We start from the raw sequence: 57,671 nt of genomic DNA, 5'->3' as shown, positions 1-57,671 counted from the left end.
TGGCGGCGCGACATGGCGTCTGCCGCGTTTGATGTGGTCACGCAAAGCATCGCCAATACGGCGAGCAGAAGCACGGATATGAGTGTGAGCAGGCTGATCGGTCCTATACGGACGCTCTTTGCGTTTTGTGCCGCCATCTACCTCGCCTCGCTCACGTAGCGCTGGGTGTCGAGCTCGTAGGCCTTCCCCGCATCGTCCGAGACGGTGATGTGAGCGTGCCAGAGCGTGCCGGCCTCGCGCTTATCCTTGGTAACCTTGGTCTTCACGGTAAAGCCGTCGCTCGTGCCATTGGCGATGCCGAGTCCTGTGCTCTCGCCGCCTTCGACGGCGGCGGGGTCGGCCGAGAACTCCTCGGCCGCGTTCTCGGCGACCGAGACGGCGCGACAGAGGCGGGAAGACGAGGCCGCGGTCTGGGTCGAGGCGGCGAAGAGCTGCGTGAACACCGCCATCGAAGCGACCAGCACCGCGAGCAGCGCGAGCGCCTCGATGATATAGGCCGTCGTTGCGCGCATGCGCCCGGACGGCGCGGAGCCGTTGTTTGCTGCCATGCTACTCGGCCTCCTCAAGATAGCGGAGGGCGACCTCGCAGGTGCCTTGGTCGGTGGTGACGGAGAGAAGCCCGTGCGAATAGGAGAACGAGAACGTCTTGGACGCCGTGACCTCGCTCGCCTTCTGAGGCGTATAGGCCGTGCCCGCGGGGCTGTATTCCTGCACCACGTGACCGTGGTAGAGGTAGAGACGCGTCTCGAACGTGCCGGTGTCGAGTGTCTCGACGATCACGAGCGCACGACCCTCGGGACCCTCACTCGTGGCGATGGCGCCCTTGGCATCGTTTGCGCGCACGATGTTCGAGATGAGTTCGAGCCCCTCGCGCCGTGCGACATTTTGTTCCTGGATGCCGCTGATGTTGCGGTAGACGGTGACGCCGGCGATCAGTGCGCCCAGCAGTGCCACAAAGAAGACACCCAGAAGGAGGACGGGGAATGCTCCCTGCGCCCGCGTACGTTTCTCGCTGCGCGCCGTAATCTGCGGCAGCCGCGACAGCGCCTCTACGCGGGAGAGGTTGTGATCGATATCGTTTGTGCTCATCGCGGTGTCACCACCACACTGGGCATCACGTTGCCGGCAAACCACTCGTAGGACACGACGTAGTCGTCTTCGTTGATGGTGAGGCCGTACTTCTGCTCAAGGTATTCGAGCGACGAGGGATAGCTGCCCTCGATTGCACAGCATTGTTTGGCGGCCACGAGCACGGAATCGCGCAGCGCCACGGCGCCCTGCTCGCGCGCGTTGGCGCGCACGGCGGAGAAGATCCCAAACGCCGCTGTCGCCAGCGCCACCACGAGCGCCACGACCGCGATCCTGCGGTTTCGGCGGCGCCTGATGTCTTTATCTGTCAATTCGTGGAACATAGCAGGCCGTCCGGTTATGCGATAGAGCCCATGATGCCGATAAGCGGCAGCATGACGGCGATCAGCGTGGCGCCCACGGCCACGGTCAGGAAAGCGGCGAGCGCGGGCTCGACGCGGTCGACGACGGCGTCGATCTGGGCGGTGGCGTCGTCAAAGAACGTCTCGGCGAGCGAAGCCAACACATCGTCAGCCGATCCTGCGTGCATCCCGACGGTGAGCATGCGGGCGTAGATGGGCTCGAAGATTTCGTGTTCGCTGATGGCCTGGGCCATGCTGCGGGGGTTTTGGATGTCCGCCATAGACGCGCCCGCGGCCTCGAGCTTTTTCTTGAGTTTGGGGTGGTCGACAGTTGCGGTGGCGCGCTCCATGGCGACTTCGTCCTGCACGCCCGAGGCCACAAAAGCGGCGAGCGCGTTGGTGAAGTGCGAGAGCGCCAGCTGGTACATGGTGCGCTTGGTCACGGGAACCTTTTCGAGCAGCTTGACCACGCGAATGCGGCCACTCTCGGTATACGTGAGTACCGAGAGGCAAAGCGCCGCGGCGGCGGCGACGAGCACCACAACGAGCGCGACCCAGCCGATGATGGCCGAGGCGCTCACCATCGAGAACGAGCCCGAGGTGAGCGAACCCGAGAGGTTGGCGTAAGCGCTGCTGAACGTGGGCTGGATGAGGATCACGGTGAAGGCGAGGATGCACTCCATGATCACGAGCAGGGCCGCCGGGTAACCCACGGCGCTGCGGAGCTTTGCGAACGTACGATCCTCGCTGTCGTAGTAATGTCCGAGGCTGCGGAGTGCACGCTCGGTGCGGCCTGAGACCTCGCCGATCTTCACCATCTCGATGGCATACGGCGGAAACGCCCCCGTACTCTCCATGGCACCGGCGAGACCCTCACCGGCGATGAGCTGGGTGTAGACCTTGTCGCAGACCGTTTTGAACGGCGATGCCTCGCGGTTCTCGACCAACATGTGCACGGCCTCGTCGACCTGGATGCCGGCCGCGAGCATGGTGGCCACGCTGTCGCAGAACGCGCTGATGGCGCTGCTTTCCAAGAGCTGATCGGCCATTTACTCTCCTGACGTTGCTAGATGGATGTTGTCAGTAAACATATCGGTCGGTATATTCCTTTCCGTCTCCCACGTTTTTATCGTCACCGCTCGCCGCGAAGGTGAGGTCCACGCGCGACCACGTTTTGGGCTCCACATCGAACGGCGCACTCTTCCACGTGCCATCGATATAGACCATGATCCAGGCGTGGTAAATACCGTCGGGCGAGACGTTGCCCGTGACGATTTTGGTGGGGATGCCGAGTGCTCGCAGCATAGCGGCACCCAGGCTCGCGTAGTCAAAGCAGACGCCCTTCTTGGTCTTGAGCGTCGAGTCGGGGTCGGGGATGTAGCCCGTGGCGTCTTTGAGCTGCGATGCCTTGGCGTCATCGTAGGAGATGTTCTCTACGATCCAGTTGCAAACGTCCTCGATGGCCTCGGCCTGCGTTTTTGCTTTCTTGGCGAGCTTGCGCGCTTGGGCGGTGGAGGCGCTTGCGTCGTCGAAGTCGCAGTAGATGTTGGGGCGGAGGAACGGTTCGAACTCGCTCGAGAGCTCGACGCTCGCTTGGGCGCTGAAAAGCTCCACGTAGTTTTCACCCGAGGTGTTCTGCATGATGCGAAAGCTGTATGGCCCGTCGCCCAGGCTCAGAGGGCACACAATGGGGGTGCCGTCCTGTGGAAGGTCGTAGATCATGGTGGCGTCGCCACAGGCGATCAGAAACTTGAGCCGGCTCGACGCCTGCGCGCTCGCACCCACGTAGCCGGATGCAACGGACGAGGTGTCGATGGCACATGTCCCCGAGGTTTCAGCGGCATTGGCGTCGAAGGTCGCCGTTGCCACGTGCTCGGGCATGCTGAACGCCGTGCCCGATACCTCATCTGAGATGGAGCCGCAGCCTGCAAGGTGGGTCGCGGCAAGGACCAGGGCAGCCGCGGCGAGGGCGACCTTCGTAAGGAAAGGGCTGTCGAAACTCAAGAACTTCATCGGTCTGAGTATAGCCCCTCCAGAGGGCTCATAACTGCAGCGCCAGACCGTTTGGGCGACAATCGGCGCCCGTCGCAACGATTGAATTAAGCGAGACTTAATGGTTCGTGAAAATGGGTTGATTTCGGTGCCGAATATGATGAAAACATCATGCGTATTCACTAATATTTCATTTGTATGATTCTGTCGGATTCTGCCTATTTGTCCTGAATAGGTGGTGAGCTCGAGTGGTCGTGCGGTTGGGGCCGAGCGACCAAAGGAGATACATATGCGCAAGCAAAGTTGGGTCGAGGAGGGCGGCGCGAGCAGGGGCAACGGGTCCTTCGTGCGCCATGCCAAGGTGTTTGGCATCAAGACGATGGCGACGGTCATGACGGCCAGCATGATACTGTCTGGTGTACCTGTCCAGGCTATCGCCGAGGGTATCCAGACGGATGACACATTTGTGGAGTCGAATGTCGAGTCTTCGCAGGGCGATACCGCCGCGACGGCAAATGATGCATCGTCTGGCCAGGCGTCTGACCAAGGCACCACGGAGAACAACTCCGCCGTACAGGACGATGCTGCCGATTCTGGTCAGAACACGCAGACCTCGCAGGCCGTCTCTCAGGACAAGGCGACCACGGCCGACATCGCCCTCGCACTCAACAACGCTTCGATTACCTATCAGGGTCAGGTCATTGCGCAGCCGTCCCAGAAGGTGACGGCTCCCGCGAGCGTCGATTTCAAGTTCTCCGTTACGGCCGATAACGGCTTTAAGCTGAACGAGGCCAAGCTCACGGTCGACGGTGTCGAGACCAAACTCAAGGCGGACGCGAACGGTGAGTACACCGTTCCCGCCGCCGAAGTGGCCAAATCCCCCAAGGTCACGCTCGAGACCGAGCAGGAGAAGCAAGCTGAGACGACCGAGGCCGCCACCCCGATCGAGCAGAACGCCACCGACACGAACGCCGTGGCTGTCCAGGCCGCGACGGATGCCGATTACACCGTCGAGGTCGGCGATAGCATCACGTTGAAGGCGACCGGTGCTTCGAATAGCGGTTGGTGGTCATTCTCGGACTGGAGTATCATCTCGCAAACGACTTCTGGCAACAAAGCGGAGCTAGCCACAAGGGGCGTTGGCCGCGTTACCGCCACCTATACATATCAGGATTCGCGGTGGCAGAACCAGACTAAAACTTTTGTCGTCGACATCATTGACCGTAAAGATGCGACCACTCCGGGTATTGAAGGACCTTCTTCTGTGGTCGTTGATAGTGAGTTCGAGCTGACCGAAACGAAGAATGCTTCCGAATGGGAATGGCATCTCATCGGGGACGGCGACTACACGGCGGCAAGAATAGACTCCGGTGCTGGGACGAAGAAAATCAAACTGACAGCTCTGTATCAGTTTGCGGGAGACGGCAAGGTCGTTACGGTTCAGTGCAAATATAAGGTTCCCGGTACGAACAACACGGTTTATTCGGACACGTTTAACGTCACGATCCGTAAGCGCCAGTGGAAGGTTGCGGACTGGACGTATGTAGATGGGACGTATAAGGCTATTCCGACGATTGTAGATGCCGAGACAAACGAGCCCGTCAAGGAATGGCAGACAGGTTTCCAGGTCACCTACTACATCAATGGTGAAGACAAGGGATGCAACCCCTGGAGCGGTGACTTCTCCGATCCGAACAAGACCTATGAAGTAAAAATCGCTCCCTTTGGCGATCAGGGCTGGAACAGTAAATATTCCGGTGAAGCGAAGACTTTCGACGATCCTGTGCCCGTTAAGGACAGGACTCCTATCGCGTCCGACAGCCCCAGCGATGTCGATTATGATGGCCAGGAGCATAAGTGGGCTCCGACCGTAACGGATAAGAATACGAAAGAGACCCTCGACGATACCGAGTACGACGTTATTTATAAGCGTGACGGCAAGGAGACTGGCGACTTTACGTCGCCCGGCAAGATTACCGTCGAAATCAAGGGCAAGCACCATCACGAGGGTGAGATCAAAAAGACGTACGGGATTTGTGAGAAGCAGATCAAACTTTCCGTCTCCGGTCCCGACACGGTCGAACAGTTCAACACCATCCAGCTGACCCCGACGTTGGAGCCTGCCCAGAAGGGCGGCGGCACGTACACTTGGACGTCGAATAACGAGAATATCCTTACCGTCGACAAGAACGGTAAGGTCACTGGTGTCTCCGAGGGCAAGGCTACCGTTACCGTCATGTGGACGAGCGCGGATGGCAAGACCGTCCTGACTGCCGATCACGATGTGACGGTAACGCACACCACAAGTGGCGAGACGGACGCGATGTTTTTCTATCTCAACGACCCGTCCGGTCAGCTCGACTCCATCAACACGGGAAATTGGCAGAAGCTCGGAAAAGGCAAGATCAACCTGACTGGCTATAACAACTCGAATTTCCCCAAGGACAATGGCGCGACAAAAAAATACGATGCTCAAGCTCGCGTGACCAAGTGGCCCGGCGGCTCGACATCCTCGAAGCTAGACGTCAAGCGCGGGAGCATTGACTGGAATAAGATCGTCAAGATGTACCAATCGGTGATCAAGAGCCAGCTTCCGAACGTCGAAGTCAAGGATTCCGACATCGAGTCCATCGAGCTTCTTCCCTACAAGTTGACGCGCAATGACGACGGCTATCATGTCGACTGTCAGGTCGTCGTCAAGTGCAAGGGCCTCTACACCGTCAAGTACTGGGTCGATGACCCGACCGCCTCGGGCGAGGGCTATCAGCAGGTCGCGGTGACCACGACGGCTCGCGAGGGCGACTCCACCAACATTAGCGACTTCAACCAGAGCTACCCCGAGACCAAGACCGTCAACGGTGTCGAGTACACCTTCTCCGGCTGGTTCCTCGATGCAGCACTGACCAGGTCTGCGTCGCTGCCGTACGTTGTTCGTAACTCGAACCTTAATTTCTATGCGAAGTACGTTGCTGGTCGCATGGTCATGTATGACCTGCAGGGTGGTTCTTGGAAGAGCGGTGCCGGTACAACGTATAAGGTGAATGCCGGCAAGACACATACCGTTCTTACCGAGCCGAAGCGTGAGGGTTACGAGTTCGAAGGTTGGAAGGTTTCCGGCCTGGGTGACCAGATATCGGTCAATTCTGGCGACATGTTCACTATGCCTGACAACAACGTGACCATTACGGCGCAGTGGAAAAAGAAGAGTGCGACCGTCACGGTCAATTACCTGTGGGGTGACAAAGATTCTCACGAGTTGATCGAGAGCGATAAGCTGGCGGGCGATTATTCGTTCGATGACGTTATCGATGTTGCCGATGTTGCCAAGGATTTTGGTGGCTATACCATCAAGCCGAGCAAGAGCACCAAGCGCGTACTCGATGCGGGCGAGAACGTCATCAATATTTACTACTACAAGAATGTGACGTTGACGGCGAAGTCTGCCAGCAAGACGTACAACGGTGAACAGCAGGCGCTTGAGGGGTATACCACAAGCGAGGGTGCGGCGAAGTTTGACGACATCACAGCCAAGGGCTCCGGTACAAATGCCGGTGAGTACAAAGTCGCCTTTAACGAGGGCGCTCAGGGCGCGGTGTCCAAGGACGCTAAATATATAGTGTCCGAGACGGTTTCTGGCAAACTGACGATTACTCCGGTGACTGACAAGGTCACGATTACGGTCAAGGGTCACAAGGGCGGCAAGGAGTACAACGGCGAAGAGCAGACTGTCGAGGGATATGACATCGACGCCTCCACGTCGCCGGCCGGTGTGGTTAAATCTGATGTGAAGTGCAGCGGAACGGCATCTGTCTCCAAAACCGATGCCGGCAAGTACGCCATGGGTCTGAAGGACACCCAGTTCTCGCTTTCCGGTGATGCCGCCAAGAACTACACCAATGTCAAGTTCGAGGTCGTCGACGGCGAGCTCAACATTGCTCGGAAAGACGTGACGCTTAAATCCGACGATCTCTCTAAGGGGTACGACGGCACGGCGCTCACAAACAATGGAGCCGCGCTTAAAACTGAGGAAGGTTTTGTTAAGGGTGAGGGCGCAACCTACGCCTTCTCTGGTTCCCAGACCACGGTGGGTTCCAGCGCCAATGCCTTCACCTATGCGCTAAACAGCAACACCAAGGCCGAGAACTACAACATTACTAAGACCGAGGGCAAGCTTGAGGTTACCGATCGTTCCCAGAAGTACGAGATTACGGTTACCGCCAACTCTGACACTCAGACGTATACCGGCACCGAGCATTCTGTTTCAGGTTTGTCCGGCACCACCTTCACCAACGATAAGGGCGTTACCTACACCGTTGAAGGTCTGAGTGCAAGCGTATCCGGCACCGATGCGGGCGAGTACACCAATAAGGTGTCCGGCACTGCCGTGGTGAAGGATGCCCAGGGCAACGACGTCACTTCTCAGTTCAACGTGAAGACAGTTGACGGTAAGCTTACCATTAACAAGCGCGAAGTGACCATTAAGCCCAAGGATGTCTCCAAGGTCTACGACGGCAACGCTCTTGTCGCAAAGGATTGGGTGGTCGCAGAGGGTTCCTTCGTCGACGGTCAGGGTATTGCCAACCCCAAGTACACGGGCTTCCAGACCGCTCCCGGCACTAGCGAGAGCGGAATCTCCGAGTGGGGTTACAAGGACGGCACCAACTCCAACAACTATGACATCAAGTCAGCGCCAGGTACCCTTAACGTGACTTCTCGCGGTGCGACCCAGACCATCACGGTCGAGGCCAACTCCGCTGATGCCAGCTACGACGGCAACGAGCACTCTGCTAAGGGTCTCAAGACCAATGAGTTCGAGGTCGACGGCAAGAAGTACACCGTCTCTGGCCTTGAAACTTCTAGCCCGGCCAAGACTGACGTCGGTACTTATGCTAACAACATCACCGGCACCGCCAAGGTGACCGATGCCCAGGGCAACGACGTGACGAGCGAGTTCGAGGTCAAGACCAAGAACGGTACGCTCACCATTGCCAAGGCCGATGTGACCATTGCACCCAAGGACGCTTCCAAGCCCTATGACGGCCAGCCGCTCACTGCGACCGACTTCACCGCCACTGGTTTTATCGGCGACGACACGGTGGCCAACGTTGTCTATGGCGGCTCCCAGACCGAGGCCGGCACGAGCGCTAGCTCCATTACGAGCTATGAGGCCGCCAAGGGTACCAACCTCGACAACTACAACATTACTAAGGGGAGCGGCGCCCTCGAGGTGACCGCCTCTCAGAAGGCCGTTGTCGTTAAGGTCAAGGGCAATATCGACACCGAGAAGTACGACGGCACTGAGAAGAACGCCTCTGGCTTCACCGTTACAGACGTGACCGTCGATGGCCAGGAGTCCACGCTCTACGGCGCGGTCGCTGGCACGGACTTTACCTTCAACGGCACCGCTACCGCGGCCCGCACGGATGCTGGCACCACGTACATGGGCCTCACGGCGGATCAGTTCGCTAACGTTAACAAGAACTTCTCCAACGTTACCTTTGAGGTTGTCAAAGACGGTTCTATGACCGTTACCCCGCGAGAGGTCACCCTGACTTCCGCTAACGATGAGAAGCCCTACGACGGCACCGCGCTCACCAACAGCAACGTTACCGTCTCTGGTGACGGCTTTGCGCCGGGCCAGGGGTTCACGGCTCATGTGACCGGTTCCCAGACCAACGCCGGTTCGAGCGACAACACCTTTACCTACGAACTTACCGAGGGAACGAACGCTGACAACTATCAGATAACGACCTCCAACGGAACTCTGACCGTTAAGCCCATCAGCGATCCGATCACGGTGACCATTGTTGGTAAGACCGCGACCGGTACCTACAACGGCAAAGAGTACAAGGCCGAGGGCTACACTTTTAACTCCACTAACGACCTCTTCACCAAGGACAAGGTGACCTTCTCCGGTACCGCAGAGGCCGCTCGCACCGATGCTGGTAAGACCGTCATGGGGCTTACCGCCGCGCAGTTTACCAACGATGACGCTACGAACTTCACCAATGTCACCTTTGTCGTGACTGACGGCTACGTTGGCATTTCAAAGGCTGAGGTGACCTTGAAGTCCGACAATCTCACCAAGTCCTACGACGGAACGGCGCTTGTCAACGGCGAGACTGCGCTTGCGACCGAGTCCGGCTTCGCCGAGGGCGAGGGCGCGACCTATAAGTTCACCGGCTCCCAGATCGTTGTCGGCTCGAGCTCCAACGCCTTTAGCTACACGCTGAACGACAACACCAAGGTTGATAACTACAACATCACCACCATCCCTGGCACGTTGACCGTCACCAACCGTGACGCCAAGTACCAGATCACGGTCAAGGCAAACTCTGGCAAGGCTACCTATGACGGCAAGCAGCACTCCGCCACTGGTATCGAGAGCACCGAGTTCACGTTCGACGGCAACAAGTACACGGTTTCCGGCCTCACCACCGAGGACCCGACTCAGACCAACGCTGGCACCTACTCCAACAACATCACCGGCACCGCCGTGGTGAAGGATGCCAAGGGTAATGACGTGTCGAGCGAGTTCGAGGTCACGACTGAGAACGGCTCTCTCGTCATCAATAAAGCCACCGTCACCATGAAGTCTGCCTCTGATAAGTGGACCTACGATGGCAACGAGCACACCAAACAAGAGATGGAGCGTGTGACCGGCTTTGCCGAGGGCGAGGGCGCAACCTTTACCTACACCGGTGCCATCACCAACGTTGGCGAGGCGAAGAACACCTATACCTACACGCTTAACGCCAATACGAGCGTAGACAACTACATTTTCTCTGAGCCTGAGTACGGCACCCTGACGGTGAACCCGGTTACCGATAAGGTCACCGTCACCATCAAGGGCAAGCAGGACACTAAGACCTACAACGGCTCCACGCAGTTCGTGACTGGCTATGACTTCTCTGCCGATAACGGCCTTTACGCTCAAAGCAACCTTAAGTTCACGGGCGATGCGACTGCTAAGGGTATCGCTGTTGGCAGCTACAATATGAACCTTGCCAAGGAGCAGTTCTCCAACACCAATGAGAACTTCTCCAACGTCGAGTTCGTGGTTGAGGACGGCTGGCTCAAGATTGAGGGTGGCGAAATCGACCAGGGTGGTGTTGTGTGGGACACTCACGATAACCAGAAGGTCTACGACGGCACGCCGCTTGCCGCCTGCGCCGTGACCGCGACCGATAAGCATGGCAATGCCCTGAATGTCGAATACAGCATTGATGGCAAAACATGGACGAGCGATCCGTCCCAGATCACGATTACCCACTTTGGTTACCAGGCCGTGCAGCTGCGCGCCACTGGCTCCAACTATGCAGAGGGCCAGTACGCCACCAGCTTCGAGGGCATCGCGATCACCAAGCGTCTTGTGACGCTGACTTCCGAGGGCGGCAACAAGCCGTATGACGGAACTCCGCTTACCAACGGCACCGTCACCGCAACCGCCAAGGGTGAAGGTGTTGGCTTTATCGACGGCGAGGGCGTTTCCTTTAACGTTACTGGTTCCCAGACCGAGAAGGGCGAAAGCGATAACACCTTCGACTATACCTTCAACGAAGGTACCAGCGAGGCCGACTACTGGGTTACCACCAAGTGCGGCAAACTCATTGTGACCGCTGACGAGAACGAGGTCGTCGTCACTATTGCCGAGAACAGCGGCAACGTTGAGTACGATGGCACCGAGAAGTCTGTCTCTGGCTATGAATTCTCGGCATCTAATGAGTTGTACAAGAAATCCGACTTCACCTTTAGCGGCAACGACACTGTCAAGGGTACAAACGTCGGCACCTACGACATGGAGCTCAAGCCTAGCGACTTCAGCAACAACAACCAGAACTTCTCCAAGGTTACGTTCGAGGTTGTCGATGGCCAGCTGAACATCACGCCCAAGGATATCAAGACTGGCGTGAACATGACAGTGGAGGCTCCTGCGAACGTCACGTACAACGGCCAGCCTCAGCAGGAGGAGCCCGTCGTTAAGGACGGGGATAAGACTCTGGCGAAGAACGTTGACTACACGCTTTCTTACAGTAAGGACGCTACTAACGTCGGCACCGTTACCGTTACCGTTACCGGTAAGGGCAATTACTCCGGCAGCGCCGACGTGAAATACCAGATTCTCAAGCGCTCTGTGGTTCTCGAAAGTGCGACAGACTCCAAGCCTTACGACGGCACCGCTCTTACCAGGCCTAATGTCACCGTGGAAGGCGACGGCTTTGTCGACGGCGAAGTCACCAACGTTCGCGCTACCGGCTCCGTGACCACGGTTGCCGAGGGCGAGGTTACCAACACCATTGATTACGACACCAACGCCAACTTCAAGAAGGGTAACTACAGCATCACCAAGAAGGAGGGCAAGCTCTCCATCACTTCACTCTCTGCAGAGGACGGCCTTACCATCAAGCCCAAGAACGCCGAGTACACCTACGATGCCGACTCGCATACTGCCGGCAAGGCCTCGGCGAGTGCCTCTGTCAACGGCATCAAGGTGAATCTCGAGTACCGCGTCAAGGGCAGCGCCGACAGCGAATGGCGCGCCGATCCGTCACAGATCACGGCGATTAACGCCGGTACGTTGACGGTCGAGGTTCGTGCTTCTGCCGATAACTACAGTGGATACCAGTACGCTGAGCAGACGCTCACCATCAACAAGCGCGATGTCGAGCTGACCTCTGCCAGCGCTTCTAAGGTCTACGACGGCACGGCGCTCACCAAAGACTGGGTCGACATGGGTCCCAACCGCAAGGGTACCGGCTTTATCGGGACCGATCTTGCCGGCGACGGCCAGGTCCACGCGACCGGCTCCCAGACCGAGGTCGGCAGCTCCGACAACACCATTTCTTACCAGCTCAAGAAAGGTAAAGAGAACAACTACAACATCATGGACAACAAGCTCGGCACCCTTGAGGTGACGGCACAGTCCATCGTGCCCGATCCGGAGAACCCGGATAGCTACAAGGGCAACACCATCAGCGACCCGTCCGACCACGTCTACGACGGCAAGGCACACAAGTGGACCCCGACGGTCAGGGATGCCGAGGGCAACGAACTCACCGAGGGCACCGACTACACGGTCTCCTACGACACCGATGACTTCACAAACGCGAAGACCATCAAGGTGACCATCGCCGGCGCCGGCAACTATACCGGTACCGTCACCAAGAAATACAAGATCACGCCTGCCCCGCTCACGGTGAACGCCAAGAGCGGCAGCAAGGTCTACGACGGCACGCCGCTCATCGCGGGTGGCACCATCGAGGGTCTCGTGGACGGCGAGACTGCGACCGCCCAGACCGAGGGCTCCCAGACCGAGGTCGGCAGCTCCGACAACAAGGTCGCGGGTATCGAGTGGGGTACCGCCGATGAGGGCAACTACAGGGTTGTCACCAAGAACGACGGCACCCTGACGGTTACCGCCAAGAGCATCGTCCCCGACCCAGGCGACGAGAACAACAAGATGACCGTGGGCACGCTCGGGGACCTCGTCTACAACGGTAAGGGCCAGGAGCAGAAGCCCGAGGTCAGGGACGGCGAGAAGGCGCTCGCCGAGGGCACCGACTACACGGTCTCCTTCTCCGAGGACACCAAGAACGTCGGCACCGTGACCGTTACCGTCACCGGCAAGGGCAACTACGCTGGCACCGTCGAGCGCACCTATAGGATCACGCCCGCGACGCTTACCGTGAACACGCCCAGCGACTCCAAGGTCTACGACGGCAAGGCGCTCAGGGCCGAGGGCTCCATTACGGGCTTCGTCAACGGCGAGGCCGCTGACTTTAGGACGACGGGTTCCCAGACCAAGGTCGGCTCCAGCACCAACACCTATAGCATCGACTGGGCCGCGAAGGAGAGCACCGCCAAGAAGTCCAACTACACTGTCTCCGAGAACCTCGGCACGCTCACCGTCACCGAGACCGCCGACGAGATCGTGGCGACCCCCGGCAGCTACAAGGGCGTCTATGATGGGCAGGCGCATGGCGTCGACGTGACTGTTACCGGCCTGCCCGAGGGCTATTCGGTCAAGGCCGCCACCTCAAGTGCCACGGTAACCGACGTGAACGAGGGCAAGCCTGTCGCCGCTAAGGTCGATGACCTCGTGATCGTCAACGCCCAGGGCGAGGATGTCACAAACAACCTCAAGATCACCAAGGGCAAGGGCTCCATCGAGATTACCCCCGCTACCCTGACCGTGACTACGCCGAGCGCGAGCAAGGCGTATGACGGCACAGCGCTGACCGCCGAGGGCAAGGTTTCCGGCTTCGTCAACGGCGAGACCGCGGCCTTCACCACGACGGGCTCCCAGACCAAGGTCGGCAAGAGTTCCAACGGCTACACGCTCGATTGGAACGACACCGCCAAGAAGTCCAACTACAAGGTCGAGGAGAGCCTGGGTACCCTGAAGGTCACTAAGAACATGACCGCGGTCATGGTGATCCCGCAGGGCGGTACCAAGACCTACGATGGCGAGGCGCTCAAGAGCGCTGGCGTGACCACCTATGGCCTGCCCTCCGGATATACGCTCGAGGCCAAGACCAAGGGCTCCGTCACCAACGTTGGGAGCGCTATCGCCGAGGTCGGCACCTACTCCATCAAGGACGCCAAGGGTGACGATGTGACCGACCAGTTTGGCAACGTCTTTACTGGCGAGGCGGCCCTCGAGGTCACCAAGCGTCCCGTGACCGTTACCTCCGCCACCGCGAACAAGACCTACGACGGCACCGCGCTCACCAAGCACGAGGCCACCGTGACCGCCGGCTCGCTCGTCAAGGGTGAGAGCTTCACCTACGACTTCACCGGCGAGCAGACCACCGTGGGCAGTACTTCCAACGCTTACACCGTCAACGCCGGTAAGGGCACGAGCCTGGACAACTACAAGATCACCAAGAATGACGGCACGCTCACCGTCACTGCCAAGAGCATCATCCCCAACCCGGACGACGAGGACAACATCATGTCCGTCGACGCACCCGAGGACGTCAAGTACGACGGCCAGGCCCACAAGTGGACGCCTACCGTCAAGGACGGCGATAAGACACTTGCCGAGGGCACCGACTACACCGTTGCCTACAGCAAGGACGACTTCACCAACGTTACGGGCATCATCACCGTGACCATTACCGGCACCGGCAACTACGCCGGCACCGTCGAGCGCACCTACGAGATCACCAAGCGCTCCGTCAAGCTGACCGGCGTCAAGAACGCCAGCAAGGTCTACGACGGCACGCCGCTCGAGGCGAAGGATGTCACCGTGAGCGGCGACGGCTTTGTCGAGGGCGAGGTCTCCGGTATCAAGGCAATCGGTTCTGTGACCAACGTCACGGCCGCGCCCGTTGACAACCCAATCACCTTCACCAAGGGCGACGGCTTCAAGGCGAGCAACTACAGCATTGCGACTGACCCGGGTACCCTCGAGATCACGACCCGCTCCATCGACGACGCCGACTACGGCATGAGCGTCGATTCGCCTAAGGACGTCGAGTACGACGGCCATGCCCATAAGTGGACGCCTATCGTCAAGGACGGCGACAAGATGCTCGTTGAGGGCGTGGACTACACCGTCACCTATGACAAGGACGACTTCATCAACGTGACCGGCACCATCACGGTGACTATTACCGGCACTGGCAACTACTCCGGTACCGTCACGCGCACCTACCAGGTCACGCCTGCCAAGCTCACGGTCGAGACCGAGGGCGCGAGCAAGGTCTATGACGGCGAGTCGCTGACGCACGACGCCGCAACCATCAAGGGGCTGAAGAACGGCGAGACTGCGGCTGTCCACGCCACAGGCACCCAGACCGAGGTTGGCGAGAGCGACAACGGCTACGAGCTCACCTGGGACGGTTCCGCCGACGAGGGCAACTACACCATCGCGGGTGCCACGCTCGGCAAGCTCGTCGTGACAGAGTCTGCGGACGAGATTGTGGTCTCCCCGAAGAACGTCGAGACCACCTATGACGGCAACGCGCATGGCACCACCGTCCAGGTCACCGGCCTGCCCAAGGGCTATACCGTCAAGAAGGCCGAGTCCAAGGCCACGGCGACCAATGTTGCCGACGGCGAGGTCAAGGCCACGGTCGACGAGCTCGTTATTGTGAACGCACAGGGCAAGGACGTTACGTCCAAGCTCAACATCAAGCGCGGCACCGCGACGATCAAGATCAATCCCGCCCCGCTGACGGTTACGACCGACGGCGGCGAGAAGGAGTACGACGGCACGGCACTGACCGCCAACGGCATCAAGGTCGAGGGCCTCAAGGGCAAGGACTCCGTCTCTGCCAAGACCACCGGCAGCCGCACCAAGGTCGGCTCCTCTAACAACACCTACGAGATCAACTGGAAGGACACCAAGAAATCCAACTACAAGGTGACCGATGTCCTCGGTACGCTCAAGGTCACGCCGTCTACCAAGGCCGTGACGCTTACGAGCGGCTCTGCATCGCATGCCTACAGCGGCCATGCCCTGACGAGCGATGAGATTAAGGCCGAGGGCCTGCCCGAGGGCTTTACGGTCAAGGCCAAGATGGAGGGTACTCAGACCGACGCCGGCTCTTCCGAGAACACGGTCAAGAGCTACAAGATCCTCGACGCCAAGGGCGATGACGTGACCGACATGTTCGGGAATGTCACCGTCAAGACTGGCACGCTCACGGTTAGCCCGAAGAAGATCACGGTCGAGACCGAGGGCGCCACCAAGGTATACGACGGCGAGGAGCTCACGAACAAGAACGGTGCCATTCACGGCCTGGTCTCTGGCGAGCACGCCGATGTCGTGACCAACGGCACGCAGACCAACGTCGGCTCCAGCGACAACGGCTACACCATCGCCTGGGGTGCCGCCAAGGAAGGCAACTACACGATTGCTTCCGATACGCTCGGCAAGCTCATCGTCACGCCTCAGTCCGTGAACCCGAACGACCCGTCGTACCACAAGCTCCAGGTGAGCAATCCTGCGGACCTGACCTATGACGGCCAGACCCATAAGTGGGCTCCCGAGGTAAAGGACTACACCGGTACCGAGCTCAAGGAGGGTGTGGACTACACGCTCACCTACGACACCGATGACTTTATCAACGCCGGTTCTATTACGGTGACGGTTGTCGGCAAGGGCAACTACACCGGCACGGTCTCGAGGACCTACCGCATTAAGCCGGCACCGGTCTTCATCAAGACCGAGAGCGCCGCGCGCGTCTACAACGGCAAGGCCCTGACGGCTGGCGGTGCTATCACCGGCCTCGTCAACGGCGAGACGGTCGACTTCCGTGTTACCGGCAGCCAGACCAAGGTCGGCCATTCGGCGAACACCTATAAGCTCGCTTGGACCGGCACGGCCCGTGAGGCGAACTACACCGTTGACTCCATCGAGACCGGCACGCTGACGGTGACTGAGTCCGAGGACACCGTGGTGGTCACCACGACGGGTGGCATCTTTACCTACGATGGCAATGCGCACGGCGCGACGGTTGTCGTGTCGCAGCTGCCCGAGGGCTACACCGTTGACGGCACGCCCAGCTCGGACGCAACCGCTACGGATGCGAACGGCGAGGGCGTCAAGGCTACGGTGGACCACCTGGTGATCCGTAACGCCGAGGGCGAGGACGTGACGTCCAAGCTCAACATCAAGAAGATTGACGGAACCATCAAGGTTCTGCCTGCCGAGCTGACGGTTACGACCGACTCCGCCACCAAGGTGTACGACGGCACGGCGCTGACTGCCGGCGCCGCCGAGCTCGACCTGATGGGCGATGAGGAGGCAACGCTTGAGGCTATCGGCAAGCAGACCCAGGTGGGCTCCTCCAGCAACGGTTACAAGCTGACGTTCGACAAGACGGCCAAGGCCAAGAACTACAAGGTTGTCTCCGAGAACCTCGGCACGCTTACCGTGACCAAGCAGTCTATCGTTCCGTCCGAACCCGGTACGCCGAGCGATAACTACAAGGGCGTTACGGTCGATGATCCCAAGGATGCCGTCTACGATGGCGTCGAGCATAAGTGGACGCCCGTTGTGAAGGACGCCGAAGGCAAGACACTCGTTGAGGGTGCTGACTACATGGTCTCCTACGACACCGATGACTTTATCGATGTCGCGACGATCAACGTGACCATCACCGGCAAGGGTAACTACGCCGGAACGATTGCCAAGAGCTATCGCATCACCAAGGCCCCGCTGCATGTTGTGACGGGCAGCGCTACCAAGGTCTACGACGGCCAGGCGCTTACAAGCGCAACGGTCACGATCGACGGCCTGGCTAAGCGCGATCGCATTGGCATCGCCGTCACTGGCAAGCAGACTAACGTCGGTAGTTCGCAGAACACCTACACCATCGACTGGATGCAGACGAGCGCGGATAACTACGAGCTGACCGATGAGCTCGGTACGCTGACGGTTGCCGCCGCGCCTGCAAGGCCGACCACCCCGACCACTCCGACCACCCCGTCGACGCCCGCCAACCCGACGACGCCGTCGACGCCCGCGGTTCCCAACCTGACGCCTAACAGCTCGGACAGTGGCTCCACCACGACGACCACGGCGCCCAAGGGCGACGACTCCTCGGCCAGCAACGATCGGGAGCAGAAGGAAGAGAAGATTTTCGACGCCAAGAACCCGCTGGGTAAGTTCGACGGCAAGAAGGACACCTGCTGGGTCCACTGGTACATGATCATCTGCGCAGTCGCAACTGCGGCATACGGCCTGTTTGTTGGCCTGCGTCGCGACAAGCACGGCCGTCGCCTGCAAAACGACCTGGATAAGGTCCTTGGTAACGACGACGAGACTCAGGAATAAAGGGAGGTTAGAGCCATGAAGAAGAGCAACTATCTGGTCCTTGCCGTTTCGGCTTTGGTTTCGATCTTCCTGCTGTACCTGTGGTACTCGCTGGGATTCAACAAGATCGACAGTCCGCTCGACTTGGTGATTTCCATCGTTTGGTGGGTGCTGATCGCCGTGTTGGTTGTTTGGATCAACAAGCTCGAGAAGACGCGCCAGCAGCGCATCAGGACGATGTATCTGGCGCCCACGGTTCTGTACAACAGCGAGACAGGCGTTCGTAGGCTGCAGGCGGGCGTAAGCACCGTCGAGGCCATGCGCGAGATTCTGGAGGGTCTGGAGTACGGCTTTGATACCCAGGATCTTCCCAACCGCGACGAAGTCGATTTTGCCTACGTGGTTAAGACCGACGAGTACAAGCCTGCTCAGGACAAGGACTCCGAGCCCACTTGGAAAGGCTCGGTTGTAAAGATCGATCGCGCGGGCGAGAACACCGAGACCGCGTTCGACGGAATCCAGCAACTTTCTGCCGCCCTGGCGTAGATGGGGTATGGGGGCGAACCTGCGAGAGCGGGTTCGCCCTTTTTGTTGCCGTTAGGGTCAATAGGATGCTTGACCTGCGAGAATACGGCAGAAAAAAATTCTCAAATAATTGTTGACTCCCATCTTGCAACTAGGCTAATATATCCCTTGCGCGATGGACCTGTAGCTCAGTTGGTTAGAGCGTCCGGCTGATAACCGGGAGGTCACAAGTTCGAATCTTGTCAGGTCCACCACTTTCTTTCGCAATAAACACCCCAGCGAGAGCCGAGTCGCCGCTGGGGTGTTTATTACTGTATCCGTGGGGGTTTAGCTCAGCTGGGAGAGCGCGGGCTTTGCAAGCCTGAGGTCAGGGGTTCGATCCCCCTAACCTCCACCATGATGGACCTGTAGCTCAGTTGGTTAGAGCGTCCGGCTGATAACCGGGAGGTCACAAGTTCGAATCTTGTCAGGTCCACCATCAAAACGTTAAGAGCCCTGGGGCATTGCCTCGGGGCTTTTTTCTTACCCGTTGGAGCAGTTAATTTGGGACGGGGCTTTTTTGGCTACCCTGTTCTGCGCAGCCTCAGTTTCTAGACCTGCCGCTGGGTAGCTAAAAAAGCCCCGTCCCAAATTAACTACTTTGATTTTGTGTGCTGGGCGAAAGTTTGGGTAGTATAGCTATTCAATGCGGCGGAGCTGCCGCGCATGCCAATAACAACGTACCGGAGGTGTTCCATGGTTCGTGTCGACATAGAGACCATCGTCATGGCCGCCGGTCCCGTGCCATCGCTGATCGTCTTGCGCGAGCGTTGCCGTAAGTCGGATTCGTCCGCGCCGCTGCGCTCTCTTTCCATCCAGACCGGTTCCTACGAGGCAGCGGCCATCAGCCGCGGTATCGATACCGGCCGCACCGATCGCCCCATCACCCACGATCTTTTGCTCGATACCATCGAAGTGGTGGGAGCGAAGATCGAGCGTATCGAGATCGTGCGCGCCGAGCCGCCGGTGTTCTACGCGACGGTCGTCGTGCACACCGATAGGGGCGAGCGTATGCTTGACGCACGACCGAGCGACGCTATCGCCCTTGCCGTGCGCAGCAATGCCCCCATGTTTGTGGAGGACGACATCATGAATCGCTTGGGCACCGTCTCTCCGCTTGCCGACGAGGTTGACGACGAGAGTGAGTTCGAGAAGTTTGACGAGTTTGTCCACACGCTCTCGCCCGATGATTTCTAAATGTCGGTTGAGCACGATGCACGGCGAGCGCTGATGGGTACCAGTGTGTCGACCGAAGCAGCCGCTATCGCGCGTGAAGCCCATATGCGCGCCGAGGCATTTGAGGCCGCGCGCATTGCGTATGTGACGCAGGCTCGCACCCTTCGCGAGCGCCGTGACTCCTATATCAAGATGGTTGTTGTCTCCGCGCTTGCCGCGGTAATCTTGTCGCGGCTTCGTGGTACAGTTGGTGCGCTTGGGTTTTCGATTTCGACGGGCCTGGTGATCTGGGGCGTGGTCGATGCGGTAATGCTGACCAACCAGATCAAGGTGCTCGACAAGCGCGCGGCGGATATGGTTCGCGCCCGTGACGCTGCCGCCAGAATCGCGGCCGAGGCACAGGAGTTATAACGACGCCGAATGCGATGGGAAGGTCAAAAGATGGCACAGGATATGCAGGACGCCGGTAACGTCTCCGCCGAGCTCGACGCCATGGTGTGCGATCTGATCGGTGCGTTTTTGGATGACCTTGCCGCCGGTGAAAACCCGGGCGTTGTCGTGGCGATCGAGGATGCCGCCTCCAACCGCTATCTTGCGGCTCTCGACGAGGACGGTGAGGAGGCATGCCTGGAGGCTGCCACCAACTTTATCTCCGAGCACAAGATGGGTCTCAAGGACGAAGGCCTGGGCCGCATCGCCCGCTATGCCATCGGCTACACCGGCTGTGTGGAGATCGAGGGCGGATATCACGACGCTTTGCTCGTTAGCTTCTTCGAGACCACGCTCGAGAGCGGTTTTTCGGCATATGTGCTGTACGAGGGCATGGGCGCCGGCGATGGTTTTATGTGGAGCGACCCTGAACCTGCAGGTGAGGAAACCCCTCTCATCTAGAATCGCTAAAATAAACGAGTTTTTCGGTAAAAGGCTCAATATTCCCGCCGAGCGTTGTGTTGCTGGACGGGTCGCATACGCGTGCCGTTTGTATATAGATAGAAGATAGGGGAACTACATGCGCGTAGACAATCTGAGGAACATCGCCATTATCGCCCACGTCGACCACGGTAAGACGACGATGGTCGATAAGCTCCTGCGTGCCACGGACGCCTTCCGTGCCAACCAGCAGGTCGAGGATCGCGTCCTGGACTCCAACGACCAGGAGCGCGAGCGCGGCATCACGATTCTCGCCAAGAACATCTCTATCGAGTACAAGGACGTTAAGATCAACGTCATCGACACCCCGGGCCACGCCGACTTTGGCGGTGAGGTCGAGCGCGTGCTGCGCATGGCCGACGGCGCCCTGCTGCTGGTCGACGCCTTTGAGGGCCCCATGCCCCAGACCCGCTTTGTCCTACGTCACGCCATCGACACCGGCCTTAAGATCATGATCGTCATCAACAAGATCGACCGTCCGGGCGCCAACCCCGAGAAGGCCTATAACGACTGTCTGGACCTTATGGCCGACCTGGGCGCCACCGACGACCAGCTCGAGTTTGCCATGGAGCACGTGGTCTATGCCAGCGCCATGAATGGCTTTGCCCGCCTTGACCCCAACGACGGCAACATGGACATGTACCCGCTGCTCGACATGATCATCGACGACATGCCCGCGCCCGAGGTTGACGAGACCGCGCCGCTCGCTATGCAGTGCGTGACCATCGACCACTCCAACTTTGTCGGCCGCATCGGCATTGGCCGCGTGTACTCCGGCACCATTCGCCAGGGCGATCAGATCCTGGTCGTCAAGAACGACGGTTCCAGCGCCACCGCTACCGTCAAGCAGCTCTTTACCTTCGACTACCTGGGCCGCACCGAGTGCCAGGAAGTCGGCGCCGGCGACATTGCCGCCGTCGTGGGTATCGAGCGCACCGACATCGGCGATGTCTACACCGATCCCGAGAACCCCGTCGAACTCGAGCCTATCGAGATCGATCCGCCGACCCTGTCCATCGTCTTTGAGGCCTCGACCTCTCCGCTCGTCGGCCGCGATGGCGACATTGTGGGCGCTCGTCAGCTCAAGGAGCGCCTGTTCAATGAGGCCGAGAACAATGTGACCATGAAGATTGAGGAGCTCGAGGACAAGAGCGGCGTCGAGGTCTCGGGCCGCGGCATTCTGCACCTGTCCGTCCTGATGGAGTCCATGCGTCGCGAGGGCTTTGAGTTCCAGGTCGGCCGTCCCCGCGTTCTGTTTAAGAAGGATGAGAACGGCAACAAGATGGAGCCCGTCGAGCAGGCTGTCGTCGAGTGCCCGGACGAGTACTCGGGCAAGGTCGTCGAGGTCTTTGGCACCTCTGGCGGCATTATGACCAGCATGGACACCTCGGGCATCGTGACGCACCTTGAGTTTAAGATCCCGACCCGCGGCATCATGGGCCTTAAGAACCGCATCATGAACGTCACTCACGGCGAGGGCGTGTTCTATCACACCTTCCTGGAGTACGGTCCTTACGCCGGCGAGATCGGCAACCGTCAGAACGGCGCCATGATCTCCATGACCACCGAGAAGGCCGTTGCCTACGCTCTGGGCACGCTGCAGGAGCGCGGCCAGCTGTTTGTTGAGCCGGGTGTCGAGTGCTACGAGGGCATGATCGTGGGTGAGCGCAGCAAGGCCGGCGACATGGTCGTCAACATCGCCCGTACCAAGAACCTGGGCAACCAGCGTTCCTCGACCTCCGATATCTCCGTGCAGCTGGTGCCGCCTCGCACCTTCTCGCTGGAGGAGGCACTGGAGTACATCGCCGATGACGAACTGGTGGAGATCACCCCCAAGAACATCCGTCTGCGCAAGCGTCTGCTCAACGCCACCGATCGCAAGAAGGCTGCCGTTCGCGCCGGTCAGGTCAACAAATAAGCGCTGAGCTCTGTAGCATTCACAAGAAAGGGCGTCGGCCATCGCGGCCGGCGCCCTTTTTGTACGACCACAAAGAGGAAGGACACCTTTGCGGTGGTTGGCGGTTAGGCGGAGGGAAGGCCCGGGGTGTTGGGGGCTTGTTGCGGCTTGACGTGGGCGTTGCGCCAGATGATCTGAATGAGATAGCCCAGCATAAAGACGAAGGCCACGCCGCTGATAAAGTTGCCCATAAGGGGAAGTGCCGTAAGGGCGCCGGCGATGGCGCCGCCCACGGCGGCCATGGCGTAGCGGTTCTGGCTGTGCCCGACCATGCGTGCGACCGCGGTGCCCGCAAAGGCCGCCGAGACCAGGGCGATGCCGATGACGCCGCACATCAGGGCTCCGGCGAGCGACAGGCCGGCAATAGAGATGATGAGCAGCAAGATGGCGGGAACGGCGGCTACCGTGCCCAAAAGACCGCTCACCCACAGCGGGGCGGGGTGCTGGTGAAGCATGCCGGCCGCGCTGGCTGTTGCACGCGGAAAGACGAGCTCAAGGAGAATCGCGACAAAGCAGGTGGAAAGAGCTGCGGCAACGATGCCGCCGATGACGTCGTTGATGGTGGAGGTATTCTCGTTCTCGGTGCGGTCGATCTTGAGGGCTCCCACTTTGGCGCCGTCGGCGCGTTCGGGGTCCTGTGAGACATGAGCGTTTACGGTGCCGGTGATGTTGGCGTTTTTGCCGAGCACCAGCTTGTCGGCCCAGACCTCAACATCGCCATCGACAGTGCCGTCGATGGTTACCGTACTGCCCGCGAGCACTGCCGACTTGGCGGAGCCGCGCAGGGCAACCGTCTCACCTGCGGCATAGAAGCAATTGGCGGTACTGCCGGAGTTAAGTACGACGTGCTGAGCGGCAACTGTCACGCTTCCATCAATGGTGGTCTTGGCGATATCGATGGTGCGCGCCGCCAGGCGAACGGCGCCGCCTACGGTGCAGTCGCGAATCGACAGGCTTTCGCCGGCGGCGATGATATCGCGGTCGATGGACGCGTCGTCCAGGCTAAGGCTTTGACCGGCCCAGTACAGATCGCCCCCGACGCCGGATGGACTGGAATCCCCGTCGGACACGAAAACATTGCCCGCGGTGTCGGTGCCGGCGAATGCCATGGAAGGCAGCGCGGTAAACGCCAGCGCGATAAGCGCGAAGGCCATAATGAGGTGTCCGCGCACGCTGTGATGTTGCGCCGCCGCGGGTTGGTTGTGAGGCATGGTGAATCCTTTGCTTGGTGATTTGCATACGCCCAATATGGTACCCATTGCGCCTTCGCTCTAAAAGAAACTCGCGGTTGCAGTATTCTGCATGGGCAATTGCCTACGTAGGGTGTCGTGGGATATCGGGTCTGCGGCCGGTTGTAGACAGGCTGTCACCTTGCGATGGGCCGGGCCGTGCTATCTATTTTTTACGATGTAGGAAACGCGCGATATCGTCCTCGGTGGGGCTTTTGATGTCAAAGCGCAGCGAGAGCCAGCGCAGGCCCATAGTCACTGCGACGCAAACGACCAGCGCGACGACATTGCTGACCAAGCCGCTCATGACAAGGCAAACATAGCTTGCCGATCCAGCGATAGCCGCGATGGCATAGAAGTTGGTGCGCTGGAAAATACCCGGCACCACGCCCATAAAACCATCGCGCAGCATGCCGCCGCCTACCGCGGTAAAAAAGCCCATCATGATGCACACGACCGGTGCAAATCCGTACACGAGCGCCTTATCTGCGCCGGTTGCCGCATAAATACCCACCGAGATGATGTCGAGCAGGGGGATGAGCTTGTCGGGCTTGTCGACGATGGCAGGGAAGATGTAGATGATGGCCGCCGTGGCGATAGACAGCGGAAGCGCCATGGGCTGGTTAAGGATGTAGACGTTGCCCACCTGGAGCGTCATATCGCGCAAAAGGCCGCCGCCCAGACCGCAGACCACGGCGAGCGCGACGGCGCCCACCAGATCGAGTTTGTGCTCGCGCGCAACCAGTACACCCGAAATCGACGCCGCGACGACAGCGAACATCTCGAGCCAAAACGGGATGGCAACCATGGCATCCGAGGCGTGTGCGGTAACGATTACAGTGGCGATGACAGGCAAGGTGGGTTCCTTTGGGTAGTTGGATTGGAAAATGCCCGTACATAGTACATGGTTGTGGGGGGTCGTGACCCCATTGCTCGGTAAACGGTCGGAACTGGGCGCGGTCACAGGTTCCAAACATGTACATCAGCATCCAAAAACGACATTTTTTGACATCTTTGGAGGGTGATGTACATGTTTGGAGATCTGGGTTGGTGTTGAACGCCCTGTCGGGTTCGAACCCCTCCTCCGCCGCCGTATTTGTCTGTAAGGGAATCAAAACAAAAAAGCTCCCTTTGTTGGGAGCTTTCTCAACCAAAATGGCGGAGGAGGAGGGATTCGAACCCTCGTGACCTTATACAGGCCAAACGGTTTTCGAGACCGCCGCATTCAACCACTCTGCCACCCCTCCGCGTGGGGTAAAAACAAAGCAGGCACAAAGGCCTGCTTTGGAATTAACTGGCGGAGAGTCAGGGATTTGAACCCTGGAGACGCTTTTGACGCCTACACGATTTCCAATCGTGCTCCTTCGGCCACTCGGACAACTCTCCGTTAAATGCGGGATTCATTGTACATGAAGTTTGGGGTTTGGCAAATAAAAATCTTCGGATAGCAAAAATTGCCTCCGTCTTGGCCTTGGTGCCCGGCGGGGCCTGGATGAATCGACTCTCGCGGCCGTCTACACCGCGGTTGCGGGGCGAGCGGGCGTTTTGCGCCCACGGCCGGCTTAAAAGTGGGACAAAGGTCGAGATAGCTGGGACAAATACACGAGATCGACCTGGCGTTAAAACGAGAAGTGCGCACCCGTATTCTAAATGGCAGCTGCAGTGGCAAAGGTTTAAGCCTTTGCAAATATCGGTTGATTCAAATCATATTTAGGGAGGATATGGTGAAAATCGATATCCAAGGAGCGATGAAGCGCTTCTCGGGCGCAATCATCAAGCCGGTCATGTTTCTCGCTGTTGCCGGCATCCTGCTCGCCTTCAGCGTCATTCTCAAAATGGACGGTATGCCCGCCCCGCTCAACGTTCTCGGTCAGCTTCTGTACAATTGCGTCAACTCGGGCGTCGTGGGAAACCTCGGTCTGATCTTTTGCATCGGCCTCACGTGCGCCTTGGCCAATAAGAAGAAGGGCGATGCGGCCGTGATTGCGGCGTCGACGTTCCTGATTTTCCTGTTTGCCAACAATTTCTGGCTCACCCAGAACAACATGCTGGTGGATGCCACCAACGGCCTCTATGGTACCGGCCAAGGCATGGTCCTTGGCGTGCAGGTGGTCGATATGGGCGTGTTTATCGGCATTATTCTGGGCTGCATCAACGGCTGGGCGTTCAACAAGTTCTGCGATGTCAAATTCCCCGAGGTCATCAGCACCTATGGCGGCACCCGCTTTGTCTTTCTCATCACGCTCGTGATTGCGATCGTGCTCGGCGTTGCGATGTGCTATGTGTGGCCGGTCGTCAATGGCTGGATCAACAGCCTGCAGAGCTTCATGTATTCCGCCAGTTACGCCGGTCAGTGGGTCTACGGTTTCCTCAACAAGCTCCTGATCCCCACAGGTATGCACCACCTGCTTTGGATGCCCTTTATGTACTCCGCCGTGGGCGGCACCGCTCAGATCGCCGGCGAGGCTGTCTCTGGCTCTTACAACATCTTTATGGCCGAGCTTGGCAACACCGCATCTATCACCGCCATGGATCCCTCCATCAGGTTCAGCCTGCTCGGTTTTGGCAAGTGGTTTGGCACCATCGGCACGGTCCTCGCCTTTATCAGCGTGGCCAAGCCCGAGCACCGTTCGCAGGTTCGCGCCATGCTCGTTCCGGCCGCCCTTGTGGCTATCCTTGCCGGTATCACCGAGCCGTTCGAGTTCATGTATCTCTGGGCCTCGCCGATTCTCTTTGTGGTCAACGCAGCGCTCGACGGCCTGTTCCAGTGCATCCTGTTCGCAACCGGGTGGCGTGCGCTGCTTACCGGCTTCATCGAGACGGTTCCCGGCCTGATCGCCCTTCCTGCGGACCTCTCCCACTGGTTTGTAATCATTCCTGTCGGCGCAATTGCAATCCTCGTGTGGTTCGTTGTCTTCCGCTTCCTGATTCTCAAGCTCAACCTCGTCACGCCGGGCCGCGAGGACGATTTTGGCAGCGATGTCTCGGGCGAGATCGGCTCTGGTGAGCAGTCCTCGGCCGTCTCTGCGGAGGATGTCCAGACGCTTATCGAGGGCTTTGGCGGTCCCGCCAACATCAAGCGCGTCATGAACTGCTTCACTCGCTTGCGCGTTGACGTCAACGACATGGGCCTTGTCGACAAGGACACTCTCAACAAGGTGCAGAACAGCGGTATCGTCGAGGGTGGTCCCAACAATATCCAGGTCGTCGTGGGCATGAAGGTCCAGGAGGTTGCGGACGCCGTCAACCACGCGCTCGGCCGTGAAGGGGATTAATCCCTCTCATAGAGCCTAGGTCCTATACGCGGACCTCTCAAGTTAGTCGGTCCGGGGTGGGGCCAAGGCTTCACCCCGACTTAATCAAGATCAAGGAGAACATCATGGAAGACAAAAAGTTCACGGTCTGTATCGTCGGCGGCGGCTCTCGCTATACGCCGGGTATCCTTAAGATGCTCGTGGCCGAGCAGGAGCGTTTTCCCCTGTCCAAGGTCGTTCTGTACGATAACGAATACGATCGCCAGGCCAAGGTGGGCGAGTACGGCCGCCTGCTGATGAATGAGTACTATCCCGGCTGCGAGGTTATTGACACCACTGATCCCGAGGTAGCTTTTACCGATATCGACTTTGCCTTTATGCAGATTCGCGCCGGTCGCATGAAGATGCGTCGCTCCGACGAGCATATCGCCCTTAAGCACGGCTGCATCGGCCAGGAGACCTGCGGCGCCGGCGGCTTTGCTTACGGCATGCGCTCCATCCCCGCTGTCTGCGACATCATCAAGAACATCCGCAAGTACTCCCCCGAGGCCTGGGTGCTCAACTACTCCAACCCGGCGGCCATTGTCGCCGAGGCTACCAAGCGCGTCTTCCCCGGCGACAAGCGCGTCATCAATATCTGCGATATGCCCGTCGGCATCATGAACCAGTACGCAGACGCTCTCGGCGTGCCCCGCAACTCCATCGAGCCGCGTTACTTCGGGCTGAACCACTATGGCTGGTTCACGGCAGTGCTCGACAAGGAGACCGGCGAGGATTACCTGCCGCGCCTGCGCGAGATCTTCTCTGAGGACCTTCCCGAGGAGGCCTTCAGCGAGCTCGATGCCAGCTGGTCGGCAACCTTCCACTTTATGCGCAAGATGGTCCGCGAGTGCAGCGACGGTATGCTTCCCAACACCTACCTCCAGTACTATCTGTACAATCAGCATATGCTTGCCGAGGAAAACCCCGACTACACCCGCGCTGATGAGGTCATGAACGGTCACGAGAAGATGATCTTCGAGATGATTGACGAGGTTATCGCCAACGGCAAGTTTGAGGGTACCAAGTACGCCTTTACGCTTGAAAGTCTCAAGGACGACGACCACGCCACCTATATCGTCGACCTCGCCTACGCCCTCGCCCACAACACGCACGATGTGTTCCTGTGCATGACCGAGAACAACGGCATCATCCCCAATTTCTCCGAGGGCGCCATGGTCGAGGTTCCCTGCATCGCCGGCACCAACGGCCTCGAGCCGCTTAACGTGGGCGAGATCCCGGCCTTCCAGAAAGGCCTGCTTGAGAACCAGTTTGCTTACGAGAAGCTGACGGCCGATGCTGCACTCGAGGGGAGCTACCGCAAAGCCCTCGACGCGCTGACGCTCAACCGCCTGGTTAACGACACGGATAAGGCCCGCGCCCTGCTCGATGACTACATCGCGGCAAACAAGGAGTACTGGCCCGAGCTTAAGTAGTCAAATAGGACGTCTTTTCGAGATGTGCGTTATGATGCGGCTCTATTCCTTTGTGGATGGAGCCGCTTTTTGGCGTTTCGGAGTGCAAAAGAGGTGTTGTTGTGGTTCATCTTTCTGAGCTCGAGCGGGCGGTGTTTCGCCATATCTCGCAACATGTCGCGCAAAACGAGGAGATTACGCTCACAGAGCTCGCTGAGGAGTGCCATGTGGCAAAAGGGACTGTTATCAAGGCGGTTCAAAAGCTCGGATATCGCGGTTTCAACGACTTTGCCTGCAACGTGCGCCTCAACGCCCAGTCGAGCGACACCCTGCTGCTCCCCCGGCGCATCGTCGAGGGAGATGCCGACGCGCAGGCGGGGAGCCTGGCGCATGTGTTTCTCGCGTGCCGGGGCAAGGGCAACTTCATCTTCTCGGGGGACCGCCGGTGCGCAGCGCTCATCGCCTCGTATATGAGCCGCAAGCTCGCGTCGTTTGGGTTATCGGTTCCTCCGTCCTACGACTATGCCATGGCGGACCCCTGTGGTCTGGAGCCCGGGGTGGCCTTTTTCTACTTTCACAAAGAGCTGCCGGGAAGAGAGGGGCGAGGACAGGCGGACGATTACGGCAAAGGCATGCTCTCTGCCGCGCGGAGGGCAGGCTTCTTTATCGTGGTGGTCTCGGACGATAGGCGCCGCGCCAGCGACACCGATGCCGATATGGTCGTCCCGATTGCGCAAAATGACGGCCTCGAGACGGACATGTTCGTTTCTCGAGTGATCGTACTGCTCGAGAAGGCATTTGCCGTCTACTCGGGACTCAGTAGGGGGCTGGCTTAGATGAAGGCAAATGAGAGCAGGGTGTACGAATACGTACGGTCGAGGGCTCGACTGGGAAAGAGGCCCACGGTGCGCGAGACGGCGGAGGCGACGGGTGTCGCCCGCTCGACGGTCGCGCGCGCTGCGGTGAGCTTGGGCTATGCGAGCTGGAGCGACTTCACGGAGCAGCTGAGGCACTACCACGGCTCGGGGGAGTCTGTGGGGGTGTTGGCTGAGAGCGTGGAGACGGTCGTTTCGGTTCTTAAGCGCCATGCTGGAGAGACGGTCCTCATCGATTCGGTGGGCGATGTCGAGATCTGCCTCGAATATATGCTCATCCGCTTGGGCGAGCTGGGGATATCGGCGATGCCGTATGGGCATGGCGTGGCGGATGCGATGAGCGATGGTGTGCTTTTGGTCTTGAATGAGAGCGGAATGGCCCTGTTTCCGTCGTGCGTCCACGCTGCCGAGCTCGGATACGAGATCATTGCGATCACGGCGAGCCACGACACGCCTATCTCGAAGCTCGCTGGGGTCAACGTCGTGATCAAGAACAACAAGTCGAGCAACGCCGATTATAAGCCCAATTACTTCACCGCCGGAGTCCTGGCATATCTCGAGCGCGTGCTGGCTGAATACGCAAGGGGGGTGGGCTGACGGGTGCGATGCCGAGATGCCCGCCCAAACAGGGGTTTTATCTGCTCCAAATACTTAAGTTCCGGTGGATTTTGTGTGCGCGGAGAGCCACTGGTATGCATTTTGCGACCACAACCTTGCAGTCGGCGACCTGCGGTTTGGCTCAGGATGTCCTCGCCGCGGCGTATCTTGCTATCGAATCCGTCAGGCATCTGGACAGCATTTGGTTGGAATATGCAAGAAAGGCCGTGCGAGTATGGGCATATGTGGAGGTCATGAGGTTGTAGCTGCATATTCTTGCAGCCTGGGAGGTTGAAAGATACTATTACCAAGTCTTTTCCTGCTTCAGGCGCACCTTCACGACCTGAAGCCACATTTGTCCAGAGGAGGTGACAATATGAAGGCTTATGAACTGCTGTTCTTTGTTGACCCGTCGCTCGACCCCGAGACTCGTCTCGCTGTTATGAAGCGTATCGATACCACGATCGCTGAGGGCGCTGGCAAGGTCGACTCCGTTGACGAGTGGGGCAAGCGCAAGCTCGCCTACGAGATCAACGACCTCACCGATGGTGACTACACCCTCATCAACTTCCACGCAGATCCTACCCAGATCGCCGAGCTTGATCGCGTCCTGCGCATCACCGACGCTGTGGTCCGCCACATGATCGTCCGTCGCGACGACCAGGAGTAAGACTGTCGTTTTGGACTGGGCTTGTGCCCCAAGAGGAAGTAGTGAGTAATGAGCATCAATCGAGTGAACATCACCGGTAACCTCACCCGCGATCCCGAGCTGCGCGCCACTGCCGGCGGAACCCAGGTTCTGTCCTTTGGCGTCGCCGTGAACGATCGCCGCCGCAATGCGCAGACTGGCGAGTGGGAGGACTATCCCAACTTTGTCGACTGCACTATGTTCGGCACCCGCGCCGAGGCCGTGAGCCGTTTCCTGGCAAAGGGAAACAAGGTCGCGATCGAGGGCAAGCTGCGCTACAGCTCTTGGGAGCGCGACGGTCAGCGCAGGAGCAAGCTTGAGGTCATCGTCGATGAGATCGAGTTTATGAGCTCCCGTGGTGGCCAGGGTGGCTACGATCAGGGCGGTTACGCCCCCGCAGCTCCCGCGCCCGCAGCACGTCCTGCCGCACCGGTGGCTACGCCGCCCGCGGTCGACGTCTACGATGAGGACATCCCGTTTTAAGGGTTGTTCACCTATTTTTGAGTGAGAGGCGGCTTCGGTTCGCCGAAGTTGCCAAATGAAAGGTATTTTGACATGGCTAATGATTTTTCTGCACGTCAGCCGCGTCGTAAGTACTGCCAGTTCTGCAAGGAGAACACTGAGTTCATCGACTATAAGGACACTCAGCTTCTCCGTAAGTACATGACCGACCGTGGCAAGATCAAGCCCCGTCGCGTCACTGGCGCTTGCACGCAGCATCAGCATGACATCGCCAACGCCATCAAGCGTGCCCGCGAGATGGCTCTCCTGCCGTACACCGTCCCCGTGGTTTCCTCTCGTGGCAACCGCGACCGCGGCTAAGAAGGGAGACGCATCATGAAGGTTATTCTTCTCGATGAGATCAAGGGCAAGGGCGGCGAGGGTGACGTCGTAGAGGTCGCTCAGGGTTACGCTGAGAACTTCCTGTTCCCCAAGAAGCTCGCTGTTGCCGCCACCAAGGGCAACCTCAAGCAGCTTGACGAGCGTCGCAACAACATCGCCAAGCGCGAGGCCGTCCGTCTGGCTACCGCCAACGAGACCAAGGCTGCCCTCGAGGGCAAGCAGGTCACCGTCGACGTCAAGGTCGGCGACGAGGGCATCCTCTTTGGCTCCGTCACCGCCGCTATGATCGCTGACGCCATCAAGGATCAGCTCGGTATGGACATCGACCGCAAGCGCGTCGAGCTCGGCAAGCCCATCAAGGTTGCCGGTGCCCACACCGTTGCCATCTCGCTGTACCGCGAGATCAAGGCCGAGGTTGTCGTTCTCGTCGGCGTTACCGCCGAGGAGCTCGCTGCCGAGGCTGAGGCCGAGGAGGCCGCTGAGGTCGCCGAGGCCGAGACCGCCGAGGTCGAGACCGAGGCTGCTGCCGAGTAGCATTTGCTGCAACGCAACAATCTTGTTCTAAGAAGGGCGCTCTGGGAGACCGGGGCGCCCTTTTATTTTTTTTGCGCTGAGTGGGTGTCACGTCATACATTGAGATGCAGTCCCACATAAGGGACCGTTCATCCGTTTGGTTCGGTGATGATTGTTAAGGCGCGCCTCGATTTAAAGCTGTGGCTGATACTATGGATGCTCGCAAGCGATATGAATGAGGATGCTCATGGCATATGACGATAGGGAGACATGGCTGACGGTCGAGGACCGCGGCTCCAAGTTGGGTCTCCCCCAAAACCAAGATGCAGAGGCCAACGTGCTGGCCGCCATGCTGCTATCGCCCGAAGTGGTCGAAGAAGCCCAGGTCGAGCTGCAGCCCGATGATTTCTACCGGCCCATTCATAAGACCATCTATACCGCGATGGTCGATATGTACAACAGTCGCATCCCCATCGACTCCATCTCGCTGATCGATTACCTGCGAAGCATCAACAAGCTCGATGCCGTGGGCGGCGAGGCGTACATTTTGGAGCTGATGGGTCAGACCCTGTCGCTCGTCAACTGGCAGCACCATGCCGCCATCGTTCGTCGCGACTCGATGCTGCGTGAGCTGATCGGCGCCACCAACGAGATTAACGCGCTGGCCTATAACGCCCCCACCGATACCAAAGAGGTCGTGGAGCTGGCCGAGAGCAAGCTGCTCAAGGTTACGGCGCGCGAGGTTAAGTCGAGCTACAAGACACTGACCGAGTTTATGGTCGAGGCCTATAACGAGGCCGAGGAAGTGTGCCAGGCCGGTGGCCAGGCAGCGGGCGTTCCCACGGGCTTCCCGTCACTCGACCGCATGCTTATGGGCTTCCGCGAGGGCCAGCTCATCATTATCGGCGCCCGCCCCGCCGTGGGTAAGACCTCGTTCGCTCTAAACCTGGCGCTCAATGCCGCCGCTGCGGGCTACACCGTCGGCTTTTTCTCGCTGGAGATGTCGGGCAAGGAAATTGCCCAGCGCCTGATTTGCGCCTATGCCATGATTTCGATCAGTGATTTTCGCATGGGTCGCATTAGCCCCGAGCAGTGGGCCAATATCAACGAGGCCACGCAGACCTTGTCCAAGCTCGATATTCTGATTGACGATACGCCCGGCACCACGGTGACCGAGATTCGCGCCAAGAGCCGCCGCATGCTCCACAACAAGGAGAAGGCCATCATTATCTTGGACTACCTGCAGCTGGTGAGTCCTCCGCCGGGACGTCGTTCCGAGAGTCGCACCGTCGAGGTCTCCGAGATGTCTCGTGGCTTAAAGATTATGGCCAAGGAACTCAAGATTCCGCTGATCGCGCTGTCTCAGCTGTCGCGTCAGGTCGAATCCCGTACCGGCAAGCGCCCGCAGCTTTCCGACCTGCGCGAATCGGGCTCCATCGAGCAGGACGCCGATATCGTCATGTTCTTGGACCGTTCCGCCGACGAGGCTGAGGCCTCGCGCGACGACCGACCCGACGAGGGCGTCACGCGTATTGTCGTGGCCAAGAACCGCTCGGGCCCGATCGGCGACGTCGACCTGATGTTCCTGCCGGCGTCTACCAAGTTCTATGAGCTTGATGGGGTGCATACCGAGGAGTAGGACAGGCGCCCGTTGCACGGGTATACTGGGAATGTTTTGTGCTTCTGCCCGCCGTGTGGCGCGCAGACAGTCCATGTATGTAAGGAGTAAACATGCCGTCAACCGTTTTGGTCGGTGCCCAGTGGGGCGATGAGGGCAAGGGTAAGATCTGCGACCTGATCGCCGGCGACTTCGATGCCGTCGTGCGCTATTCGGGCGGCAACAACGCCGGCCACACCATCGTTGTCAACGGCAAGAAGTACGGCCTGCACCAGGTGCCCTCCGGCATCATGTACGCCGACCACGTGTCGGTGATTGGCAACGGCTGCGTCGTCAACCCCAAGGTTGTCCTTGAGGAGATCGACATGTTCGAGGCCGATGGCATCACCACCAAGAACCTCAAGATCAGCGGCAACGCACACGTGATCATGCCGTATCACGTCGACCTGGACGGCGCCTTTGAGCAGAAGCTCGGCAAGAAGAGCATCGGTACCACCAAGCGCGGCATTGGCCCGTGCTATCAGGACAAGATGGCTCGTATTGGTCTTCGTATGCAGGACATGCTGGACGAGGAGCTCTTCCGCGACAAGCTGGAAACCGCTCTTGCCCGCGTGAATCCCGAGCTCGAGCTGCTTTACGGCCTGCCCACCTACACCGTGGACCAGATCTGTGAAGAGTACCTGCCCATGGCCGAGCGCCTGCGCCCGTACATCACCGAGACGAGCCTGCTGCTCAACAACATGATCGATGAGGGCAAGACCCTGCTCTTTGAGGGCGCCCAGGCAACATTGCTCGATATCGACCACGGCACCTATCCGTTTGTCACATCTTCTAACTGCACCGCCGGCGGCGCGATCACCGGTTCTGGTGTTGGCATGAAAAACGTCGATCGCGTGCTGGGCGTCATGAAGGCCTACATCACCCGCGTCGGTGCAGGCCCCATGCCCACTGAGCTTTCCTACGAGTCCGAGGCCGGCCATACGCTGACCGAGGAGGGCTATGAGTACGGCGTGACCACCGGTCGCCGTCGCCGCTGCGGCTGGTTTGACGGTCCCATCGCCAACTACGCCTCGCGCGTCAACGGTCTTACCGACATCGCCCTGACCAAGCTCGACGTGCTTTCGGTCTTCGACACCATTAAGGTGTGCGTGGCCTATGACGTCGACGGCGAGCGCTACACCAGCGTGCCCGAGCACCAGGTGCGCTTTGAGCATGCCAAGCCCATCTACGAGGAGCTTCCTGGCTGGAAGTGCGATATCACCGGCTGCCGCAGCTTTGAGGAGCTGCCGCAGGAGGCTCAGGACTACGTGGCATTTGTCGAGGATCTGGCGCACACGCGCGTGACGTTTGTCGGTGTTGGCGCCGGCCGCGAGCAGATCATCAACCGATTCTGGAAGTAATCGGCGTTATTTGGTCATTGCGATATACCCCTTCGCAGCCCGGACGGGCGGCCGAGGGGTATATTTGCTTGTAATGGGCCCGCATGGTTGACGGGCCGTTAATCCATAGAGGAGGCACCCTTGAAGGCGGACACTCAAACCATCGACATCCTGTTGTTGGGCAGCGGCGGCCGCGAGCATGCTTTGGCAGCCAAGCTCGCGGCATCACCGCGCGCCGGCAAGCTCTACATCGCCCCGGGCAACGGCGGCACCGCGAGCTGCGGCGAGAACGTGGTTCTCGACGATTGCGATCCTGCTGCCGTGGCGGCGTTTGCACAGAGCCACGGATGCGGACTCGTGGTGATTGGCCCCGAGGCTCCGCTCGTGGCGGGCGTGGCCGACGCCGTGCGCGCGGCGGGTATTCCCTGCTTTGGCCCGGGTGCCGAGGGTGCTCAGATGGAGGGCTCTAAGCTGTTCTCCAAGCAGCTCATGGAGCGCGCGGGCATTCCGACGGCCGCCTACGGCTCGTTTACCGACGAGGCTTCGGCTCTCGCCTATGTGCGCGAGCAGGGCGCTCCGCTGGTCGTGAAGGCCGACGGTCTTGCCGCGGGCAAGGGCGTTATTGTGGCAACCGAGCTTTCGCAGGCCGAAGAGGCCGTGCGCGAGTGCTTTGGCGGCACCTTTGGCGACGCCGGCAACACCGTGGTTATCGAGGAGATGCTCGTTGGCCCCGAGTGCTCGCTGCTGGCCTTTACCGACGGCAAGACCGTGCGCCCCATGGCCACCTCGCAGGACCACAAGCGCGCGCTTGAGGGCGACCTTGGTCCCAACACGGGCGGCATGGGCGTCTACAGCCCGGTGCCCATCGTGACCGACGATGAGCACGCCACCATGGTGAAGGTCATGGAGCAGACCGTGGCCGAGCTCGCCGCCGAGGGCATCGATTACCGTGGCTGCCTGTACGGCGGCTTTATGCTTACCCCCGCCGGCCCCAAGGTGCTGGAGTTTAACGCTCGCTTTGGCGACCCCGAGACGCAGGTCGTGCTGCCGCGCCTTAAGAACGACCTGGTCGAGGTCATGCTTGCCTGCGCCAACTGCGAGCTCGACCAGATTGAGCTCGATTGGCGTGACGAGTGGGCGGTGGCCGTTGTCCTGACGAGCGCGGGTTATCCCGGCAGCTACGAGAAGGGCAAGGTCATCACCGGCATCGAGGACGCCGAGGCCATGGAGAACGTGACCGTGTATCACGCCGGCACCGCCGTGGTGGACGGCCAGCTCGTGACCAACGGCGGCCGCGTGCTCGCCGTGACCGCGCTGGGCGACACGTTCGAGAACGCTCGCAACCTTGCCTACGAGGCTTGCGAGAAGATCGATTTTGAGGGCAAGACCCTGCGTCACGACATTGGCCTGCGCGCGCTGCGCGGCCGCGACGCCTGGGATGCCTAAAATCCGAGAGGAATGAGACGGATGGACGAGAAGAACGAAGAGCTCGTGGACGCGCAAATCGTCGAAGAGGACAGCCGCATGTATGGGCACGCCGAGGGCGAGCCTGGTGGCGAGGTCGCTGACGAGCCGGCGCTGGTGCTGGGCGACGACGACCCGCACGATGCCGAGCTGCACGAGAAGATTCTTTCGGAGGAGTGCGCCTGGAAGGGCAAGATCCTCGACGTCCACCGTCTTGAGGTTGAGCTGCCCAACGGTCACCGCAGCGCCCGCGATATCGTTCGCCATCCGGGTGCGGCGGCCGTTGTGGCGCTGACCGAGAGCGGCAAGATCGTACTGGTGCGTCAGTACCGCACCGCCATCGACCGCGTGACGGTTGAGATTCCCGCCGGCAAGCTCGACCCAGGCGAGGACCCGCTCGATTGTGCCAGGCGCGAGCTGCATGAGGAGACGGGCTTTAAGGCCGGGCGCATTCGCTTTTTAACGTCTATTGTCACGACCTGCGGTTTTTGCGACGAGATTATTCACATCTACCTGGCCACCAAGCTCGAGTTCGATGCGCCCAACCCCGACGATGACGAGTTTGTCAACGTTGACCTGGTGCCGCTGCACGAGCTGATCGATGCCGTGCTCGACGGCAAGATCGAGGATGCCAAGACCGTCGTGGGCGCGCTCGCCTGCGACAGCATCGCGCACCGCCTTGGTGGTTCTGAACTGTAACGAGTGGGGATAGCCCTGGGACAAGTACTACTGATTGCTTTGTCCCAGGGTCTTACGTTGCTGATATTTCTTTGAGGATCACATGCTGAAGCGTTTTCTGTCTTACTACAAGCCCCAGATGGGGCTTTTTGTTGCCGATACCATTTGCGCCCTGGTGCTCGCCGCCATTGACCTGGCGTTTCCCATTATCCTGCGCAATCTGTGCGGCGGGCTGTTTACCCAGGGCCAGACTGCCATTATGCAGGCGCTCGGTATGATCGCGGTGGGACTGGTGCTGATGTATGCCACCCGCTGCGCCTGCCGCTACTTTGTGAGCTATTGGGGCCACGTGATGGGCGCGCGCATGGAGTCCAAGATGCGTGAGGACTTGTTCGATCAGTACGAGCGTTTTAGCTTTGCGTACTTTGATCGCAACAGCTCGGGTGACATGATGAGCCGCGTGGTCAACGACCTGTTCGATATCTGCGAGGCGGCGCACCACGTGCCCGAATGGATCATTATTTGCGGTATCGAGATCATTGGCTCGTTTGTGATTCTGTTTACCATTGCGCCGGTGCTCGCACTCGTCATGGCCGTGGTGACGGCGGTGTTCGCGGTCATTATGTTTTGGCAGAATATGCGCATGCGCGAGGTCTTTAGCGATAACCGCAAAAAGATCAGCGGCATCAATGCGCAGCTGCAGGATTCGCTGGCGGGCATGCGTGTGGTCAAAAGCTTTGCCAATGAGCAGACCGAACGCTCTAAGTTCCGTGCCTCTAACGATCGCTACCTTTCGTCCAAGGAAAACATGTATCACGCCATGGGCGTCTACACCGCGACGTATGGTCTGCTCTCGGGCGTGCTCTATGTGATCGTGGTGCTGCTGGGCGGTTGGCTCGTTGCCCAAGGCCAGCTGCAGGCGGTCGATATGGCAACCTTCGCGCTCTACATTTCGCTGTTCTGCACGCCGCTTGAGACGCTCGTCAATTCGGCCGAGACGTATCAGAAAGCCATCGCCGGCTTTAAGCGCATGGACGAGGTGCTCTCGACTGTCCCCGATATTCAGGATAAGCCGGGTGCTGCGGATCTGCAGGTGACGGCCGGCTCTGTTGAGTATCGCGACGTGTGCTTTAGCTACGAGGATGTCGAGCTGGGCGCGGGCGACGGGACGCGTCCCGTTATCGACCATATGGATCTGTCCATTAAGCCCGGTCAAACCATCGCTTTGGTTGGTCCCTCGGGCGGCGGCAAATCAACGACTTGTTCGCTGTTGCCGCGCTTTTACGACGTTTCCGCCGGCTCCATTAGCATTGACGGCCAGGATGTGCGCGACGTGACGCAGCGTAGCCTGCGCCGATCCATCGGCCTGGTGCAGCAAGATGTCTATCTGTTCGACGGAACGATTGGCGAGAACATCGCCTATGGCAAGCCGGGCGCCACGGCAGAAGAAATCGCCGAGGCGGCCCATCGCGCCAACATCGATGCTTTTATCGAGTCGCTTCCGCAGGGCTATGACACCGTGGTGGGCGAGCGCGGCAGCCGTCTTTCTGGTGGTCAAAAGCAGCGCGTCGCCATCGCGCGCGTGTTTCTCAAAAATCCCAAGATCCTTATTTTGGATGAGGCGACCAGTGCTCTGGATAACGAGAGCGAGGAGGCGGTGCAGGAGTCGCTCGAGCGCTTGGCGCGCGGCCGCACCACGATCATCATCGCTCACCGTCTCTCGACCATTAAGCATGCCGACGAGATTGCGACCGTTGAGCATGGTCGCGTTGTGGAACGTGGCACGCACGAGGAGCTTCTCGCCCGTGGCGGCACTTATGCCCGTTACTATCGAATGCAGTTCGAAGGTGCGCGTGCGCACGAGCTCGACTGATTGATATGGCAGGAAGGTTATGGCTGATAAGAACCATCTGACTCCGGAAGAAGTGACGGAGTTATTCTCCGAAATCGATGCATCCGGCGTCTTGGATCCTACACTCGCCAAAAAGCGTACCGAGCGCATGCGCGAGAAAGAGTCTGCCGTCAAACGCGGTGACAAGGCGACACTGGCGCGGCTGCGCAGCGAGGATCGCGCGAGCCAGGCAAAACATATCGACCCGCTGTCCGAGGACGATCCTTCGGGTTCGCAGGTGAGCCATACCATTACGAAAACTGCCATGGCCGTGGTTATCGGCATCTTGGTGCTGATTGTGGGCATGCAGATCGGCTACGGCGTGATGCGACGCCTGAACACCGCGAACCTCTCCGAGAGCGTTTCGGTGGATACCGTCTCGACCGCGCTCAAAGGTGGACTTGAATGGGGCAACGGCTTTACGCAGTTCCCGCTCGATTTTACCGTCGACGAGGCCGACGAGAGTGCGGGCACGGTTGAGGTGACGGTGCTGGACACGTCTTCTGCCAATGAGCTCGAGTTGCTGTCCAACGGTCAGATTCAGGCGGCGGCGCTCGCAACCAATGCCCTGCTCAACGACAAGATTGACCGTGTGGTGTATAACGTCCACGCCTATATCGACGAGGACAGCAGGATTCAGCATGATTCCTTCTTTGGCATGTTTCCCGCCCAGGGCCACCAGAGCGCCATCCTGACGTTCGTCTGGACCAAGAGCTCTTCCAACGCCACCAATATCGACTGGAAGATGCGTATCGTGAGCATGGATGACACCATTGCCGAGCGTATTCAGAAACAGGTGAACTCGGTATCGTCGCTCATCGAGGACCCGGCGGTGAGCCAGACTAAGATTGACGAGGAAAAGGCCGAACGTGACCTGGAGCACCGCCTGCACGGCCGCGAGATTTTCCGTGGCGGCAAGCTTGGCCGCACCCCGTCCGAATTACTTGAGCAGGACAAGCAAAAGTAGTCCCCAGCCATATAGAACGATGACATCCCGCGTGAGCCGCAAGTCCACGCGGGATGATTTTTCTGGGACGGGGATTAAAAAATTATTCTGTCATGTATGCGGTTGGCGAGTAGTCAATTTGGGACGGGGCTATTTTAGCTACCCCGGCTGGTGGCACGACGGTTAGGTTGATTGACGGACGGGGCAGCTAAAATAGCCCCGTCCCAAATTGACTACTCAGCGACAAAGCTCTGCTTTCAGAATGATTTTTTAATCCCCGTCCCAGAAAAATCATTATGCATAAGAAGTCATAATTATCATTTTGTAAACAATTCTATGTAATTAACGCCATAAGTCATACTTACGGTTAGAATACCGCGAGGCCTAACTACACACCTTTAAGCCGGTCCCGAGAGACCGGGAAGGAGAACTATGGCGAACAACCATATTGCGGGCGCTGCCGCCCGCACCATCGCGCCCAGCGAACTGTGCCAGCGCATGCTGGCCAAAACCAGCAAGGGTGCTTGCGGTCCCTGCATCCTGTACCTTGAGGATGGGACCATTTTTTATGGCCGTGCATGTGGTGCCGAGGGCACCGCGACCGGCGAAGTCTGCTTCAATACCTCACTCGAGGGTTACTTTGAGGTTATGACCGACCCGAGCTATGCTGGCCAGATCGTTACCATGACCTATCCGCAGATTGGCAATTATGGCATCGACGAGACCGATGTCCAGTCCGCCTTCCCCGGCGATGACGTACGCCCTGCGAGTGCTCCCGCCATGCGCGGCATGATCGTGCGCGACATGTGTGCCACGCCTTCTAACTGGCGCTCGGCCGTCAGCGTGCCGGAGTACCTGCGCGCACACGGCATCGTCGCTATCGAGGGCGTCGACACCCGAGCCCTGGTGCGCCACCTGCGCGACAATGGCTCCAAGATGGGCATTATCTCGACCGAGGTCCTCGACATCGACGAGCTTGCCGAGCGCTTGGCCTCTGCTCCCACGTTGGTGGGGGAGAACCTGGTCAAGACCGTGAGCTGCCCTGCACCCCATCCGTTCGCCGGAAGCGATCTGCCTGCCGAGCATGGCTTTGCGCTTGCGGCCCCCGCTCCCGCCCGCCACAACGTGGTCGCGTACGACTGCGGTGTCAAGCGTGGCATCCTGGAGGGTCTGGTCCGTGCTGGCTGCGACCTCACCGTCGTGCCGTGGGATACACCCGCGCGTCAGGTACTCGACATGAATCCCGATGGCGTCTTTTTGTCCAACGGTCCCGGCGACCCCGATGCCGTGGTAGAGACCTACGAGCAGGTGCAGCAGCTGATCGGCAAGGTGCCCGTCTTTGGCATTTGCCTGGGTCACCAGATGATCAGCTTGGCATGCGGCGCCCAGATGGAAAAACTCAAATTCGGTCACCGTGGCGGTAACCAGCCGGTTATGAACCTGGTCAGCCGCCGCGTGGAAATTACCGCGCAAAACCATGGCTTTGGCTTGCTGTTCCCCAGCTTGGGCAAGCTTGTCCCCGAACTTTCGGGCGGCGAGACCGAGCATGCGGCCGACGGCGATCTGCGCGTCTGGGTGCGCCGTGGTATCGCGCCCGTCGTGATGAACGAGCGCTTTGGCCGCATTCGACTGACACACGTGAACCTCAACGACGGCACCGCCGAGGGCATTCAGCTGCTCGACGCCCCGTGCTTCTCGGTCCAGTACCACCCCGAGGCCTCGCCCGGCCCCACCGATGCCCACTATCTCTTTACCGCCTTTACGCGACTCATGGACGGCGAGGAGAACTACCTGGACATCGACACCGCGAAGGACCGCCTGCAGGGCTGGAACTTTGCCGACAATGGTTCCGCCACGACCGAGACCGAGGAGAACTAACATGCCTAAGCGTACTGACATCAAGCGTATCCTCGTCATTGGCTCGGGTCCCATCGTCATTGGCCAGGCCTGCGAGTTCGATTACTCCGGCGCCCAGGCCTGCAAGGTGCTCAAGGAGGATGGCTTTGAGGTCATCCTGGTCAACTCCAACCCGGCGACCATCATGACCGACCCGGGCCTGGCCGACCGCACCTATGTCGAGCCCATCACCGCCGAATTTATCGAGCGCGTGATCAAGAAGGAGCGCCCGGACGCGCTGCTGCCCACGCTGGGCGGCCAGACCGGTCTGAACGCCGCCGTCGAGCTGGCAAAGGACGGCACGCTCGACCAGTACGGCGTCGAGATGATCGGCTGCGACCTTGCCGCCATCGAGCGCGGCGAGGACCGCAAGCTCTTTAACGAGGCCATGGCCGAGATCGGCCTGGAGGTCGCGCGCTCGGGCTATGCCTACAGCGTGGCCGACGCCGAGGCCATCGCCGAGCGCGTGGGATATCCCTGCGTGCTGCGCCCGAGCTTTACCCTGGGCGGCGCCGGCGGCGGCATCGCGCACACCCACGAGGAGCTCGTCTCCATCGTGAACCAGGGCCTTGAGCTCTCGCCCGCCCACGAGGTGCTGGTCGAGGAGTCCATCGAGGGTTGGAAAGAGTACGAGATGGAGGTCATGCGCGACCACGCCGGCAACGGCATCATCGTGTGCTCCATCGAGAACCTCGACCCCATGGGCGTGCATACCGGCGACTCCATCACCGTGGCGCCGGCGCAGGCCCTCTCCGACCTTGAGTATCAGCGCATGCGTGTCGCCTCGCTCGCCATTCTGGAGAAGATCGGCGTCGAGACCGGTGGCTCCAACGTGCAGTTTGCCGTGAACCCGCAGACCGGTCGCCTGATCGTCATCGAGATGAACCCGCGCGTGAGCCGTTCGTCCGCACTGGCCTCCAAGGCCACGGGCTTCCCCATCGCCAAGGCCGCCGCTCGCCTGGCCGTGGGCTACACGCTCGACGAGATCGTCAACGACATCACCAAAGCCACGCCTGCCTGCTTTGAGCCCACGATCGACTACTGTGTGGTCAAGGTGCCGCGCTTTGCCTTTGAGAAGTTCAAGGGTACCGACCCCACGCTCACAACGCGCATGAAAGCCGTGGGCGAGATCATGGCGATCGGCCGCACCTTTGAGGAGGCCTTTGGTAAGGCCATGCGCTCGCTGGAGGACGGGCATCAGGGCATTTGCGCTGGTGGCAAGGAAGGTGCCGATAAGCTGAGCGACGACGAGCTCGCTCAGGCCGTGGGCACCCCGACTGAGCACCGCATCTTCTTTGTGGTCGAGGCCCTGCGTCGTGGCTGGGATGTCGCGCGCATCCATGCCATCTGCGGCATCGATCCGTGGTATCTCAACCGTATCAACGATATGGTGCAGGTCCAGGAGAGCATTCGCGGCCTGCGCGTGGAGGACATCGACGCCGACGCGATGCGCCTGCTCAAGCAGTATGGCACGAGCGATGCCGAGATTGCCGCGCTGACCGGCTCGGACGAGCGCTTTGTTCGCGCTTACCGTAAGGGTCTGGGCGTGGTTCCCAGCATGAAGACGGTCGACACCTGCGCTGCTGAGTTCTCGAGTGCCACGGAGTATCACTACAAGACCTACGAAAACATCTACCGCACGAGCCCGGTCGCCAAGAAGTGCGTTGCCCCCGACGAGACCACGCCGGCAGATAAGCCCAAGGCGATGATTCTGGGTGCCGGCCCCAACCGTATCGGCCAGGGTATCGAGTTTGACTACTGCTGCGTGCACGCGAGCTACGCGCTGGCGGCCCGTGGCTTCGAGACCATCATGGTCAACTGCAACCCCGAGACCGTCTCGACCGACTACGACACGTCCGATCGTCTGTACTTTGAGCCGCTCACCTACGAGGACGTCATGGACGTTATCGATGTTGAGCGCCCCGACGGCGTCGTGGTGACGCTCGGCGGCCAGACCCCGCTTAAGCTGGCGCGCATGCTCGAGGAGAGCGGCGTGAACATCATGGGTACCAAGCCCGATGCCATCGATTTTGCCGAGGACCGCGAGCGCTTTGCCGCCCTGCTCGACAAGCTGGGCATTATGTACCCGCCGGCGGGTCAGGCCACCTCGTTTGAGGAGGCCGAGGCCGTGGCCGCGCATATCGGCTACCCGCTGCTGGTTCGTCCGAGCTATGTGTTGGGCGGCCGCGGCATGATGATCGCCTACGATGCCGAGCATCTGCACGATTACATGGCCGAGGCTGCCCGCATTAGCCCCGACTATCCGGTGTACCTCGACCGCTTCCTGGAGGGCGCGATCGAGTCCGATGTCGATGCCCTGTGCGACGGCGAGGAGGTCTACATCGGCGGTATTCTGGAGCATATCGAGGAGGCCGGTATCCACTCCGGTGACTCCGCGACTTGCATTCCGCCGTTTAGCTTTAGCGAGAGTCTGCAGGCGAAGCTTCGCGAGACCACGCGCCGCATCGCGATGGCGCTGGGAGTCCGCGGCCTGGTCAATGTGCAGTATGCCATCAAGGGCGAGACCGTCTACGTGATCGAGGCCAACCCGCGTGCCAGTCGTACCGTGCCGTTTATCTCCAAGGCCACCGGCGTGCCGCTGGCCAAGTGCGCGGCGCGCATCATGGCGGGCGATTCCATCGCGAGCCTGGGCCTGCCGAGCGACGAGCGCCAGCTGGACTGCTTCTGTATGAAGGAAGCCGTTATGCCCTGGGGTCGTTTCCCGGGAGCCGACGTTATCCTGGGGCCCGAGATGAAGTCGACGGGCGAGGTCATGGGTGTCGCCAAGAGCTATCCCGAGGCATACGCCAAGACACAGCTGGCGATTGACTACAAACTGCCTGATCCGAGCGCCGGCAAGGTGTTCATTAGCGTGTGCGATCGCGACAAGCGCCATATCCTTTCGGTCGCCCGTATCCTGCGCTATCTGGGCTTTGACATCTGCTCTACCGAGGGTACGGCGCGCGTGCTGCGTGGAGGCAACGTGACGTGCGAGGTCGTGGAAAAGATCAGCGGCCCGCACGACGGCGAGCGCCCCAACATCGGTGACCTTATCGCCGATGGCAAGATCGCGGTGATCATCAATACGCCGTACGGCCCGGGCTCGCGCGGCGACGGCTATCTGTTGCGCACCGAGGCGGTGCGCCGCGGCGTGACCTGCGTGACGGCGATGTCTGCCGCCAACACCTACGTGAGTGCTATCGAAGCGGTGCGCGAGGACCAGCAGGGCCACGGCAGCGCCAACGACATGGGCATGGACGTCATCGCCCTGCAGGACCTGCCGCAGTACACGGTGTAATGTGACCTGGTCGGCCGGGGCGGCAGCCGGACACTTTCTCTCGGAAACTGGGCTTCGCGAAGTTTTCCGAGAGAAAGGTCCGCCTCCCGCCCCGGCCTGCGGTGACTCGGTTGCACCGTGTGCTGCAGAAGGGGCTTTGCGCGATGACTAGGGTTGATAAACTGGTAGCCGCTGAGCGCCACGGGGTCCTCGCGCTGGGAGTAGGTGTGGATGAGGGCAGACGAGACAGCGTAGGAGACAGCGGCAATAAGGATGAAGCCCTCGCCTGTGAGCGTGACGGCGCCGCCGCTATCGCCACCGGTGAGGTTGACGATAACGACTCCGGCAAAACCTATAGCGCAGCCGAGGACTTTGCGCGCAGTGAGCCGTTCTTGCCGGAACACGAGCGCTGCCATCAACACGCAGAGAAACGTGTTCATAGCGTTGACGATTGAGCCGCGCACACCCGAAGCGTTTGAAACGCCGATATAAAAGAAGGCGTACTGCACGATAGTTTGGGCAAGCGAGAGTCTGATAACGAGTGGCCATCCCGTGCGTGAGACGCGAGGCAAGCGACGTCTTGTTATGACTGCAGCGGCAAGTGCGATAGCGCCGGCAAGCATAAAGCGCACGCCAGCGAAGAGAAACTCCGATGGTACGTCGCCGTTTTGGATGCCGAGAAGCTCGTAGCCGATCTTGATGCAGGGGATCGCACTGCCCCAGAGCGCGCAGCAGATGAGGGCGAGCGCAGCTACGCACCATGTGCGCGTGAGAGGGTGGCGCGCGGAGTCGGCGTAAACATCGCAAGAGCTGGCGTCGAGTGCGGATGAGGGTTTGGACATACATCTCCCAAACGAGGCGAAGCAGAAAACGCCTCTATGGTACGCGCAATTTTGTGTCCGCACGCGTTGATAGCATAGAACGCGTCATGGAACACAAGTTCGTAAGAAGAGGAGGACGCCATGATGTCAGAGATTACGGGCTATCGTGAGGAAGTTCAGACCATCAAGACGGCGATATTGCGTGCGCAGTATGCTGCGGCGAAGAGCGCCAACGCTCAGCAGCTGCAGCTCTATTTCGCCGTGGGAGGCTACGTCTCCGCCAACACGCGCAATGGCACGTGGGGAACCAACGCGCTCAAAACCATCAGCGAACAATTGCGGAAGGAGCTGCCAGGACTCAGGGGTTTCTCCACAACAAGTCTCAAATATATGCGAATCTTCTTTGAAGCTTGGTCTGCTCCGGGCGATGAACAGGCGTTTCTCGATTCGTCACTCGTGAGTGACGAATCTTCAGACGGTGGCCTTCTGCAAATTCGTCACTTGCAAGTGCCGAATTCAAACACATGTTCTCTCGATGATTTTTTAGCGATTGGGTTTACCCATCATCGGTATATCCTTGCAGGTGCTAAGACCCTTGACGAGCGGCTCTTCTACATTCACAAGTGCGCATTTGAGCACTTAAGTGTGGAGGCGCTCAAACGCTCGCTGAAGGCGGACGACTTTCATCATCAAGGAGAGGTCTCCAACAACTTCCTCTCAACGCTGCCAAAGGGTCAGCAGGCGCTGCGCGCTATCGCCACGTTCAAGGACGAGTATCTGCTCGACTTTATCAATGTTGAGGAACTCGGGGTGCGCGATGCGGAGGATGTCGACGAGCGCGTGTTAGAGCAAGGCATCGTGCAGAATATCAAGCAGTTCATCATGACGTTCGGTCGAGCCTTCGCGTTTGTGGGAAACCAGTACCATCTCGACGCCTTTGGCATCGATCAGTACGTCGACCTCCTGTTCTTCAACCGCGACCTCAACTGTTTAGTTGCAGTCGAGCTCAAGAGCGGCCCCTTCAAGCCGGCCTATCTCGGCCAGCTCTCTGGCTATCTACGCATCCTGGACGACTTTGAGCGTCGCGAGCACGAGAATCCCTCCATAGGCCTTGTGCTTTGCAAAGACATGGACAAGGGATTTGTTGACTATGTGATCCAAGACTTCACAAAACCCATGGGTGTGGCCACCTATAAGACGTCGAAGGATATGCCACGAAAGTTGCTCGATGCTCTGCCGCCCATCGATGACTTACGGATGTTGCTGGAGAGGTCTGATGGGTAGCGGTAGGAATTGTTCGGTGTTAGAAGCTTATTTCGCTTATGGCCTTGAGCTTTGCCGATGAGCATGGGGTGGGGAACGTATCAAGGAAGAGTTTGTCATGCAATGAGTATGACAAACTCTGCCTGGAGGAGAGGATACTTCCATGGCAATTGTCCACCGCAATGCTCTCAAGCATGGTTTGTCTGAGAGGGAGGTTCTAGATAATGACTGAGTACAAACTAGCTGATGGATCGGTCCTGACAGACGAAGACATCGAGCGCGAGAGCGTAGAGTTTGAGCAAGAGACTTGGACGGGTCGTCTTGAGCGCATCCATGTCAGGCCTGGCGTTGTTGCTGATGAGCCGCTTGTTGCAGTTACCGTGCGCTTTCCGGCATCCATGGTGGTGGCAATCGACCGAAAGACGGGGGATCGATCCGATTTTATTCGGCGGGCCGTTTTCCCTGCGCTGTAGTAACGTTGCGTCTCCTAAATCGACCTTGGTTTCGTCGAGGAGGTAGATCTTGAGGATGAGGTGTCCTGCTTCGGTGAACCCGTTCTCGAAGACGGGCAGCGCGCGCGACACGGACTACCGCGACCTCCTGACCTTCCGCGACGGGGAGTAGCGGCTTGGCGGTGTGCGGCGCCGGCACGTGACGGTGGCGGGCATGAGGCTTGGCCTTCGCGACGGCATGTTCTTTAGAGTTTGCGGTGCATGATGGCACGGCCGTTTTCAAATCGTGAAACATTGCCCGGGAATGAGTAACAGGCTTTGGTTCGTACATCCGTTATAACGGGAGTTGCAAGAAGTGACATCCGTGACGAGAGGTTGAACTCATGACTCAGCACCGGTTTCCCGAAGGTTTCCTCTGGGGTGCTTCCACCAGCGCTTTTCAGGTTGAGGGTGGGTATGATGAAGGAGGCAAAGGTCCGGCAACCACCGATCGCGGCCCGGGGCGTCCCGGCATCGCCGATAACAAGATCGCCTCGGACCACTATCATCACTGGCGTGAGGATGTCGACCTCATGGCCGAGCTCGGCATCAAGGTCTACCGGATGGGTTTCGCTTGGAGCCGCATCATGCCCGATGCCTCGGGGGATCCCAATCCTGAGGGCTTGGCGTTTTATGACCAGCTGATTGACTACCTGCTGGAGCGAGGGATCGAGCCCTTGGTCACCCTGTATCACTTCGAATGTCCGAGTGCGTTGGTCGAGGCCTTCGGCGGCTGGAAGAGCCGTAAGATGATCGACTTCTATGTGCGCTATGCCGAAATCTGCTTCACGCACTTCAAGGGGCGCGTCAAGCGCTGGGTTACCGTGAATGAACAGCTAATTGCGACCTCCGCGCCCAGCAACACGGGTGACACCGAAACCGATCCGCGCCAACGGCAGAAGAACGCCTACCAGATGAGCTATCATGTCGCTCTTGCCGAGCATCGCGCCATCGCGTGCCTGCGACAGATCGACCCCGATGCGCAGATCGGCCCCGTTGTCGCCATGCAGGTGGTCAACCCGCGGACGAGCGCTTCGGCGGATGTGCTTGCGGCCATGAACGCCGAGGAGATGATGCAGAACTACCTGCTCGACCTGAGTGTGCGCGGCGACATCTCGCCTTATGCGCGCTATTACCTGGAGCGCGAAGGTTTCTACCCTGTTGTTGAGTGCGGGGACCACGACATCCTGGTCGCGACGAGGCCCGATTTTCTTGGGGTGAACTACTATTTCAGCAATTGTGCGCATGAGCGCACGGAGCCCATCCGCTTCGACCGGTTCCCTCCGTGGTCGGGCGGGGATTTCGAACTCTGCGATAACCCTGCGATCGCGCCGACCGAGTGGATGTCGAACGGCATCGACCCCCTTGGGCTTCGCGTGGGCATGCGCAAGCTCTACGATCGCTACCAGCTTCCGATGATCGTCACGGAGAACGGCATGGCGCTTTCCGAGTCACTTGACGAGGAGAACAGGGTGCATGATGCCGTGCGCATCGAATACCTTTCACGACATTTGGGCGAGGTCGAGGAGCTCATTCGCGAAGGCTATCCCGTCTTCGGCTACTGCGTTTGGAGCCTCATGGATCTATGCTCAAGTCATCAGGGGTTCACTAAGCGCTACGGCCTTCTGTATGTCGATCGCACGGAAACCGATGCGAAGCAATGCGCTCGTTTCAGGAAGGACAGCTTCTTCTGGTATCAGGACGTGATTAGAGAAAACGGCTTGCCCTGCTGAGCGTCGGTGGTCCGACGAGATTACTCGCCAGTACCGGAATCGGCTCCATAACGCCTCAGGTATTCCATGACTATCAAGTCGATGGCGGCAAGCGCACCGAACTTGCCCGTGTCGATGTTGTTGGTCACTCCGCAGTTCAGTATGCAGGAGGCATGGTTCCAGTAGGCGCTTGAGGTGTTTTGTGTGATGGCGAGAAGACGACAGCCGGAGGCGGCGAGTGCGTTGACGATTTCTGGATAACGAATGGGGTATGTTCCCCCTATGCTGCAAATGATGGCGAGGCTGGATTTGGTGAGCGATTGCGCGCAGGCGAGCTGCGATGAATAATCGAGGTAAAGCTCGATGGGGCGGTTCATGATGGTGAGCCTGCTTTGGAAGTAGCGGCCCACGTCCCAGAGGAAGTGGTGGGAGAAGAACGCGACATGCCCGCTGTCGTGCAAATCATCGACAATGGCGGGCAGTTTCGCGATGTTTGCCGCCGAGATGGTCGTTTCGATATTGAGCAGGATCGCCTCCCGGTAGGATGCCAGAGCGCCTTCCGTGTCATTTGACAGCTGTTCTACAAAGGCATGTGGAAACAACCCGGTTTTGAGGACGTCATGTTCAAGCTGGTTGCGCAGGTCCTTGAAATCAGCGAAACCCATAAACCGGCAGAATCGCGACACTGAAGCCTTCGAGACGAAGCACATGTCGGCGATTTCTCCAATCGAGAGCTCGCTCAGCTTGCTGTAGTTTTTCACCAGCGTGGTCGCTATCTCGTAGTTGGTGTCGTGCTGCATTGCAGTGTCGATGTAGTCAAGCAACCGTTCGGCAACCGATCCCATCGAGATGGATTTTTCCATGATGGCTGTCCCCTTTATGTTCAGTGGCCCGAATAAGAGGGCCTCATTTGACCAAACTATAGCTCAAACATGCCGGTATTCCTGCGGAGTTTCACGTTATGAAACTCGCGTAGCCATCTCGCAACCTTGTGGCACAGCATGTAACCGATTTTGGATATAGCCGGCGTCATACTTAATGCAAGAAGAGACGACGAAGCTTGCCGCCCCGCCGGAACACGGCATCGGCTCTACACAGGGCATCGCTTCGTTGCTTTGCCGCTCGACGAGATATCGGTTGAGGAGGATCGGATGAAGCGGTTATTGCTGCGCGCCGACGATTTAGGTTACAGCGACGGTGTTAATTGCGGGATAGCGGCCGCGGTCCAAGCGGGGCTCATTCGCTCGGTGGGCGTCATGACCAACATGCCGCTTGCAGAAAGCGGTTTGGCGCGCCTGCAAATCAAGGATCTCTGCTTGGGTCAGCACACCAATATCTGCACGGGTAGGCCCCTCAGCGATTCCGCGCTCATCTCGAGCATCGTTGACGATGATGGCAATTTCAAGCGGAGCTCAGCATATCGCGCCGCCGCGCGGGCTGGGGAGGACTTCGTGGTGCTTGACGAGGTCATTATCGAAATCGAGGCGCAGTATCGGCGATTCCTTGAGCTCGTCGGGCGTGAGCCCGATTACTTCGAGGGACATGCGGTCGCAAGCCCCATGTTCTTCCGCGGCCTTGAGATCGTTGCCGAGCGTCACGGCCTGCCCTATTTCGCGATGGGTGCTCCGGGCGAGCCAGTCACCTTTCGCTCGACGCCGGTGCTTTCCTATGTTCCCAAGGATTTCTCGTCATATGAAGCGGATCCCTTTGCGGCGCTTCGAGAGGCGCTTGAAACGACACCGGAAGGGATATGCCGTCTCATGGTGTTTCACCCAGGTTATATCGACGCGTACTTGCGAGATAACTCGACCATGCTCGAGGCCCGCATCCGGGAAGCCGCGATGCTTGTCGACCCTGATGTCGCCGCATGGCTTGCAGAGCAGGACGTGGGGCTCGTGACGTACGCGGACCTGACGTAAGCGTCCGCTGGGGCAATCTCGCCAATTCACGTTGAATGGCGTACTGCCTGAAGCACGTCGTTGTGATTTTGAAGAGAGGTGGATGCGCTATCTAGAGGGGAAGATGCCGCACACGGGCATCGATAGAGTTCACTGCAAAGATTGGAGCTGAAACATGGCGGTATTCGACAAGATCCAAAACATAATGGATAAGACAATCGCACCTGTGGCAAGCAAGGTTGCTGACAGCAAGATGCTCGACGCCCTCATGGGCGGCATGATGTGCACGCTGCCCATGACCCTTGGCGTCTCGGTTATCGCGATTCTCATCAACTTCCCCATTCCGGGGTTCTCCGATTGGGTGGTTTCGAGCGGTCTCATGGCGACCGGCAACTCCATCCTCACCGTTACCATGAACATGATGGGTATATACATCTCCTTCTTCATCGGTTTGAGGTGGGGTAAGGTATGCGGCCTTAGCGGTTATACCGGTGGCATCGTGAGCGGCGCGGTGTTTTTGGCATTCATGCCGCAGCAATCGTTCGAGGATATTCCCATGGCGAGTTTCATCAACACGTCGTACATGGGATCGAACGGCGTCTTCGTCGCCATTCTGCTTGGCCTGATCGTGCCGAAGGTGACAGCCATTTTGATGAGCAAGCTTGAAATCAAGCTCCCCGATATGGTTCCGCCCATGGTTGCAGACTCGCTGTCGCCGATGTTTGCCGCCATCGTGCTATTCACTGCGGTGTGGTTCGCCAAGTGGGGTCTTTCTTTCACCCCGTGGGGCAACCTGTTCGATATGATCAACACCTTGATCGGCACGCCGGTCACGATGGTCGGTGCCTCTCCTTTGGCCTATATCATCGTGTGCTCGCTGCAGTCGATCTTCTGGTTCTTCGGTGTCCACCCCAACGTGATGCTCAACTTCTACGCTCCGGTAATCATGGCTTGCAGCGCTGCTAACACCGAGGCCATCATCGCGGGCGAGGCACTGCCCTATGGCGCTTGGGCCGTCGTCGCGCTCGGCACCGCCATCGGTGGCCAGGCTAACGCCCTGGGCATCAGCATCTCGCTGCTCTTCACCAAGTCCGAGCGCTTCAAGGCGATTCGCGGCATCGCGCTTGTTCCGTCGCTTTTCAATATCTCCGAGCCGCTCATGTTCGGTCTGCCGGTCGTGCTGAATCCCACGTACTTCATCCCGTTCGTGCTGAACATCCCGGTCTGCGCCATCGTGGTCCAGGCGCTTTACGCCTTCGGTCTTGGGGCTGCGTTCAATCCCACGATTCAGCTTCCCTGGGTGCTTCCCCAGCCGGTCATCGCATTCATGCAGGGCGGCATCGGGTGCCTGGTGATCTCGGTTGCGGTTTTGGCGGTGTCGGTGCTCATGTATACCCCCTTCACCCTTATGGCTGATCGCCAGGCGTTGCGAGAGGAGCAGGCCGCTCTCGAGGAATCGGCCGCATAGGGATTTTCATATTCACACCATCATTTTCCATGAGGTTGGGAGCGTAGGATGAAACATATCGTACTTATGTGCGCCGCGGGCGCTTCGACGAGCATGCTGGTACAGCGCATGCAACAGGCGGCTGAAAAAGACGGTTTCGTGTGCACCATCGAGGCGCACCCTGTCAACCAAGCGGCGGAATATGCGGATAGCGACGTTATCCTGCTGGGACCGCAGGTTCGCTTTGAACTCAACAAGGTGAAGAATCAAGTGAACTGTCCGGTGGAGCCGATTGATATGACAGCGTATGGGACAATGAACGGCGAGGCCGTGCTCAAACAGGCTCGAAAGTTGCTGGGGGCATAGCCATGTCAGAGATCAAACAAGAAGCGATCGATCAGTTTGAAATGACGTGCTTCTCTATCGTCGCTCAGGTGGGGAGCGCGCGCAGCTGCTACCTCGAAGCGATAACCTGTGCCGAGAATGGTGATTTTGAGGCCGCCCGGAAACTTATCGACGAGGGCAACGTGGTGTTCAACGCAGGCCACGACGCTCACATGAAACTGCTTCAGCAAGAGGCCAGCGGCGAGGAGCTGCCGTTTCGCATCATCTTGCTGCATGCGGAGGATCAGCTCATGAGCGCTGAGGGCTTCCGTATCCTTGCCGAGCGCTTCATCACGGTCTATCAACGCATGGGTGCAAGCGCCTAACTGATTATCTGACGGGAAGCCGGGACTGCCATGCAGCCCGTCTTCCCGTTTCATGAAGATGTTTTCACGATCGAGGAGGTACCCAATGGCATTTCCGGAAGGTTTCCTGTGGGGTGGCGCCACCGCCGCCAACCAGTATGAGGGCGGCTGGGAAGAGGGCGGCAAAGGACCGAACACCTCGGACGCCATGACCAGCGGTAGCCATACGGTGTCACGGCAGATAACGTGGCGTAATACCGCGACAGGGGAAACCGGCGCGCTTCCCGTGTATGCGGTTTGCGAGAAGGGACTTCCTGAAGGGCTGGAGGTGGCGGTGGTTGATGGCTACTACTATCCCAGCCACACGGCCACCGACTTCTACCACCACTACGCCGAGGACATCGCCCTCATGGGCGAGATGGGCTTCAAGTGCTTCCGCCTGTCCATGAACTGGGCGCGCATCTTCCCCACGGGCGAGGAGGCTGAGCCCAACACCGAGGGTCTAGCGTTCTACGACGCCGTGTTTGACGAGTGCGCTAAGTACGGCATCGAACCGCTCGTGACGCTCTCGCACTACGAGACCCCGCTCGCGCTCGTGAACAAGTACGGCGGTTGGAAGAGCCGCGAGCTCATCGACCTGTTCGTGCGCTACGCCACCTGCGTCATGAAGCACTATCAGGGCAAGGTGAAGTACTGGCTCACCTTCAACGAGATCAACATGATGAGCATGGGGAGCTTCATGGCGGGCGGGCTTACGGATGGGAGCCCCCATGCGAAGGCCCAGGCGGCGCACAACCAGTTCGTGGCGTCTGCCCTTACGGTTCGGTCGGCGCACCAAATCTCCCCTAAGATCATGGTGGGTCAGATGCTCGCGTACAACCCCATCTACTCCTATTCCGCCGACCCCGCCGATCATCTGCTCGCCATGGAACGCGAGCGTGACGCGCTGTGGTATGCCGACGTGCAGGTGGGCGGCCACTATCCCGCCTATCGCTTGAGGGAGATGGAGCGCGCGGGCATCAAGCTGGAAATGGGCGAGAACGACCTCGAGCTTCTCGCAACCTATCCGGCAGATTTCCTGTCGTTCTCGTGCTACGGAGGCTCGACGGTATCGTTGCGCCAGAAGGAGCTCGAGGTCGCGTCCGGCAATCTCGCTTTCGGCATGGTGAAAAACCCCTACCTCGAGACCAACGCCTGGGGCTGGGCGACCGATCCGTACTGCCTGCGCATCGCCTTGAACGAGCTCTACGACCGCTATCACAAGCCGCTTTGGATCGTGGAGAACGGTATCGGCTGGAGCGACGAGGTGAAGGCCGACGGCTCCATCCATGACGGCTACCGCATCGACTACCTGCGCAAGAACATCCAGAGCATGGAGGATGCCGTGGAACTCGACGGCGTGGACCTCATGGGCTACACCATGTGGGGCTGCATCGACCTGGTCAGCGCCGGCACGGGCGAGATGCGCAAGCGCTACGGCTTCGTCTACGTCGACCGCGACGACGAGGGCAAGGGCACGCTCGCGCGCAGCCGCAAGGACAGCTTCTATTGGTACAAGAAGGTCATCGAGAGCAACGGCGAGGACCTAGACTAACCCTATGGGACAGGGGATAAGATTATGGACTGCTATTTCGGTATAGATGCGGGCGGCACTCAGGTGAAATGGGCGGTGGTGAACGCCGACTACCACATTGAGGAGCACGGAAGTATCCCAACATGCACCTCGCCCGCCGACCAGGTTATCGAAACGTTCCGCTCGGTGATCGAGCCCCATCGCGCCCGGGTGAGGGGTGTGGGAATAAGTATGCCCGGAGTCTTTTCCGAAGGCGATTCCGATGGCGTGGTTGGGGGAGGCGGCGCCCTTCACTGTTTGGACGGATATCCGCTCGGTCGCATCTTGCGCGAGAGCACGGGGCTTCCCGTAACCATCGAGAACGATGCGATGTGCGCGGCACTGGGAGAATATGCCGTCGGCGCGCTGAAGGGGGTCTCCCTGGGGTTGATGGTGGTGATCGGTACGGGTCTCGGCGGTGCCATCGTTGTTGACGGTCACATCTTGCGAGGCGCGCACAATCTCGCCGGCACCGTGTGCTTTGTGAGCAACGATGTGCGCAAGCCCGTGACCTTTGGGTCGGTGTACGGTGATGTCACCAGCTGGCGGGCGCTCCGAGACCAGGTGTGTGCGGCGAAGGGGATTGATCCGACCGATGATATCGACGGATATCGGATTTTCTCCTGGATTGAAGAGGGGGATGAGGACGCTCGTCGCGGTCTGGATGCATACGCGTTGGTCTTCGACAACATGCTGATGGGGTTGCAGTCGGTCATCGACCCTGAGGTCATCGTGGTCGGCGGCGGAATCAGCGCCCGTCCCGAGCTGTTTGAGGCATTTGAGCGCATGATGGATCAGGCTCACGTTCTTCCCATCATACCGAGGCCCTGCATCAAGCCAGCACAGAACGGCAACGATGCCAATTTGCTTGGCGCTGTGCGCACGCTGCGCCGCTCGCTTGGCGAGTGCGATTGATTGGCGGCTGGGGGCCCGACTCGCGGCCTCCTGTCCTAAAAAAAGAGTATGGGCTCCTTCGTTCATTCGAACGAAGGAGCCCACGTTTTGTAAGGGGCCTCCTGGCGAATTTTCATTCGCCAGGAGGCCTTTTGCTGTTGATCGAGAATGTCGCTGGACAGTTAGTTCAGATACGTATTTTTCAGAGGGTGTGTAAAGGCCGACCTGAGCCCGATTGGGCTGAATTTGACTTTCTGAACCGGTGGAGACGCTCATATAAGGGGGAGAAAGGTTGTCATGGGGCTCAAAGTGACTTCAAACCACTCTATTAGCGCTAAGAAGCACGGCCAAAAAATACGTATCTGAACTAACTGTCCACAACCCTCCGCAACCCTTTCATTCCAACCCAAATCAGCCAACGTACGTCATGGCAATCCCCGGTAGGTCGAAGCTGCTCTGCGGCGGCCCGGTGTTTTCATCTTCGCTCCGGTTGCTACGCAAAGTCGTTCAGATGAAAACACCGGGCCGCCGCAGAGCACCAACAGACCGCAGGGACGGGAGCAGCTATACTACTCTCAGTAGTTAAGGGTCGCGGATTGGCCGCGTCACCGCTCTCAACAGGAGGTCTTTGTTTATGGCAGATCAAAAGCCGGTTGTCGGGATCATCATGGGTTCCAAGTCCGATCTGGGCGTTATGGAAGGCTGCACCGCCGAGCTCGAGGCGCTCGGTGTGCCCTATGAGCTCGTGATTGCCAGCGCGCATCGTACGCCGGCGAAGGTCCACGAGTGGGCTTCGACTGCCGCCGGCCGTGGCATCAAGGTGATTATCGCCGCAGCCGGCAAGGCCGCGCATCTGGGCGGTGTCGTGGCTGCCTTTACGCCGCTGCCGGTTATCGGCGTGCCTATGAAGACGAGTGATCTGGGCGGCATGGATTCGCTCCTGTCGATGGTGCAGATGCCTTCGGGCGTGCCTGTGGCATGCGTTGCCATCAACGGCGCCAAGAACGCCGCCATCTACGCCACGCAGATTCTGGGTGCTTGCGATCCCGAGTATCGCGCAATTATCGAGAAGATGAAGCAGGAGATGGCTGACGCTTAAGCGGCTTGCCGTTCCGTTGTAATCATAGGGAGAGTCATGTCCGACTATCAGGGAAAACGTTTCTCGGCTTCTCAGATCCCCGATCCATCCAAGTCGGGATCGGCCCGCTCCATGCAGCAGGGTCGGGCATCCTCTCCTCAACAGGCTCGTGCGCCGCGCCCCGTAACGCCGACGTCCCATCGCCGTCAGGATACGCCGGCTGCGTTTCGCCCCTCGTCATATGGCACGGCAAAGAAGCAGGCCCGGTCGACGAGGCAACCGAGCGGCGCTCCGTCCAGCTACACCGAGCCGCCGCGTAAGAAGCGCCGCTCCATCATCCCCATTCTG

The 57,671-nt window shown here is 59.2% G+C and carries 43 protein-coding genes and 5 tRNA genes (2 of these 48 cut by a window edge); 35 read left to right on the top strand and 13 right to left on the bottom strand.

The window, feature by feature from the left end:
* The 6 genes from ACTNBY_RS02775 to ACTNBY_RS02750 form a co-directional block, all read right to left on the bottom strand.
* Positions 1-137, bottom strand: the 5' end (the start) of a protein-coding gene (locus ACTNBY_RS02775; RefSeq protein WP_441063268.1) for a hypothetical protein. It extends 364 nt beyond the left edge of the window; only the first 137 of its 501 coding nucleotides appear in the window; its start codon is at positions 135-137; the stop codon falls past the left edge of the window.
* Entirely contained in the window at positions 138-548 is a 411-nt protein-coding gene (locus ACTNBY_RS02770; RefSeq protein WP_441063266.1) for a hypothetical protein, read from the bottom strand. It abuts the gene before it with no gap.
* 1 nt (position 549) lies between these two features.
* On the bottom strand, positions 550-1,089 hold the full coding sequence (locus tag ACTNBY_RS02765) for a DUF4860 domain-containing protein (protein WP_441063264.1): 540 nt from the start codon (positions 1,087-1,089) through the stop codon (positions 550-552).
* Positions 1,086-1,352 (bottom strand): hypothetical protein, encoded by a 267-nt coding sequence (locus ACTNBY_RS02760; RefSeq protein ID WP_441063262.1) that lies wholly within the window; start codon positions 1,350-1,352, stop codon positions 1,086-1,088. The genes ACTNBY_RS02765 and ACTNBY_RS02760 overlap by 4 nt, the downstream gene beginning before the upstream one ends.
* Before the next feature lie 74 nt (positions 1,353-1,426).
* Positions 1,427-2,479 carry a type II secretion system F family protein gene (locus ACTNBY_RS02755; protein WP_441063261.1) on the bottom strand — a complete coding sequence of 351 codons (1,053 nt, stop codon included), beginning with the start codon at positions 2,477-2,479 and terminating at the stop codon, positions 1,427-1,429.
* 31 nt (positions 2,480-2,510) lie between these two features.
* On the bottom strand, positions 2,511-3,443 hold the full coding sequence (locus ACTNBY_RS02750; protein ID WP_441063260.1) for a transglutaminase-like domain-containing protein: 933 nt from the start codon (positions 3,441-3,443) through the stop codon (positions 2,511-2,513).
* A gap of 268 nt (positions 3,444-3,711) precedes the next feature.
* Here ACTNBY_RS02750 and ACTNBY_RS02745 point away from each other — a divergent pair, with 268 nt between their 5' ends.
* The 9 genes from ACTNBY_RS02745 to typA all read left to right on the top strand — a co-directional run bounded on the left by ACTNBY_RS02745 (position 3,712) and on the right by typA (position 22,777).
* Positions 3,712-18,210 carry an Ig-like domain-containing protein gene (locus ACTNBY_RS02745; RefSeq protein ID WP_441063258.1) on the top strand — a complete coding sequence of 4,833 codons (14,499 nt, stop codon included), beginning with the start codon at positions 3,712-3,714 and terminating at the stop codon, positions 18,208-18,210.
* A gap of 15 nt (positions 18,211-18,225) precedes the next feature.
* A complete protein-coding gene (locus ACTNBY_RS02740; protein ID WP_441063256.1) occupies positions 18,226-18,735 on the top strand; it encodes a hypothetical protein in 510 nt (169 codons plus the stop codon).
* Between the two features lie 156 nt (positions 18,736-18,891).
* Positions 18,892-18,968: transfer RNA gene (locus ACTNBY_RS02735), tRNA-Ile, on the top strand.
* 67 nt (positions 18,969-19,035) lie between these two features.
* Positions 19,036-19,111 (top strand) — tRNA-Ala (locus ACTNBY_RS02730).
* Positions 19,112-19,115: 4 nt separating this feature from the next.
* A tRNA-Ile gene (locus ACTNBY_RS02725) sits at positions 19,116-19,192 on the top strand.
* Between the two features lie 257 nt (positions 19,193-19,449).
* Complete coding sequence (locus ACTNBY_RS02720) at positions 19,450-19,950, top strand: bifunctional nuclease family protein (RefSeq protein WP_427748159.1); 501 nt, start codon at positions 19,450-19,452, stop codon at positions 19,948-19,950.
* Positions 19,951-20,340: a hypothetical protein gene (locus tag ACTNBY_RS02715; protein ID WP_427717929.1), complete on the top strand. Its 390-nt coding sequence runs from the start codon at positions 19,951-19,953 to the stop codon at positions 20,338-20,340.
* A gap of 30 nt (positions 20,341-20,370) precedes the next feature.
* Entirely contained in the window at positions 20,371-20,820 is a 450-nt protein-coding gene (locus tag ACTNBY_RS02710; protein WP_154516767.1) for a hypothetical protein, read from the top strand.
* Positions 20,821-20,938: 118 nt separating this feature from the next.
* Positions 20,939-22,777 (top strand): translational GTPase TypA, encoded by a 1,839-nt coding sequence (gene typA / locus ACTNBY_RS02705; RefSeq protein ID WP_154516764.1) that lies wholly within the window; start codon positions 20,939-20,941, stop codon positions 22,775-22,777.
* Positions 22,778-22,881: 104 nt separating this feature from the next.
* On the opposite strand, the gene ACTNBY_RS02700 is transcribed toward typA, so the two are convergent.
* The 4 genes from ACTNBY_RS02700 to ACTNBY_RS02685 form a co-directional block, all read right to left on the bottom strand.
* On the bottom strand, positions 22,882-24,027 hold the full coding sequence (locus ACTNBY_RS02700) for a hypothetical protein (protein ID WP_441063255.1): 1,146 nt from the start codon (positions 24,025-24,027) through the stop codon (positions 22,882-22,884).
* Positions 24,028-24,211: 184 nt separating this feature from the next.
* Positions 24,212-24,901, bottom strand: a complete 690-nt coding sequence (locus tag ACTNBY_RS02695) for a trimeric intracellular cation channel family protein (protein ID WP_229770653.1) — start codon at positions 24,899-24,901, stop codon at positions 24,212-24,214.
* A 300-nt stretch (positions 24,902-25,201) separates the two neighbouring features.
* Positions 25,202-25,292 (bottom strand) — tRNA-Ser (locus tag ACTNBY_RS02690).
* A 48-nt stretch (positions 25,293-25,340) separates the two neighbouring features.
* Positions 25,341-25,431 (bottom strand) — tRNA-Ser (locus ACTNBY_RS02685).
* Positions 25,432-25,766: 335 nt separating this feature from the next.
* On the opposite strand from ACTNBY_RS02685, the gene ACTNBY_RS02680 reads away from it, so the two are divergent.
* The 16 genes from ACTNBY_RS02680 to carB all read left to right on the top strand — a co-directional run bounded on the left by ACTNBY_RS02680 (position 25,767) and on the right by carB (position 45,439).
* Positions 25,767-27,320, top strand: a complete 1,554-nt coding sequence (locus ACTNBY_RS02680; RefSeq protein WP_441063254.1) for a PTS transporter subunit EIIC — start codon at positions 25,767-25,769, stop codon at positions 27,318-27,320.
* 104 nt (positions 27,321-27,424) lie between these two features.
* Positions 27,425-28,774: a family 4 glycosyl hydrolase gene (locus ACTNBY_RS02675; RefSeq protein ID WP_441063252.1), complete on the top strand. Its 1,350-nt coding sequence runs from the start codon at positions 27,425-27,427 to the stop codon at positions 28,772-28,774.
* Between the two features lie 101 nt (positions 28,775-28,875).
* Positions 28,876-29,589 (top strand): hypothetical protein, encoded by a 714-nt coding sequence (locus tag ACTNBY_RS02670; RefSeq protein ID WP_441063250.1) that lies wholly within the window; start codon positions 28,876-28,878, stop codon positions 29,587-29,589.
* A 69-nt stretch (positions 29,590-29,658) separates the two neighbouring features.
* On the top strand, positions 29,659-30,225 hold the full coding sequence (locus ACTNBY_RS02665; protein ID WP_441063249.1) for a hypothetical protein: 567 nt from the start codon (positions 29,659-29,661) through the stop codon (positions 30,223-30,225).
* Positions 30,226-30,601: 376 nt separating this feature from the next.
* The gene (gene rpsF, locus ACTNBY_RS02660) at positions 30,602-30,895 is read left to right on the top strand and encodes a 30S ribosomal protein S6 (RefSeq protein ID WP_006235831.1); all 294 of its coding nucleotides are present in this window, start codon (positions 30,602-30,604) and stop codon (positions 30,893-30,895) included.
* A gap of 48 nt (positions 30,896-30,943) precedes the next feature.
* Positions 30,944-31,396, top strand: a complete 453-nt coding sequence (locus tag ACTNBY_RS02655) for a single-stranded DNA-binding protein (RefSeq protein WP_006235830.1) — start codon at positions 30,944-30,946, stop codon at positions 31,394-31,396.
* Between the two features lie 72 nt (positions 31,397-31,468).
* Positions 31,469-31,735: a 30S ribosomal protein S18 gene (gene rpsR, locus ACTNBY_RS02650; protein WP_006235829.1), complete on the top strand. Its 267-nt coding sequence runs from the start codon at positions 31,469-31,471 to the stop codon at positions 31,733-31,735.
* A 15-nt stretch (positions 31,736-31,750) separates the two neighbouring features.
* The gene (gene rplI, locus ACTNBY_RS02645) at positions 31,751-32,290 is read left to right on the top strand and encodes a 50S ribosomal protein L9 (protein ID WP_441048771.1); all 540 of its coding nucleotides are present in this window, start codon (positions 31,751-31,753) and stop codon (positions 32,288-32,290) included.
* A 220-nt stretch (positions 32,291-32,510) separates the two neighbouring features.
* Positions 32,511-33,908: a replicative DNA helicase gene (gene dnaB / locus ACTNBY_RS02640; RefSeq protein ID WP_427718155.1), complete on the top strand. Its 1,398-nt coding sequence runs from the start codon at positions 32,511-32,513 to the stop codon at positions 33,906-33,908.
* A 92-nt stretch (positions 33,909-34,000) separates the two neighbouring features.
* Positions 34,001-35,287: an adenylosuccinate synthase gene (locus ACTNBY_RS02635; protein WP_427717940.1), complete on the top strand. Its 1,287-nt coding sequence runs from the start codon at positions 34,001-34,003 to the stop codon at positions 35,285-35,287.
* A 120-nt stretch (positions 35,288-35,407) separates the two neighbouring features.
* Positions 35,408-36,712, top strand: coding sequence for a phosphoribosylamine--glycine ligase (gene purD, locus ACTNBY_RS02630; RefSeq protein WP_441048770.1), 1,305 nt, complete (start codon positions 35,408-35,410; stop codon positions 36,710-36,712).
* A 21-nt stretch (positions 36,713-36,733) separates the two neighbouring features.
* Positions 36,734-37,429 carry an NUDIX domain-containing protein gene (locus tag ACTNBY_RS02625; protein WP_195838565.1) on the top strand — a complete coding sequence of 232 codons (696 nt, stop codon included), beginning with the start codon at positions 36,734-36,736 and terminating at the stop codon, positions 37,427-37,429.
* An 82-nt stretch (positions 37,430-37,511) separates the two neighbouring features.
* Entirely contained in the window at positions 37,512-39,281 is a 1,770-nt protein-coding gene (locus ACTNBY_RS02620) for an ABC transporter ATP-binding protein (RefSeq protein ID WP_441048769.1), read from the top strand.
* Positions 39,282-39,300: 19 nt separating this feature from the next.
* Positions 39,301-40,266 carry a hypothetical protein gene (locus tag ACTNBY_RS02615; RefSeq protein ID WP_441063247.1) on the top strand — a complete coding sequence of 322 codons (966 nt, stop codon included), beginning with the start codon at positions 39,301-39,303 and terminating at the stop codon, positions 40,264-40,266.
* A 411-nt stretch (positions 40,267-40,677) separates the two neighbouring features.
* Positions 40,678-42,123: a glutamine-hydrolyzing carbamoyl-phosphate synthase small subunit gene (gene carA, locus ACTNBY_RS02610; RefSeq protein ID WP_441048767.1), complete on the top strand. Its 1,446-nt coding sequence runs from the start codon at positions 40,678-40,680 to the stop codon at positions 42,121-42,123.
* 1 nt (position 42,124) lies between these two features.
* Positions 42,125-45,439, top strand: coding sequence for a carbamoyl-phosphate synthase large subunit (gene carB / locus ACTNBY_RS02605; RefSeq protein WP_441063246.1), 3,315 nt, complete (start codon positions 42,125-42,127; stop codon positions 45,437-45,439).
* Here the strand turns inward: carB and ACTNBY_RS02600 are convergent.
* Positions 45,328-46,260 (bottom strand): DMT family transporter, encoded by a 933-nt coding sequence (locus ACTNBY_RS02600; RefSeq protein WP_441048765.1) that lies wholly within the window; start codon positions 46,258-46,260, stop codon positions 45,328-45,330. The two genes, carB and ACTNBY_RS02600, sit on opposite strands and share 112 nt — an antisense overlap.
* Positions 46,261-46,380: 120 nt before the next feature.
* On the opposite strand from ACTNBY_RS02600, the gene ACTNBY_RS02595 reads away from it, so the two are divergent.
* The gene (locus tag ACTNBY_RS02595) at positions 46,381-47,523 is read left to right on the top strand and encodes a PDDEXK nuclease domain-containing protein (protein ID WP_441048764.1); all 1,143 of its coding nucleotides are present in this window, start codon (positions 46,381-46,383) and stop codon (positions 47,521-47,523) included.
* A gap of 218 nt (positions 47,524-47,741) precedes the next feature.
* Here the strand turns inward: ACTNBY_RS02595 and ACTNBY_RS02590 are convergent, their stop codons facing one another.
* Positions 47,742-48,086 (bottom strand): hypothetical protein, encoded by a 345-nt coding sequence (locus ACTNBY_RS02590; protein WP_441063244.1) that lies wholly within the window; start codon positions 48,084-48,086, stop codon positions 47,742-47,744.
* A gap of 251 nt (positions 48,087-48,337) precedes the next feature.
* Here ACTNBY_RS02590 and ACTNBY_RS02585 point away from each other — a divergent pair, with 251 nt between their 5' ends.
* Complete coding sequence (locus ACTNBY_RS02585) at positions 48,338-49,726, top strand: glycoside hydrolase family 1 protein (protein WP_161155933.1); 1,389 nt, start codon at positions 48,338-48,340, stop codon at positions 49,724-49,726.
* Positions 49,727-49,746: 20 nt separating this feature from the next.
* Here ACTNBY_RS02585 and ACTNBY_RS02580 read toward each other — a convergent pair whose 3' ends face one another.
* Positions 49,747-50,568 carry a MurR/RpiR family transcriptional regulator gene (locus ACTNBY_RS02580; RefSeq protein WP_441048763.1) on the bottom strand — a complete coding sequence of 274 codons (822 nt, stop codon included), beginning with the start codon at positions 50,566-50,568 and terminating at the stop codon, positions 49,747-49,749.
* Between the two features lie 288 nt (positions 50,569-50,856).
* Here ACTNBY_RS02580 and ACTNBY_RS02575 point away from each other — a divergent pair, with 288 nt between their 5' ends.
* From ACTNBY_RS02575 to ACTNBY_RS02540, 8 genes are all read left to right on the top strand, one after another.
* Positions 50,857-51,624: a ChbG/HpnK family deacetylase gene (locus ACTNBY_RS02575; RefSeq protein ID WP_441048762.1), complete on the top strand. Its 768-nt coding sequence runs from the start codon at positions 50,857-50,859 to the stop codon at positions 51,622-51,624.
* A gap of 154 nt (positions 51,625-51,778) precedes the next feature.
* Entirely contained in the window at positions 51,779-53,071 is a 1,293-nt protein-coding gene (locus tag ACTNBY_RS02570; RefSeq protein WP_441048761.1) for a PTS sugar transporter subunit IIC, read from the top strand.
* A 48-nt stretch (positions 53,072-53,119) separates the two neighbouring features.
* Positions 53,120-53,416: a PTS sugar transporter subunit IIB gene (locus ACTNBY_RS02565; RefSeq protein WP_089572594.1), complete on the top strand. Its 297-nt coding sequence runs from the start codon at positions 53,120-53,122 to the stop codon at positions 53,414-53,416.
* Between the two features lie 2 nt (positions 53,417-53,418).
* Positions 53,419-53,760 carry a PTS lactose/cellobiose transporter subunit IIA gene (locus tag ACTNBY_RS02560; RefSeq protein WP_089572593.1) on the top strand — a complete coding sequence of 114 codons (342 nt, stop codon included), beginning with the start codon at positions 53,419-53,421 and terminating at the stop codon, positions 53,758-53,760.
* Positions 53,761-53,845: 85 nt separating this feature from the next.
* Positions 53,846-55,333, top strand: coding sequence for a glycoside hydrolase family 1 protein (locus ACTNBY_RS02555; RefSeq protein ID WP_441048760.1), 1,488 nt, complete (start codon positions 53,846-53,848; stop codon positions 55,331-55,333).
* 24 nt (positions 55,334-55,357) lie between these two features.
* Complete coding sequence (locus ACTNBY_RS02550) at positions 55,358-56,266, top strand: ROK family protein (protein ID WP_089572591.1); 909 nt, start codon at positions 55,358-55,360, stop codon at positions 56,264-56,266.
* Between the two features lie 613 nt (positions 56,267-56,879).
* Positions 56,880-57,344: a 5-(carboxyamino)imidazole ribonucleotide mutase gene (gene purE, locus ACTNBY_RS02545; protein ID WP_441048759.1), complete on the top strand. Its 465-nt coding sequence runs from the start codon at positions 56,880-56,882 to the stop codon at positions 57,342-57,344.
* A gap of 36 nt (positions 57,345-57,380) precedes the next feature.
* Positions 57,381-57,671 carry the start of a class B sortase gene (locus tag ACTNBY_RS02540; protein WP_441048758.1) on the top strand. 714 nt of this gene lie beyond the right edge of the window, so 291 of the gene's 1,005 nt are visible here — the first part of the coding sequence; it begins with the start codon at positions 57,381-57,383; its stop codon lies beyond the right edge, outside the window.

Source organism: Collinsella sp. HCP28S3_E12 (assembly GCF_052065595.1).
Lineage (GTDB): Bacteria > Actinomycetota > Coriobacteriia > Coriobacteriales > Coriobacteriaceae > Collinsella.
The sequence above is the reverse complement of the archived record's forward strand: the minus strand, read 5'-3'. Positions and strand labels throughout refer to the sequence as shown.

What these genes read in the sequence shown, in the direction of transcription:
- ACTNBY_RS02655 (WP_006235830.1), top strand. Translation starts at nt 30,944, where the DNA reads ATGAGCATCAATCGAGTGAACATCACCGGTAACCTCACCCGCGATCCC.
- ACTNBY_RS02755 (WP_441063261.1), bottom strand. Translation starts at nt 2,479, where the DNA reads ATGGCCGATCAGCTCTTGGAAAGCAGCGCCATCAGCGCGTTCTGCGAC.
- ACTNBY_RS02765 (WP_441063264.1), bottom strand. Translation starts at nt 1,089, where the DNA reads ATGAGCACAAACGATATCGATCACAACCTCTCCCGCGTAGAGGCGCTG.
- ACTNBY_RS02575 (WP_441048762.1), top strand. Translation starts at nt 50,857, where the DNA reads ATGAAGCGGTTATTGCTGCGCGCCGACGATTTAGGTTACAGCGACGGT.
- ACTNBY_RS02770 (WP_441063266.1), bottom strand. Translation starts at nt 548, where the DNA reads ATGGCAGCAAACAACGGCTCCGCGCCGTCCGGGCGCATGCGCGCAACG.
- ACTNBY_RS02585 (WP_161155933.1), top strand. Translation starts at nt 48,338, where the DNA reads ATGACTCAGCACCGGTTTCCCGAAGGTTTCCTCTGGGGTGCTTCCACC.
- ACTNBY_RS02700 (WP_441063255.1), bottom strand. Translation starts at nt 24,027, where the DNA reads ATGCCTCACAACCAACCCGCGGCGGCGCAACATCACAGCGTGCGCGGA.
- rpsF (WP_006235831.1), top strand. Translation starts at nt 30,602, where the DNA reads ATGAAGGCTTATGAACTGCTGTTCTTTGTTGACCCGTCGCTCGACCCC.
- ACTNBY_RS02550 (WP_089572591.1), top strand. Translation starts at nt 55,358, where the DNA reads ATGGACTGCTATTTCGGTATAGATGCGGGCGGCACTCAGGTGAAATGG.
- carA (WP_441048767.1), top strand. Translation starts at nt 40,678, where the DNA reads ATGGCGAACAACCATATTGCGGGCGCTGCCGCCCGCACCATCGCGCCC.
- ACTNBY_RS02560 (WP_089572593.1), top strand. Translation starts at nt 53,419, where the DNA reads ATGTCAGAGATCAAACAAGAAGCGATCGATCAGTTTGAAATGACGTGC.
- carB (WP_441063246.1), top strand. Translation starts at nt 42,125, where the DNA reads ATGCCTAAGCGTACTGACATCAAGCGTATCCTCGTCATTGGCTCGGGT.
- ACTNBY_RS02680 (WP_441063254.1), top strand. Translation starts at nt 25,767, where the DNA reads ATGGTGAAAATCGATATCCAAGGAGCGATGAAGCGCTTCTCGGGCGCA.
- ACTNBY_RS02745 (WP_441063258.1), top strand. Translation starts at nt 3,712, where the DNA reads ATGCGCAAGCAAAGTTGGGTCGAGGAGGGCGGCGCGAGCAGGGGCAAC.
- ACTNBY_RS02565 (WP_089572594.1), top strand. Translation starts at nt 53,120, where the DNA reads ATGAAACATATCGTACTTATGTGCGCCGCGGGCGCTTCGACGAGCATG.
- ACTNBY_RS02595 (WP_441048764.1), top strand. Translation starts at nt 46,381, where the DNA reads ATGATGTCAGAGATTACGGGCTATCGTGAGGAAGTTCAGACCATCAAG.
- ACTNBY_RS02620 (WP_441048769.1), top strand. Translation starts at nt 37,512, where the DNA reads ATGCTGAAGCGTTTTCTGTCTTACTACAAGCCCCAGATGGGGCTTTTT.
- dnaB (WP_427718155.1), top strand. Translation starts at nt 32,511, where the DNA reads ATGCTCATGGCATATGACGATAGGGAGACATGGCTGACGGTCGAGGAC.
- ACTNBY_RS02710 (WP_154516767.1), top strand. Translation starts at nt 20,371, where the DNA reads ATGGCACAGGATATGCAGGACGCCGGTAACGTCTCCGCCGAGCTCGAC.
- ACTNBY_RS02570 (WP_441048761.1), top strand. Translation starts at nt 51,779, where the DNA reads ATGGCGGTATTCGACAAGATCCAAAACATAATGGATAAGACAATCGCA.
- typA (WP_154516764.1), top strand. Translation starts at nt 20,939, where the DNA reads ATGCGCGTAGACAATCTGAGGAACATCGCCATTATCGCCCACGTCGAC.
- ACTNBY_RS02740 (WP_441063256.1), top strand. Translation starts at nt 18,226, where the DNA reads ATGAAGAAGAGCAACTATCTGGTCCTTGCCGTTTCGGCTTTGGTTTCG.
- ACTNBY_RS02615 (WP_441063247.1), top strand. Translation starts at nt 39,301, where the DNA reads ATGGCTGATAAGAACCATCTGACTCCGGAAGAAGTGACGGAGTTATTC.
- rplI (WP_441048771.1), top strand. Translation starts at nt 31,751, where the DNA reads ATGAAGGTTATTCTTCTCGATGAGATCAAGGGCAAGGGCGGCGAGGGT.
- ACTNBY_RS02625 (WP_195838565.1), top strand. Translation starts at nt 36,734, where the DNA reads ATGGACGAGAAGAACGAAGAGCTCGTGGACGCGCAAATCGTCGAAGAG.
- ACTNBY_RS02555 (WP_441048760.1), top strand. Translation starts at nt 53,846, where the DNA reads ATGGCATTTCCGGAAGGTTTCCTGTGGGGTGGCGCCACCGCCGCCAAC.
- ACTNBY_RS02675 (WP_441063252.1), top strand. Translation starts at nt 27,425, where the DNA reads ATGGAAGACAAAAAGTTCACGGTCTGTATCGTCGGCGGCGGCTCTCGC.
- ACTNBY_RS02580 (WP_441048763.1), bottom strand. Translation starts at nt 50,568, where the DNA reads ATGGAAAAATCCATCTCGATGGGATCGGTTGCCGAACGGTTGCTTGAC.
- purE (WP_441048759.1), top strand. Translation starts at nt 56,880, where the DNA reads ATGGCAGATCAAAAGCCGGTTGTCGGGATCATCATGGGTTCCAAGTCC.
- ACTNBY_RS02715 (WP_427717929.1), top strand. Translation starts at nt 19,951, where the DNA reads ATGTCGGTTGAGCACGATGCACGGCGAGCGCTGATGGGTACCAGTGTG.
- ACTNBY_RS02750 (WP_441063260.1), bottom strand. Translation starts at nt 3,443, where the DNA reads ATGAAGTTCTTGAGTTTCGACAGCCCTTTCCTTACGAAGGTCGCCCTC.
- ACTNBY_RS02600 (WP_441048765.1), bottom strand. Translation starts at nt 46,260, where the DNA reads ATGTCCAAACCCTCATCCGCACTCGACGCCAGCTCTTGCGATGTTTAC.
- rpsR (WP_006235829.1), top strand. Translation starts at nt 31,469, where the DNA reads ATGGCTAATGATTTTTCTGCACGTCAGCCGCGTCGTAAGTACTGCCAG.
- ACTNBY_RS02635 (WP_427717940.1), top strand. Translation starts at nt 34,001, where the DNA reads ATGCCGTCAACCGTTTTGGTCGGTGCCCAGTGGGGCGATGAGGGCAAG.
- ACTNBY_RS02720 (WP_427748159.1), top strand. Translation starts at nt 19,450, where the DNA reads ATGGTTCGTGTCGACATAGAGACCATCGTCATGGCCGCCGGTCCCGTG.